The organism is Sphingomonas sp. (assembly GCF_965200135.1).
Taxonomy (GTDB): domain Bacteria; phylum Pseudomonadota; class Alphaproteobacteria; order Sphingomonadales; family Sphingomonadaceae; genus Sphingomonas.
The window spans coordinates 441,089-496,746 of record NZ_CBDATK010000007.1 but is presented as its reverse complement, the minus strand read 5'-3'; the positions used below and the strand labels follow the sequence as shown (position 1 = coordinate 496,746).

58 protein-coding genes and 1 pseudogene (2 of these 59 running past the window's edge) are annotated in these 55,658 nt (G+C 65.5%); 29 read left to right on the top strand and 30 right to left on the bottom strand.

From position 1 onward, the window contains the following. Positions 1-531, top strand: partial view of an N-acetylmuramidase family protein gene (locus tag ACOFKS_RS10610; RefSeq protein ID WP_419809202.1) — the 3' portion only. 432 nt of this gene lie to the left of the window's left edge; only the last 531 of its 963 coding nucleotides appear in the window; the start codon falls outside the window, past its left edge; it ends in the stop codon at positions 529-531. Beyond that, on the top strand, positions 528-1,265 hold the full coding sequence (locus ACOFKS_RS10605) for a hypothetical protein (RefSeq protein ID WP_419809201.1): 738 nt from the start codon (positions 528-530) through the stop codon (positions 1,263-1,265). Before ACOFKS_RS10610 ends, ACOFKS_RS10605 begins: the two co-directional genes overlap by 4 nt. Positions 1,266-2,493: 1,228 nt before the next feature. On the opposite strand, the gene ACOFKS_RS10600 is transcribed toward ACOFKS_RS10605, so the two are convergent. Then, the gene (locus ACOFKS_RS10600; protein WP_419809200.1) at positions 2,494-2,844 is read right to left on the bottom strand and encodes a hypothetical protein; all 351 of its coding nucleotides are present in this window, start codon (positions 2,842-2,844) and stop codon (positions 2,494-2,496) included. Between the two features lie 523 nt (positions 2,845-3,367). On the opposite strand from ACOFKS_RS10600, the gene ACOFKS_RS10595 reads away from it, so the two are divergent. Together ACOFKS_RS10595 and ACOFKS_RS10590 are read left to right on the top strand one after the other, a co-directional pair. After that, on the top strand, positions 3,368-3,772 hold the full coding sequence (locus ACOFKS_RS10595) for a DUF4174 domain-containing protein (protein WP_419809199.1): 405 nt from the start codon (positions 3,368-3,370) through the stop codon (positions 3,770-3,772). A 319-nt stretch (positions 3,773-4,091) separates the two neighbouring features. Further along, positions 4,092-4,499, top strand: a complete 408-nt coding sequence (locus tag ACOFKS_RS10590; RefSeq protein WP_419809198.1) for a hypothetical protein — start codon at positions 4,092-4,094, stop codon at positions 4,497-4,499. 36 nt (positions 4,500-4,535) lie between these two features. Here ACOFKS_RS10590 and ACOFKS_RS10585 read toward each other — a convergent pair whose 3' ends face one another. The 6 genes from ACOFKS_RS10585 to ACOFKS_RS10560 all read right to left on the bottom strand — a co-directional run bounded on the left by ACOFKS_RS10585 (position 4,536) and on the right by ACOFKS_RS10560 (position 8,454). After that, positions 4,536-4,829: a hypothetical protein gene (locus ACOFKS_RS10585; RefSeq protein WP_419809197.1), complete on the bottom strand. Its 294-nt coding sequence runs from the start codon at positions 4,827-4,829 to the stop codon at positions 4,536-4,538. Between the two features lie 216 nt (positions 4,830-5,045). Further along, positions 5,046-5,432, bottom strand: a complete 387-nt coding sequence (locus tag ACOFKS_RS10580; protein ID WP_419809196.1) for a hypothetical protein — start codon at positions 5,430-5,432, stop codon at positions 5,046-5,048. 193 nt (positions 5,433-5,625) lie between these two features. Continuing rightward, entirely contained in the window at positions 5,626-6,297 is a 672-nt protein-coding gene (locus ACOFKS_RS10575) for a PEPxxWA-CTERM sorting domain-containing protein (protein ID WP_419809195.1), read from the bottom strand. Between the two features lie 324 nt (positions 6,298-6,621). Further along, complete coding sequence (locus tag ACOFKS_RS10570; RefSeq protein WP_419809295.1) at positions 6,622-6,912, bottom strand: GFA family protein; 291 nt, start codon at positions 6,910-6,912, stop codon at positions 6,622-6,624. 873 nt (positions 6,913-7,785) lie between these two features. Then, the gene (locus ACOFKS_RS10565) at positions 7,786-8,055 is read right to left on the bottom strand and encodes a hypothetical protein (protein WP_419809194.1); all 270 of its coding nucleotides are present in this window, start codon (positions 8,053-8,055) and stop codon (positions 7,786-7,788) included. A 129-nt stretch (positions 8,056-8,184) separates the two neighbouring features. After that, positions 8,185-8,454 (bottom strand): hypothetical protein, encoded by a 270-nt coding sequence (locus ACOFKS_RS10560; RefSeq protein ID WP_419809193.1) that lies wholly within the window; start codon positions 8,452-8,454, stop codon positions 8,185-8,187. 103 nt (positions 8,455-8,557) lie between these two features. Here ACOFKS_RS10560 and ACOFKS_RS10555 point away from each other — a divergent pair, with 103 nt between their 5' ends. The 5 genes from ACOFKS_RS10555 to ACOFKS_RS10535 all read left to right on the top strand — a co-directional run bounded on the left by ACOFKS_RS10555 (position 8,558) and on the right by ACOFKS_RS10535 (position 13,696). Next, positions 8,558-8,746, top strand: coding sequence for a hypothetical protein (locus tag ACOFKS_RS10555; RefSeq protein ID WP_419809192.1), 189 nt, complete (start codon positions 8,558-8,560; stop codon positions 8,744-8,746). A gap of 366 nt (positions 8,747-9,112) precedes the next feature. Next, a complete protein-coding gene (locus ACOFKS_RS10550) occupies positions 9,113-9,391 on the top strand; it encodes a hypothetical protein (RefSeq protein WP_419809191.1) in 279 nt (92 codons plus the stop codon). Positions 9,392-9,404: 13 nt separating this feature from the next. Next, positions 9,405-9,605 carry a hypothetical protein gene (locus tag ACOFKS_RS10545; protein ID WP_419809190.1) on the top strand — a complete coding sequence of 67 codons (201 nt, stop codon included), beginning with the start codon at positions 9,405-9,407 and terminating at the stop codon, positions 9,603-9,605. A gap of 2,326 nt (positions 9,606-11,931) precedes the next feature. Further along, complete coding sequence (locus ACOFKS_RS10540; protein ID WP_419809189.1) at positions 11,932-12,165, top strand: hypothetical protein; 234 nt, start codon at positions 11,932-11,934, stop codon at positions 12,163-12,165. 595 nt (positions 12,166-12,760) lie between these two features. Further along, a complete protein-coding gene (locus tag ACOFKS_RS10535; protein ID WP_419809188.1) occupies positions 12,761-13,696 on the top strand; it encodes an alpha/beta hydrolase in 936 nt (311 codons plus the stop codon). 555 nt (positions 13,697-14,251) lie between these two features. On the opposite strand, the gene ACOFKS_RS10530 is transcribed toward ACOFKS_RS10535, so the two are convergent. The 3 genes from ACOFKS_RS10530 to ACOFKS_RS10520 form a co-directional block, all read right to left on the bottom strand. Further along, positions 14,252-15,442: a tyrosine-type recombinase/integrase gene (locus tag ACOFKS_RS10530; protein WP_419809187.1), complete on the bottom strand. Its 1,191-nt coding sequence runs from the start codon at positions 15,440-15,442 to the stop codon at positions 14,252-14,254. A 197-nt stretch (positions 15,443-15,639) separates the two neighbouring features. Further along, complete coding sequence (locus tag ACOFKS_RS10525) at positions 15,640-17,355, bottom strand: recombinase family protein (RefSeq protein WP_419809186.1); 1,716 nt, start codon at positions 17,353-17,355, stop codon at positions 15,640-15,642. Between the two features lie 279 nt (positions 17,356-17,634). Beyond that, a complete protein-coding gene (locus tag ACOFKS_RS10520; protein WP_419809185.1) occupies positions 17,635-18,951 on the bottom strand; it encodes a hypothetical protein in 1,317 nt (438 codons plus the stop codon). Between the two features lie 454 nt (positions 18,952-19,405). On the opposite strand from ACOFKS_RS10520, the gene ACOFKS_RS10515 reads away from it, so the two are divergent. Beyond that, positions 19,406-20,296: a hypothetical protein gene (locus ACOFKS_RS10515; protein WP_419809184.1), complete on the top strand. Its 891-nt coding sequence runs from the start codon at positions 19,406-19,408 to the stop codon at positions 20,294-20,296. A gap of 722 nt (positions 20,297-21,018) precedes the next feature. On the opposite strand, the gene ACOFKS_RS10510 is transcribed toward ACOFKS_RS10515, so the two are convergent. Next, on the bottom strand, positions 21,019-22,524 hold the full coding sequence (locus ACOFKS_RS10510; RefSeq protein WP_419809183.1) for a HEPN domain-containing protein: 1,506 nt from the start codon (positions 22,522-22,524) through the stop codon (positions 21,019-21,021). Between the two features lie 459 nt (positions 22,525-22,983). On the opposite strand from ACOFKS_RS10510, the gene ACOFKS_RS10505 reads away from it, so the two are divergent. Then, positions 22,984-24,104 (top strand): IS3 family transposase gene (locus ACOFKS_RS10505; protein ID WP_419807427.1). Its coding sequence is split into 2 segments (ribosomal slippage): positions 22,984-23,233 and positions 23,233-24,104, totalling 1,122 coding nucleotides; the frame shifts between segments, so codons are not numbered across the junction. Between the two features lie 103 nt (positions 24,105-24,207). Beyond that, positions 24,208-24,453 (top strand): hypothetical protein, encoded by a 246-nt coding sequence (locus tag ACOFKS_RS10500; RefSeq protein ID WP_419809182.1) that lies wholly within the window; start codon positions 24,208-24,210, stop codon positions 24,451-24,453. Positions 24,454-24,475: 22 nt separating this feature from the next. On the opposite strand, the gene ACOFKS_RS10495 is transcribed toward ACOFKS_RS10500, so the two are convergent. After that, a protein-coding gene (locus ACOFKS_RS10495; RefSeq protein WP_419809181.1) for an IS3 family transposase occupies positions 24,476-25,647 on the bottom strand; the annotation gives its coding sequence in 2 pieces (ribosomal slippage) (positions 24,476-25,392 and positions 25,392-25,647; 1,173 coding nt in all). A gap of 170 nt (positions 25,648-25,817) precedes the next feature. Here ACOFKS_RS10495 and ACOFKS_RS10490 point away from each other — a divergent pair. Further along, on the top strand, positions 25,818-26,084 hold the full coding sequence (locus ACOFKS_RS10490; RefSeq protein ID WP_419809180.1) for a hypothetical protein: 267 nt from the start codon (positions 25,818-25,820) through the stop codon (positions 26,082-26,084). Positions 26,085-26,314: 230 nt separating this feature from the next. On the opposite strand, the gene ACOFKS_RS10485 is transcribed toward ACOFKS_RS10490, so the two are convergent. The 3 genes from ACOFKS_RS10485 to ACOFKS_RS10475 form a co-directional block, all read right to left on the bottom strand. Further along, entirely contained in the window at positions 26,315-26,947 is a 633-nt protein-coding gene (locus ACOFKS_RS10485; protein WP_419809179.1) for a glutathione S-transferase family protein, read from the bottom strand. A gap of 55 nt (positions 26,948-27,002) precedes the next feature. Continuing rightward, entirely contained in the window at positions 27,003-28,070 is a 1,068-nt protein-coding gene (locus ACOFKS_RS10480; RefSeq protein ID WP_419809178.1) for an MBL fold metallo-hydrolase, read from the bottom strand. A gap of 309 nt (positions 28,071-28,379) precedes the next feature. Then, the gene (locus tag ACOFKS_RS10475) at positions 28,380-29,054 is read right to left on the bottom strand and encodes a cell cycle transcriptional regulator TrcR (protein ID WP_419809177.1); all 675 of its coding nucleotides are present in this window, start codon (positions 29,052-29,054) and stop codon (positions 28,380-28,382) included. 217 nt (positions 29,055-29,271) lie between these two features. Between ACOFKS_RS10475 and ACOFKS_RS10470 the strand changes: the two genes are divergently transcribed. Beyond that, on the top strand, positions 29,272-29,529 hold the full coding sequence (locus ACOFKS_RS10470) for a hypothetical protein (protein ID WP_419809176.1): 258 nt from the start codon (positions 29,272-29,274) through the stop codon (positions 29,527-29,529). A 39-nt stretch (positions 29,530-29,568) separates the two neighbouring features. Here ACOFKS_RS10470 and ACOFKS_RS10465 read toward each other — a convergent pair whose 3' ends face one another. The 3 genes from ACOFKS_RS10465 to ACOFKS_RS10455 form a co-directional block, all read right to left on the bottom strand. After that, complete coding sequence (locus tag ACOFKS_RS10465; RefSeq protein WP_419809175.1) at positions 29,569-30,120, bottom strand: hypothetical protein; 552 nt, start codon at positions 30,118-30,120, stop codon at positions 29,569-29,571. 19 nt (positions 30,121-30,139) lie between these two features. Continuing rightward, complete coding sequence (locus tag ACOFKS_RS10460; protein ID WP_419809174.1) at positions 30,140-30,511, bottom strand: GIY-YIG nuclease family protein; 372 nt, start codon at positions 30,509-30,511, stop codon at positions 30,140-30,142. A 117-nt stretch (positions 30,512-30,628) separates the two neighbouring features. After that, positions 30,629-31,627, bottom strand: coding sequence for an NAD(P)H-quinone oxidoreductase (locus tag ACOFKS_RS10455; RefSeq protein ID WP_419809173.1), 999 nt, complete (start codon positions 31,625-31,627; stop codon positions 30,629-30,631). A 66-nt stretch (positions 31,628-31,693) separates the two neighbouring features. On the opposite strand from ACOFKS_RS10455, the gene ACOFKS_RS10450 reads away from it, so the two are divergent. From ACOFKS_RS10450 to ACOFKS_RS10400, 11 genes are all read left to right on the top strand, one after another. Beyond that, positions 31,694-31,888: a DUF1192 domain-containing protein gene (locus ACOFKS_RS10450; RefSeq protein WP_419809172.1), complete on the top strand. Its 195-nt coding sequence runs from the start codon at positions 31,694-31,696 to the stop codon at positions 31,886-31,888. A 133-nt stretch (positions 31,889-32,021) separates the two neighbouring features. After that, a complete protein-coding gene (gene clpA / locus ACOFKS_RS10445; RefSeq protein ID WP_419809171.1) occupies positions 32,022-34,343 on the top strand; it encodes an ATP-dependent Clp protease ATP-binding subunit ClpA in 2,322 nt (773 codons plus the stop codon). 91 nt (positions 34,344-34,434) lie between these two features. Then, entirely contained in the window at positions 34,435-34,674 is a 240-nt protein-coding gene (locus ACOFKS_RS10440; protein WP_419809170.1) for an exodeoxyribonuclease VII small subunit, read from the top strand. Positions 34,675-34,696: 22 nt separating this feature from the next. Then, positions 34,697-35,563 (top strand): polyprenyl synthetase family protein, encoded by an 867-nt coding sequence (locus tag ACOFKS_RS10435; protein WP_419809169.1) that lies wholly within the window; start codon positions 34,697-34,699, stop codon positions 35,561-35,563. Continuing rightward, positions 35,560-36,060: a pantetheine-phosphate adenylyltransferase gene (gene coaD / locus ACOFKS_RS10430; RefSeq protein WP_419809168.1), complete on the top strand. Its 501-nt coding sequence runs from the start codon at positions 35,560-35,562 to the stop codon at positions 36,058-36,060. The genes ACOFKS_RS10435 and coaD overlap by 4 nt, the downstream gene beginning before the upstream one ends. A gap of 107 nt (positions 36,061-36,167) precedes the next feature. Continuing rightward, on the top strand, positions 36,168-36,899 hold the full coding sequence (locus ACOFKS_RS10425) for a peptidylprolyl isomerase (RefSeq protein ID WP_419809167.1): 732 nt from the start codon (positions 36,168-36,170) through the stop codon (positions 36,897-36,899). Positions 36,900-37,031: 132 nt separating this feature from the next. After that, the gene (gene queA / locus ACOFKS_RS10420; RefSeq protein ID WP_419809166.1) at positions 37,032-38,063 is read left to right on the top strand and encodes a tRNA preQ1(34) S-adenosylmethionine ribosyltransferase-isomerase QueA; all 1,032 of its coding nucleotides are present in this window, start codon (positions 37,032-37,034) and stop codon (positions 38,061-38,063) included. Between the two features lie 2 nt (positions 38,064-38,065). Continuing rightward, positions 38,066-38,566 carry an EF-hand domain-containing protein gene (locus tag ACOFKS_RS10415; RefSeq protein WP_419809165.1) on the top strand — a complete coding sequence of 167 codons (501 nt, stop codon included), beginning with the start codon at positions 38,066-38,068 and terminating at the stop codon, positions 38,564-38,566. Positions 38,567-38,814: 248 nt separating this feature from the next. Continuing rightward, entirely contained in the window at positions 38,815-39,951 is a 1,137-nt protein-coding gene (gene tgt / locus ACOFKS_RS10410) for a tRNA guanosine(34) transglycosylase Tgt (RefSeq protein WP_419809164.1), read from the top strand. Further along, positions 39,948-40,148, top strand: coding sequence for a hypothetical protein (locus tag ACOFKS_RS10405; RefSeq protein WP_419809163.1), 201 nt, complete (start codon positions 39,948-39,950; stop codon positions 40,146-40,148). The genes tgt and ACOFKS_RS10405 overlap by 4 nt, the downstream gene beginning before the upstream one ends. An 82-nt stretch (positions 40,149-40,230) precedes the next feature. Beyond that, positions 40,231-41,235: a cell wall hydrolase gene (locus ACOFKS_RS10400; protein ID WP_419809162.1), complete on the top strand. Its 1,005-nt coding sequence runs from the start codon at positions 40,231-40,233 to the stop codon at positions 41,233-41,235. Here ACOFKS_RS10400 and ACOFKS_RS10395 read toward each other — a convergent pair whose 3' ends face one another. The 8 genes from ACOFKS_RS10395 to ACOFKS_RS10360 all read right to left on the bottom strand — a co-directional run bounded on the left by ACOFKS_RS10395 (position 41,236) and on the right by ACOFKS_RS10360 (position 49,905). Continuing rightward, the gene (locus ACOFKS_RS10395) at positions 41,236-42,003 is read right to left on the bottom strand and encodes a Crp/Fnr family transcriptional regulator (RefSeq protein WP_419809161.1); all 768 of its coding nucleotides are present in this window, start codon (positions 42,001-42,003) and stop codon (positions 41,236-41,238) included. A gap of 43 nt (positions 42,004-42,046) precedes the next feature. Continuing rightward, on the bottom strand, positions 42,047-43,189 hold the full coding sequence (uvsE, locus tag ACOFKS_RS10390) for a UV DNA damage repair endonuclease UvsE (RefSeq protein ID WP_419809160.1): 1,143 nt from the start codon (positions 43,187-43,189) through the stop codon (positions 42,047-42,049). Next, positions 43,186-44,250, bottom strand: coding sequence for a phosphoesterase (locus tag ACOFKS_RS10385; RefSeq protein WP_419809159.1), 1,065 nt, complete (start codon positions 44,248-44,250; stop codon positions 43,186-43,188). Before ACOFKS_RS10385 ends, uvsE begins: the two co-directional genes overlap by 4 nt. Before the next feature lie 35 nt (positions 44,251-44,285). Beyond that, positions 44,286-44,894, bottom strand: a complete 609-nt coding sequence (locus ACOFKS_RS10380) for a TetR/AcrR family transcriptional regulator (protein ID WP_419809158.1) — start codon at positions 44,892-44,894, stop codon at positions 44,286-44,288. Between the two features lie 139 nt (positions 44,895-45,033). After that, the gene (locus ACOFKS_RS10375; protein WP_419809157.1) at positions 45,034-45,420 is read right to left on the bottom strand and encodes a VOC family protein; all 387 of its coding nucleotides are present in this window, start codon (positions 45,418-45,420) and stop codon (positions 45,034-45,036) included. A gap of 15 nt (positions 45,421-45,435) precedes the next feature. Further along, positions 45,436-46,548, bottom strand: coding sequence for an S-(hydroxymethyl)glutathione dehydrogenase/class III alcohol dehydrogenase (locus ACOFKS_RS10370; RefSeq protein ID WP_419809156.1), 1,113 nt, complete (start codon positions 46,546-46,548; stop codon positions 45,436-45,438). Then, the gene (locus ACOFKS_RS10365) at positions 46,545-47,564 is read right to left on the bottom strand and encodes a glycosyltransferase family 4 protein (RefSeq protein WP_419809155.1); all 1,020 of its coding nucleotides are present in this window, start codon (positions 47,562-47,564) and stop codon (positions 46,545-46,547) included. The genes ACOFKS_RS10370 and ACOFKS_RS10365 overlap by 4 nt, the downstream gene beginning before the upstream one ends. Before the next feature lie 580 nt (positions 47,565-48,144). Continuing rightward, the gene (locus ACOFKS_RS10360; RefSeq protein WP_419809154.1) at positions 48,145-49,905 is read right to left on the bottom strand and encodes a sacsin N-terminal ATP-binding-like domain-containing protein; all 1,761 of its coding nucleotides are present in this window, start codon (positions 49,903-49,905) and stop codon (positions 48,145-48,147) included. Positions 49,906-49,975: 70 nt separating this feature from the next. Here ACOFKS_RS10360 and ACOFKS_RS10355 point away from each other — a divergent pair, with 70 nt between their 5' ends. From ACOFKS_RS10355 to ACOFKS_RS10345, 3 genes and pseudogenes are all read left to right on the top strand, one after another. After that, positions 49,976-50,344, top strand: coding sequence for a hypothetical protein (locus tag ACOFKS_RS10355; RefSeq protein WP_419809153.1), 369 nt, complete (start codon positions 49,976-49,978; stop codon positions 50,342-50,344). A 75-nt stretch (positions 50,345-50,419) separates the two neighbouring features. After that, positions 50,420-51,022, top strand: coding sequence for a hypothetical protein (locus ACOFKS_RS10350; protein WP_419809152.1), 603 nt, complete (start codon positions 50,420-50,422; stop codon positions 51,020-51,022). Between the two features lie 26 nt (positions 51,023-51,048). Next, positions 51,049-52,197, top strand: a pseudogene (locus ACOFKS_RS10345) (IS3 family transposase). Between the two features lie 144 nt (positions 52,198-52,341). On the opposite strand, the gene ACOFKS_RS10340 reads toward ACOFKS_RS10345, so the two are convergent. From ACOFKS_RS10340 to ACOFKS_RS10325, 4 genes are all read right to left on the bottom strand, one after another. Beyond that, complete coding sequence (locus tag ACOFKS_RS10340) at positions 52,342-52,893, bottom strand: transposase (protein WP_419809151.1); 552 nt, start codon at positions 52,891-52,893, stop codon at positions 52,342-52,344. Further along, positions 52,802-53,047 (bottom strand): DUF1289 domain-containing protein, encoded by a 246-nt coding sequence (locus ACOFKS_RS10335; protein WP_419809150.1) that lies wholly within the window; start codon positions 53,045-53,047, stop codon positions 52,802-52,804. The genes ACOFKS_RS10340 and ACOFKS_RS10335 overlap by 92 nt, the downstream gene beginning before the upstream one ends. Continuing rightward, positions 52,992-54,548, bottom strand: a complete 1,557-nt coding sequence (locus tag ACOFKS_RS10330) for a DEAD/DEAH box helicase (RefSeq protein ID WP_419809149.1) — start codon at positions 54,546-54,548, stop codon at positions 52,992-52,994. The genes ACOFKS_RS10335 and ACOFKS_RS10330 overlap by 56 nt, the downstream gene beginning before the upstream one ends. A gap of 101 nt (positions 54,549-54,649) precedes the next feature. Further along, positions 54,650-55,117 (bottom strand): hypothetical protein, encoded by a 468-nt coding sequence (locus ACOFKS_RS10325; protein WP_419809148.1) that lies wholly within the window; start codon positions 55,115-55,117, stop codon positions 54,650-54,652. Between the two features lie 84 nt (positions 55,118-55,201). Here ACOFKS_RS10325 and ACOFKS_RS10320 point away from each other — a divergent pair, with 84 nt between their 5' ends. Next, a protein-coding gene (locus ACOFKS_RS10320) for an FAD-binding oxidoreductase (RefSeq protein ID WP_419809147.1) crosses the window boundary here: on the top strand, positions 55,202-55,658 show its beginning. Its footprint extends 968 nt past the window's final position; only the first 457 of its 1,425 coding nucleotides appear in the window; its start codon is at positions 55,202-55,204; the stop codon falls past the right edge of the window.

Below are 55,658 nucleotides of genomic sequence, written 5' to 3'. Positions count from 1 at the left end.
GCGGCGCAACGCAACAATCTAGAGGTCGCTGCGATCAAGGCAGTCGCAACAGTCGAAAGTGGCGGTCGTAAAGGCTTCGATGATCTGGGGCGTCCGAAGATCCTGTTCGAGGCCCACCACTTCGGACCGCTCACCAAGAACCGCTTCAACCAGACTCATCCCCATCTCGCCTGCAGAGATGGTGACACCACGACCGCTGCTCGATTTTATAGCTGGAACCAGTATGAGCGCTTGTACGAGGCCATGGTCCTCGACATTGACGCGGCACTCAGCGCAGCTTCGTGGGGCAAGTTCCAGGTGCTTGGCAGCAATCATAATGGCTGGCCCGACGTCCGGTCTTTCGTGGCCGCTATGTACGTGTCTGAGGTCAACCAGCTGAAGGCATTCGAAGCATTTTGCAGCGACAACGGTCTGACCGGGAAGGCACGGCGCCATGACTGGCTCGGCTTTGCTCTCGGATACAACGGGCCGAAGCAGAAGGGGTATGATGCAAAGATGGGTGCAGCTTTTAAGGCGGCAGGCGGTCGTTGACAGGCGAGGGTGAGAAACGTCGCGAGGGGCTTGATGGGCTAGTTGGTTGGCGCAAAATTGTAGCTGCTACCGTCGTCCTGTCCGGCATTTGCGTACAGCCGACGTATGCTGCTCAAGACGGTGGTAGTGGACAGTCGCAATACTATGTCGAGATCAAAGATCCTTCAATTTTGGTCGGTCGCTATCACTTCCAGGAGGAAGAACTCGCGATCGATGTCGATCTGAACGGCGATCACACCGCTCTCTACACCGTGTCGGCCGATGGAGGCCAAGGCGGTATCCGAGCAGAGGGGCTTTGGCGCGTCGACGGCGAAGACATCCACATCTACAATGATCCGCGGCCAGGCCGGCTAGATCGAGCTGAGCCCTCGACCATCGATCCCGGGGTCACCCTCGCAGTGGTCGCGACGCAGCCCGATGGTTCACCGGCCGAGGGTCTGGCACTCACGTGGAGGGGGGCCACAGGCCCGTCATCAATGAGCGCCGGGCGATATACAGCCGCCACCAACGAGAGACAGATCAGCGGGACGGTGTCCATCCTGCGGCTGTCAGACGGTAAGAAGCTCGCAAGCTTCACTGCTGGTCCGGGACTGCCCAACAGGCATCGTTTTATCTACCGCCAGATCCCGTCCGACCCGTTCGACATCAAGGCGGCGGCGCTGGACGCCCGTGCCGAGATGATCATGGTAGAGGCGGGCTCTGCCGGGGCTCCGCTCCACCGAGTGCGCGACTAGATCGCGCACAACGAAAGCGCAAAATCCGGACCTAGTCGGGCTGAGGGTGTGACTTGAACCAGATGCGGACGCCGCCGCCTGGCCATGCAACGTCGTTAGCATCTTTCCTCAAGCCGCGCTTAGAAGCGAGGCGTTGCGCCTGGCGACCCGCTCGCGGCCTGCACCCGTACCTTCGAAGGCGCGGCCTAGTGGCCGCCCTCGACCCATGGGACGCCCGCAGTTCGGAAAGCATCCGCCAGCGCCTCTTCAAGCTCTAACGACTCCCATCGTGCCAGCGGGTTCAGGTGGTCGAACAATTCGGGCAGCAGATAGAGACCGAACCGGCGGACCGCACCGCTCGCGCGGTAGCCTGCTTTATGCTGGTCCAGGCGCCAGTCCGGGTCGCGTACGGACTGCCCGACATAAAGCCCCCATGGCTGAGCGCGGCGTTTGTCGTGAAGGAGGACAACATAGACGGAGTGACGCGCGGAACGGTCCCCGCGAGTAACGGCACGAAAGGCGCGAGCCGTTCTAACGGCGACTGGCATCCATTCTGGTGCAACGATCATCCTGTTAGGCGGTCAGTGTCGCGTCCAAGTTGGAAATCGCTAGCGTAGAAGCAACGGTGTCTAACCCCAATTTTCGTCCTCTCCTAGAAATTGGCGAGAACTGTGCTGCTGCTCAGTAGCTTTCCCCCACCCGCCGCGTAAGCCACTCACCCTCAGACTCCGGATCACCTTAAGCGCGACGGCTCGAAACCGCAGCCGCGACGGGTCGCGCGGCCAATGCGTTAATTGGACCAGCACCGCTTTACCGCGGGCGACGCAGTAGAAGATCGTGTTGATCTGCTCAGCTCCCGGCGCGACCTCAGAAGCAGTGTCGACTTCCTCCACTACCGGACAGTCACGGGCGGCCCTGCCTAGTCGCAAGCTCCTGCGGGCGATCAGCCGATCGTCACCAAGTCCCCCCCGGATCGTGGACTCCAAATCGCCGCCAGTCTGCCAGCCCTCGACCGGCATCGCCAGGATCATGGCCTGGTGTCGAGCAATGACGACACCCTCCTCGCCCGGACCCGGGCTAAGCAACAGCAGACGATTGTCCGATAAGCCGACACGGCGCCACCCAGCCGGAACGGCGAGGATTAACCCCGCGCCTGTCGCTACTGTTTGTGTGGGCGGGGCGCTTGCTGGCGCGGTGCCACACAGAAGTCCCAAGGCCGGGAGGCAAACCGAAAGAATGCTGAAACGCGTCATTGAGCACCGCCACCTTTGTCCGGAAAGCCAAGCGCGTTCACATCCGCCCCTTGCTCCCGCATAAAGGTGCCGAGGTTGCGCAGCCCTTCCGAGCAATCGCCATGACAGAATTTTGCGTAAAATAGCGTCGTACTGGTCAGGTCGTAGACACTGCGCGGTTTGGTAAGCCCCTTTGCCACGGAGGTCATGCCGGTAAGCCACGAGACGAACGGCGACTTGCCACCATTATAACGCCAGTTCCATGCGTTATTGGCACCGGACGTGACGTTTCTGCCGAACCCAGTCTCCGCGCCGGCGATGGCCACCAAGAGCCTGGGGTCGACATCGAACTGACGTCCGACCGTCATGAAATTACTCCCCTCCGCGTTCATCGGCGAGCCCTGCCCGTCAGATTCGCGTTGATTGATGAGCCGCTCAGCCCTGGAGCTTTTCCGTGTTGTTTTGGCACGTCGACCCCCCTGTTATTCCGCGCAATGGTCTGTGACAGCGGCAGTTCCGTGGCGTCTAAGCGGAGCCCATTCGGCGATAGTTGGCTACCGTTAATCACTGCTCGCAACTGTTTCGTTAACGCGCTTTTCACGATCTGAGCAATTTCTTTGATCGAGGGGACTCGATCGCGCTTTTCTACCGGCAGACCGGGAACATACGGGTCATCCAGATCCTGCTCGCCACTCGAAGCTCGACAGCACCGTGCGCTACCCTGGCGTCGACATAGAGGACTCCCTCGCGCTGGCAGAAGGCATAGACCTGTAGCGCTTCCTCGTTTGTCTCGATCGCCAATCGTCGTTGGGCCATTGGCTTGACAAGCTCTGGCTTAGCAGACCCGATCTTACGCTGGGAAATCAGCCGTGCGCCGTGCGTTGATCGAGCATGATCATTCAGCTTGTCACTCCCGCCGCCGCGACCTCGCTCGTTGCAGTCGCCTCTGCGACCACGATCGCTGCGATGAAGCATCATCGGCGCGTGCTCCTCGTCGCCGCCCCTTCCGCCGCCGATCCCCGTCTGGCCCGGCAGCGACAACAGCTGAACGACTGGCGGGAAGGCGCCGCCGAGCGCGACCTTACGTTGGTGGAGGTGGTCGGCGACCACGTCGAAGGCGCCGCCGAGCCGGCGTCGGCACTGCGCCGCAATTGGCGGCTGCCCGCGCGCGACTTCCAAGTGGTGCTGATCGGCAAGGACGGCAACGCGGCCTTGCGCCGCGCCGAGCCGCTCTCCGCCGACACAATCCGCGAGACGATCGACGCCATGCCGATGCGCCGCGCCGGACTGCGCTAACGGGGCGGCGGATGTTCGCTGATGGTGGAAAGCGGACTTAGGCGGGGCGAATGCCATGCAAGACGATCGTGCCGTGCCGAAATAGGCCGGTCACCTCGACTGACAGTCCTACCAGGTGCTCGAAGCGTTGCTGGTCGCCCTCGATGCTCCAGCGCTGCCCAGCTGTAGTCCGGACGAAGAACCATCCGAAATGCCGCTCCAGCACGCCTCGTTCTGTCCTCTGACCTGACGGCATATCCGATCGTGCCACGCGGTCTGCCTGTCCGCTAATGGTGGAAAGCGGACTTGAGGGCTGCGGCTGCGATCGTATGGTCGGCGTGTGGAGAATGGTCCTGATCGTGCCGCCTTCTGGGCGGACTTCATCCTGACGCGGTGCGAGTATCCCGCGCCAGCCACCCTTCGGGAGCAGCTTGCAAACGCCACCTTTGATGAGTTCTGCCCGTGCGGGTGTAACAGCTTCGGCGTGCAAAATCGCGGGGGAGCGCGACCACTGGTGCCGCCCAAGGGCGAGGTTCTGCCCCGTCGTCATGGTGCCATTTTCGAAGCAGATTTTCGCCTGGCCGATGGCAAGACCATCGAGATCATCATCTTCGCCAACGATGAAGGCAATCTGGACTACATCGAAGTCGATTGTAACGCGAACAGCGAACCCGTCCCGAAGGAGGTAGCTGCGCCGGATCGTCCTTTCCACATCCAGGCGTCCACCAGCCTCAACATGGACACGTGAATGTCCGCTTTTGGTGGTTAGCCGACATTTGGTTAGTCAATCGGAGAGCCGCCGTGGGCGACCACGCCTGATGTCGCGGGCTGCTCCGTGGGGAAGCCGGGTTTCAAACCGCCGAAGTTGCTGCCGAGCATCTTCATCCCCGGCGTTCGCTGCGAGACGTAGCCAATGCCGGTAACCGCGTAAGTTGCGGCGGTTGAAGCTGGACATCGCAAGGTTGTACGCGCCCGTTGGATCGCCTTGCCGCAACGCTCGGTAACCTAAGCCCGCCGCAGAAAATGGATCGGCGGCTGATAAGCCGTCCTCGCCGATGCGGCGACCAAGCTCTGTCATCGCGGATGGATAGCGGCGAAGAGCCAGATGCCACAGCAACCCCATCCCATCGCCCGGCGAAAGGCCATTGTGCCAAGCGTCGGCGAGACGCTGAACGCGGCCGGTTGATCGTCGGTCCATGCCTAAAGCTATGCCACTGCAAAGGATCGATCGATGTCCGCAAGTGGGCGATAGCGCCCACTGTTACACCAAGCCACGAATGTCTGCCGATGGTGGTTAGCTGCCGTTCGGTTCGACTACCAAAACCTCGAACCTGGCTACCGCTGTCGAGCCCATTGCCTTTTCCAAATCCCGCTCTCGGTAGCCTGGCTGCGCAGCCAGCCATTTCACGAAATCGCCTCGCCCGTTCGCTTCGAGGGGAAATAGGCAAGCTGGTTCAGGATCATTCGAATAGAGCAGAAACACCAGGTCTGCGCCCCACGGGCCGCTATCGTCCGTAGCTACTACCACCCGGCGCAACGTCTGAATCGGCAATGCCCGGTCGTCCCCGCCACCATCGCTCGTTACTATGCTGCCGTCTCGAAACTCACGCTTGACCGTGCCAAAGGCGAAGGTTTGAAAAGCCTTTTGCGCAACCAGTCCAGCATTGCCGATCTGATACATGACTGACCGCACGACCGCTATTGGGCGTTAGCGGACGTTCGCAGGGGCTTGCAGGGAGGATGGCACACCAGTTTCGAACGGCGGTGTACGACGGTGATGAGCGGGTGAAGAAGCTGGTCGGCACGAAATGAAAAAGGCCGCTGCTCTCCCCCTAGAAAACAGCGGCCCCTTTCAGCCTAGCCTTGCGGTCAAGTTAGGCGAAGCTGACATTCGTACGCACGGCCGAACGACGGCGCATCGCGCCACCGACCGCGCCGAAGCCGACGATCATGAGCGCCCAAGTGGCGGGCTCAGGCACGGCACCCGAAATCGTCCCGCTGAAAAGCGTCGAATCGTTGAAGTAGGTGTTCCCCGGGCCACCGCGATCAATGCCGAGCCCGACCTGCTGACCAGCCGTGAGGAGCTGGCTGTATTGAAACACGTAGTTCGGCGAACCGGCGTTGACCGTAGCGATCATCGGCTTGGTGCCGTCAAAGCTATTAAACGTGAACAGGTTGACCCCGTCGCCGCTGTCACCCCGGGTGACTGTCACGTCGTACGTATACACGCCCGTCTTCGGTGCCGTGAACAGCAGAAACGAGTTCTCGCCATCGCCCGGGCCGGGATGAACGAGGACGCTGTCCGCGTTGCGCTGAAACTCGACCTGGAACTTGTCGCCCCCGCGATAGCAGAGACCGCTCACGCCAATGTCATTGCAGTTCGACTGACCGAACGCATTGAAGCTGTTTACGCCATTAGCGGTCGTCACCGTTCCATACTGAAACACTGGATTGCCGAAGTCGCCTGACAGCGAGTAGGTCTGCGCGGCCGCCGGCATGCTGGCCCCGGCAAGCAGCGCAGCGGCTGCAATGGCTAGCTTTTTCATACGATCCCCTGGTTCACGTTCGTCTTAGCCCGGCGCTACCCGTTAATCCCCCCTTGAGCAACACTGACTGTATGACTGTGTCGAAACGAAACGATCCGGTGAACAGCCAATCCGTCCCATTCGCAAATGCGCTCAGGCCGCGCATAAATCGGTAAATGGTGTGCGTGTTAGCTATCTGCCTGTCGCTCGCTGAACTTCCGCTACTGGAAGCTAGCCGACGTTGGGCGCACCGCACCCACCAATGTTCGATGCCGGATAGCAGACGTTCGGTGAGCCGACGCGGGGAATGTCCAATGATGGTGGAAAGCGTACACCCGCTACGTGCTAGAAGCTCGCACCGTCGACCGCGCGGCGGGGAAGGTCAGACCACAGTGTCGTGTCGAACATCCTGAGATTGACCCCGACCCGCGGGTAGGCTCGATCGGTCGGGCTCCAATGCGTAGTGCAGCCACAGGTGGGGCAGTGCCACAGATCAAGTGCGCGATCACCCTGTTGATAAGAGGCGGCTTCGCCCGCAACATCTAGGGCGTCAGGAGCGCAGTAATGCCAGAGTCCGGCGGTGCGCCTGCAAATTGAGCAATTACATTCAGCTGCCTCGACCGGGGTGTCGCGCATGACCAGCTGCACCTGCCCGCAATGACAGCTCCCCCTATACTCGATCATCTCTTGCTCCTGCACCTGCCTTCGTATTGCATGCGCCTTTCTGCCCGACAACGGGAGTGACCCGCTATCCTGCCGACCATTCGCGCGAATGTCCGCTATTGGTGGAAAGCGGACATTGCGCGAGCTAAAGGCAGATTTGGAAGATTATTTTTTTTCAGATATTGCGTGTCATGCTCCGAACCAAGCTAATTGCGCTGAGTTTCCCCTTTTCATTGGTGGCTTGCTCACCTGTAATAAAAAGTCGCGCACCTGGTTCGTCAGACTCTATCGCTGCTCAGAGCCCGAGTTCGGAAGCAGTGAGTTCAGCAAGGCTCGCCTGCGAGCAGTTCGCCAAACCAATTTATCGATCTGAACCGCCAGCCATTGGTCTTTCGCACTATGACGAGTGCCTTGGCAAACGAGCCAACCTAACCTACCCAGCTGACCGCGACCTGTGTACGCTCGCTAAGAGCACAATCTCCGATAACGGCACCTGCATTTTGGGAGAGTAATGTCCTGTTCTGGTGGTTAGCTTTCATTCTGTGGTGGTATGGCTCGCCGTTTCCAAAGGCTCCAGCAAACCTTGGCGAGGTTGAACACTAACGAGGTTAAGGCCAGAGGCCAGAACCATTGAGCTGACTGCCCCGCAGCCCAATCAAAGTGCAGCGCAGCCCAAAACAGTCCGAAGAATGTCAGGCCTCCTGCCCACAGATAGACGGAGTTGCGTGCGTCTTCGCTCAATGCCGTCCTCCTTATAATACCCACCATGCGTTCTTGGTTGAACGTCCGCAAGTGGGCGTTAGCAGACGTTCCCTCGGGCGGGCGCCGGATGTCCGGCGATGGTGGTTAGCTGCTGTTCGACTTTATGCGAAAATCGTGCCCGCACTTGGAGCAAATCACATCGGGGATCGGCTTGCCTGCCACACCCAGCGGTCCCCAATTTGGGCCGATCGTGTAGGGGGACTTACCGCATCTGGGGCAGGCAATCGTGAGCCCAAGAAGCACTTGCGAGGCAAATCCAGCAGCGAAGGTTGACGAGCCGATCATCATACCGTCGTCATCGGCAACGAAGAACCAGACCATTCCCACGAGCGCCAGCATAAGCGGCAGGCACATGACGAAGGAGTATGCTCGTATGCGAACCATGCACTCGCTTACCTGAGGTGGCGATAATCCGCTATTGGGCGATTGCGGGCCTTGGCCGACCGGACGCATGGACGTCCAGTTATGGTGGAAAGCGGACGTTCAGCCGTTGCGGGTCATCGCCTTTGCAGACAGCGCCTCGGCCCCTTTCGCGCGTTCCAACCGCACTCGCCGATGAGCGAACCCGATAGAGACGATCAGTACGGCAACCAGAAGGCGAATGATATTGCCGGTGATCGGGTTGACCGACACGGCGTAGGCGTAAATCAACGCCATGAAGCCTACGAACCCGATGGCGAGTAGCTCAAACCAGATGGAGGGGTTGCGTCGCGCGTACAGTTTGTAGGCGAGCCGCCAGAATACGTTCGTCATCGACTTATCGTATCACGGTCCACCATGTCCGCTAATGGGCGATAGCGGACATTCGCGAAACCCGACTCGAGAGGAGTGACTCGGCGTGTCTGCGAGGGTATCCGTGATGATTGTGCTGTTTGGTATATACTTCAGTGCGAGCAACCGCGTAGGGTTGTGCGCTGAGCGCGAGATCCGCGAATGTCCGGTTATGGTGGAAAGCGGAACGGCGGCTTCTCCGTTTTCACAGAAAGTGGTAGCCATGAGCGATACGCCACCACAAGAATTTGCTATTCAAGGAGATGCAAGATGATCTTCGACTCACCACCTGCTATCGAGCAGTGTGCCGCACCATCGCAAGACGTCATCCTCCGCGTCAGTGGCAAGCCCGACGAAGTCACCCTTTTTATAAGGGATGTCGCCCCGGCTGGTAGCGCGTGGCGCGTTGTCGAAGACACGCCGTCCGCAGCGTCACGATCGCTAATGCTTCGGGCGGGCGCAACCGTTCCATACAAAACCGTTATGGATGCAACGCTCAATGCGAATCTACGCGCTATGACATCGCGCGTCACGTTTGCAGCGCCGGGATGTAGCAGCTCGTAAATTTTGCCACACGTCCGCTCTTGGGCGTTAGCGGACATTCGCGGAACCCGACTCGGGAGGAGTGACTCTCCTTCGCATGGCAACCCGCGTTCACTTCCACACGCCCGACGAGCTGGTCGATCTGCTCGCCACTTTGATCGCCGGCGCTGCGGGCGGGTCGAAGGTGCGCTGGCGCAAGGCGATCGGGCCGGTGACGCAGCTGCCGACCTGGTGCAACATCCGGTCGAACTGGCGGGTGACGCCGCGTGGGAGCGATGGCGAGCGAGCGGTGGTCGAACAGGCTGCCGCGATCGTGCGAGCCGAGCACCCCTACATCGAGAGCCAACAGGAGCGGCGAGGTAGATTGAATAGCTGAAGAAACCGAGTGGATGGCGCGCTGGCTGGACGCCGTTCAGTCCGGCGCCGCCACGATGAGCCAGCGGAAGCTTTCGTCGATCGTGGCGAATGGGGGCATCGAACAGGCTATCGCCGCTGCAAGGCGTCGCGAAGTTCATCTTGTCGAGCTGATCGATGATAAGGGTGCTGCGCTAGTTGCCGCGAGCAAGCACCCGTTTCAGACGCTTTGCTAAGGCGGAACCGCCTACACGATCAGCACGGCCATGGACGGCGGCACGGCGGCCCGTGAGTTGATCGTCAGAGGACCGTGCTGAAAAAAGGCCCCGCCGCCCTCGCGAATGAGCGGTGTCCCGGTTTGGGACGCAGCAAGAGTGCCCGTTTGCTGAGCGCCTGGCCGTCGCCATACGCGCCGCCATGAACGCCGAAGAAGAAGCCCTGCGCTGCCGCTCAATCGCGAGAGGCGAGCGAACCAAGGCAACGGAGGAGACGCTGCCAAGGGTGCGGGAGCAGCTCCTTCGCTCAGCTGAACGCTGGGAGCAGATGGCAGCCGCGGCGGAAAAGGTCGCGAGCCAACGTATCGCTGTCGCATTAGAGCGCGGGAGGTAGGCGGAGCGCATGGCGCGCGGACGTTAGACCTACACCATCAGCACGGCCGCAGACCTACACGATCAGCACGGCCGCGACCGGCGGCGGGCAGCGGGTGAAGGAGCTGATCGTGCGCGGGCCGAGCTGAATGTCCGCTGTTGGTGGAAAGCGGACGTTCGAGATTGACCCGCTGACGCCGTTGCGGAAGGTAGTGGCATGGCATCAGGTTCAACATGGCTGAGACGAGGTCTTGCCCTGTTTTCTGCGGCTATCATCGCGCGAGCGTTAGCAGACCGTCGACCTGACAATCTCGCCATAATCGCTGTCATGGCAGTTCTGTTTATCGCGGTCATAGGTGTTGGATGGCTATTTGCGGTCCGGCGCGAACGCTAGGTTCAATGTCCGCAACTGGGCGTTAGCGGACATTCCGCCGATTGCCGTGCCAAATGTCCGCTGTTGGTGGAAAGCAGACCTGCGTCTACTAGGTGAATGATGCTGATAAACAGATCAAAGTAGCCACAGCGAAGATCAGGATGCGAGATGCCTCGGCCGCCGATCCCTGGAAGAACATCGGTCGGATGGTCCCATGCGTTCGCGCGCTTATACGCCAAAACAGCAGGTGAGGGCTGCCGGTCTGGCGTCGTTGGACAGACGCGAAGGTCAGTCCTATGGTCACAGTAGCGCAAAAGATCGCCATTGCGACAGAGGCGGCGCGTTCGGACATCCTGCCACCATAGCCGCTAGGTCAATGTCCGCAATTGGGCGATAGCGGACGTTCGCAGCGGATCCGGTCGAATGTCCGGTTCTGGTGGAAAGCGGACCTCCGCTAGTCGTCGACACGCCTAACTTGGGGCGCAAACCTCGATAGTATTAGCCCCAGCATCAGAAGCCCGATTGGAGCGTTCCGATCGTACCTCCCGAACCAGTGCCACCCCGCCAACAGGTTCAGAGAGGAAAGCAGAAACGCGGAAAGCCAAACGCCTGCGATCAGCTGCTCTATGCGATTTGGAGGCCTATTTGGCGGTTCATAGGAGCCTAGCATCAGGTTCTACTTACCAACTATGGGAAATGTCCGCTACTGGGCGAAAGCGGATATTCGGACTGGGCACACGGCGAATGTCCGGTTGTGGTGGAAAGCGGACTTAGTCTACGCAAGTCCCTCCGGTAGATCTCCCAGCCACAATGCGGGTTGCGCAACCGAAAGGAAAGTTAGTGGCAGGACATATGCCCGCTGCCCTTCTTCCAGGACCAGGTTCTCTACGCCTGCGTTTCTCGTCCCAATGGCACTGCCGAGCCTCGCACTGCGCCCCGTCGGTACATGATTTACCTGCATCTCGCATGGGGAGGACGCAGCCTTGCTGACCGAGCAAGCCAAGGACCATAACCCTTCCGCCGCGTGCCTCGCAGGCTGCTTTGTCAGCGACGCTCATACGATTGGCGGGATCACTCTGCCCCGCACTCCGGGTACTCGCTCCCAAGCCTAGTAGAAGCGTCGCCAAGAGAATGAGGACACTGCGTTCCATGTGTCTCTCTTACCAACGGATCTAAGCGTCCGCTACTGGGCGAACGCGGTCATCAGCGCCGGCAGGCTAGGCTGCGCGGGTCAGCTCGACTAACTGGATGATCGCCCCAACGCAGACGAGACCGACGGTGAAGATGTTGAAGCTCATAACCGCCTGATACCGCTTCGGCCGAGCGTCCTTGCTGAAGCGAAAGCCTCGCCCAGATGCCGTACCACGGCGAAGGTCCCGCCTTACAAACCACACTCCGTATATCGCGAGCGCGCATGTAATGAGGGTGAAAGGAACGCTGCCACTCACCAGCCAATTATAGCGGGTGATTGCAATATGCCAATGTCCGCTACTGGGCGGTAGCCGACATGGGCGCACCGGCGCGCGGGAGGTCCGTTGCTGGTGGGACGTTGACCGAAGGCGGCCGTGCTTGCAAACAGCCTAGATAGCTGGAGACAGATCGATGACGGGCAATCTCGACCAGATCGATGTCGTCGAAGGCTATGACGCCCTGCATCTTTTCTTGAACAGTTTTCTCGATAATCAACTGGACCAAGGTATGCTGCGCACTCTCGCCGATGGTACGGATCGCCCGGACTATCTGAACGAGCAGCCAACGGATCTGGCGCTTTGGCGAATCTGGACGGAGTGCGTCGATCAAGTGATTGCGAAACGAAGTAACCTGGGTCCGCGCTGATTGAGGCGGGAGGTCCGCAATTGGTGGAAACCGGACGTGCGATACGCGGTAGCTATCGGGAAGCCAGTCCCGCAGACCTGCACAACCTTCTCAATTGCTGAACTTTGATGTTACCTGACCCATACTGGGCCGTAAACTTAGGCAGGTTGCGGCAGGCGTTGACCTGCTGGCGGGTGGGATTAGCACGCATAGGTCGTTGCTTCGCGCGGTTGGCCCGATCGGCATAACCTTGGTTCATACTGCGCAGCACTTGACCCTGCGCAACAATAGCCGGGTCCATCTGCGCGGATACTGGCGGCACGAGGCATGCGGCACATAACAACCAAGATGCTACTATCCAGGCCTTCCTCATCACGATGACTCCGCATAATCCGCAACGCACTTAGAGCGACTTGGCGGCTTGTCACAAGCGCGGCAATGTCCGCTATTGGGCGTTAGCGGTCATTCGCTCGGCGGGCGTTGGATGTCTGGTTCTGGTGGAAAGCGGACTCTCCACCGAGTCCCGACCGTGGCCGAGATCGCCAAGGAGGCTGGCTACCTGCATCCGTGAGCGCTATCCGTTTGCTACGACAACTTTCGACCAAGGGGACGTGAGATGATGGTGGCTGTCATGCTCGCGGCTGCAACGGCGGTCCCCGCACAGGTTCCCCCTGCGGTATCAAGCGCTCCCGCGTGTCGCTCCAGCGTCGTCGGGACGGTCCGCACCATCACGCTGCAGAGCAAGGTGTTTCCCGGCGAGCGCACGTTGCGGATTTGGCTGCCGCCCGGTTACGATACGTCGGGGCAGCGACGCTATCCTGTGCTGTACGTTCTCGACGGTCAGAATGCCTTCGACACCTGCACCGGCTATCAGGGCCACGAGTGGACGCTGGATGAAGTCGCCACTCGGCTGATCACAAACGGAGCTATCTCGCCGATCGTCATCGTTGGCATCGATAACGCCGGCGCGCGTCGTGCCAACGAGTATCTCCCGTATGCCGACCCGTTCATGCCGACAGCCGGCCAGGTGGAAGGCGATCGGATGGCAGCATTCCTTGCGGGCGACGTCATGCCTGCGGTCGCGGCATCGTTCCGCGTATCGACTGATCCAGCCGAGATTGGGGTGGGCGGCTTCTCCTATGGCGGCGTAGCCACGCTGCACATGGCGCTGAGCAATCCCCAGCTGTTCGGCAAGGCGCTGATCGAGAGCCCATCCTTGCAGGTCGGCAATGGGCAGTTGCTGCGCGACGCGGCCGACGCCGCCACGCTACCTGATCGAGTCTATGTCGGGATGGGCGGTGAGGAGGCGGCGATACCACCTGGCGCACCACCGGCAATGCGCGAGCAGATCGCGCGCATCAATGCCGGGCTCGTCGTCGGCGCGAAGCGGCTACGCGATCGGCTCGCCGCCGCACTGACTGCGCCAACGGTTAAGCTGGTCATCGATCCGGCCGCACATCATGGCGAAGATGCATGGGCGAAGCGTTTGCCAGCCGCACTCACCTTCTTGTTCGGGCTCGGCGACGCCGAAAAGCAAACGCCAAGAAGATAAGGCGAAGTTCGCTTATTTCGTGATATCGATCGTGGCGCTCAAGCACGCGCTTCATTGAGTTAGCGAAGGCCGCAGCTCTGTAACGGGTATCCAATTCCGGACGGCCCAGCCGGGGCTACGGATGTCCGGCTGTAAGCGAAAGCGGACAGCCGCTGAATCAAGGCTCACCCACAGATTGCCTGCCCGGCGGCGGCGTGAGGAGGCGAGGGTAGTGGCAGACGATTGGCTCGTACGCTGGCTGGACACCGTCGCTGACGGCTCTGCGACGATGAGCCAGCGAAAGGGGACGTCCATCGAACGGCACGGCGGCGTCGACGCTGCTGTCGAGGCGGCACAAGCGATAGGCGTCCATTTGGCCAGGATCGTGGAAGACCGCGGCGACGTACTGCTCGCCGCAAGCCGGCGACCTTTCAATCCACTCTGTTGAGCGACCACAGGGCGCATTGCTGGAGATCATGACGAGGGTATCGGTCGGCTGCAGGCCAGCGGTCCCAAGAAGACACTGGGACCGCTGGCTTATGGCAGAGCACTTGCGACAGCCAAGACCCTTGGGGATTAGCGAGCGGACATCTCAGCTGCTGACTTCGGCATGTGCCCGGCGATCAGCGAGGACACGCGGTCGGCCGCCACCTGCATCGTCCCAGCCCCCAGATGCGCATAGCGAGCCGTGGTCTGGGTGCTGGCATGCCCGAGCAACTTGCCCACTGAGTAGAGTGGCATCCCGTCGGCAACGGCTATCGAGGCGAAGGTATGTCGTAGGTCGTGAATGCGCGCATCGTTCAGCCCGGCCCGCGAACGTACCCGCTGCCAGAATGGCTGCAGGTCGGTCAGCCGCCCGCCGTCGAGCTTGCCGGTCAGCACCCACGGGTTGTCTTCGATCCGCGTAATCGACCTGAGAACCGCGACAGCGGCGGCGCCCAGCTGCACGTTCTTCGCGCCCGTCTTGGAGTCCGGCAGCCGCAGCAACGCGGCTTTGAGGTCCACGTGCCGCCAGTCCAGCATCATGATCTCGTTGAGCCTGCAGCCGGTGAACATGAGGAGCCGGACCGCGGCGATCGCAGAAGGCATCTCGATCCGATCGTCCTCCATTTCAGCGAGCACCTCACCGACTCGCTCGAGCTCGGCCGCGCTGAGGAATCGCTCCCGCTTCGTCTCCGGGTACTTCTTGATGCCCTTGCGCGGGTTCGTGTTGGGCGCCCGGTACTCCCACTCCTCGGCCAGGTTGAACATCTTCGACAGGATTTCCAGCGTTCGGTTCGCCTGGGTGGGTTTGTTCTTCATCTTCTGGTGGAAGGCATGGATCTGCGAACGCGTGACGTCCGCAACGTGCATCGTCCCGAAGGCGGGCAGAATGTAGAGCTGGATCGCCCGCCGGTACTCCTTGGCGGTGCTCGCTTTTACATGAAAGGTGATGTGGGTGACGTCGAACCGCTCGACCAGCTCGGCGATCGTAACCCGGTTGCGGAGGTCATCCCGCTCCTTACCGGGGTCGATACCGGCGGCCACTTTGCCAGCGGCCTGCCGGGCCAGATCGCGCATCAGCGACAGCGAAAGTTCGCCAGAACCTAGCGTCAACTTCTTTGAGACGCGTCCGATCCGGTATTGGAAGACAAACGACTTGCGTGCGCTGGGCAGAACCCTCAGTCCGAAACCGCGTACTTCGGTGTCCCAGATGACATAATCGGTATCGCTCGGTGCGGCATTGGATATAAGCGCCTTAGTAAGTTTGATGTTTTCCCGTGACATGGCTCATCAGCTCCTTGCTACCACGGACCCACTCGGCGCCAATCCGTGGAAGCACACTGGAAGCAGGGTGCTAAGAAGAGGCGCGGAAGCCCGCGTAGACTAGGAGGGGGTAGGGCGGGCGGAAGTCAAGCGAAGCCCCTGATATAGCGCAGTATAGCGGGATTTTGCGTAAGTAAGCGTAAATGGTGCTACAGCACTCATAACCTGAAGGTCACAGGTTCAAATCCTGTCCCCGCAACCAACGGTGTCACAACAGCCCCGTCCCTAACCGGACGGGGCTTTGTTGCGTCTGGGCCTTCTGAGGTCGCTACCTCCAGCATCCGAAACAGGTCGCCGTAAAGCTGCATCGGTCGGCGCTTGCCGCCGCGCGCGTCGCCCGGTTGCACCACGATCTTCTCGATAAGTGAGCGAATGGCCTGACGCGCGGCCGCGCCGTCACCCGATGCCAGATGCTGATCCAGGTCCGCGATCGCGCGGAGATACAGCGCTTCGTAATTGGCCGGTAGCCGGACGACCTGACGCTTGGGCAGGGTGGCCAGTGTCGCTTCCAGCGCCTGTTCGCTTGCCTCGAGTTCCTTCAGGCGCACGCTGAGCGAGCGCGGGGCATCGTCATCCTCCTCGATGCGTGTCACCAGCTTTGTAATACGCGCGCGCGTCTCGGTGAGTTCGATCTCGTTGCGAGCGCGCTCGGCATTGTCTGTGCGGTGCGCTTCTTCGAGTTCCCGCTGGAACGCGGCTGCGAACTGGCTGACGACTTCAGGCGTCAGCAGCTTGTCGCGGATGCCCGCAAACGCCCTGTTCTCAAGCTCGCTGGTCGTCACCGAGCCGTTGGTGCAGGCGCCGGTGCGATGACCTTTGCAGCGCCAGCGCCCAGCACCAGTCGCCAGGACTGGCGAACCGCAGGCACCGCATTCAACCAGGCCGGACAGGAGGTGGGCAGGGCGCTTCGCTCCACTTAGCGGATTAGCGGTCAGCCCGAACTGCTCGTCACGCGCAAGGCGCGCTTGCGCCTGGCGGACCTTCACGGCATCCCACAGCGGCTGGTCGATGATACACAGGGCGGGCTCGTCGCGGACGACCCATTCGGCTTCCGGGTTCAGCCGCGGCTTGCGCGAGAAGCCACGGCGCTCGTTGGGCACCTCGACCCAGCGTCGCCGATTGAAGATGCGTCGACCGACATAGATCTCGTTGTTAAGGATGCCTTCGCCGAGCGTCACGTCGCCCGACAACGTGGACGGGTTCCAGATGCCGGCATTGTACTTGCCGCGCTCGCGGGCGCGGGGGGAGGGGATGCCTTCGGCGTTCAGCGTGTTGCAGATCTGTTTGAGGCTGCGTCCGTCGGCGTAGAGCTGGAAGATCCGTCGGACCAGCGTCGCCTGCTCTTCCTCGATGGCCAGGCAGTCGAGGTCACGGCCTTGCGCATCCTGGCCAGTGACGACCCGCGTGTAGCCCAGGACGCGGCCGCCGGTTGCGCCGCCGCGGCTCGCCTTGCCCTTCAGACCACGCCTGGTCGTGTAGGCGATGCGCATGCGCTGCTGCTCGCCGATGATCCCCTTGAACGCGAACACGAGGTCGTCGATGCGGCCTGCCGCCACGGTATGGATGACTACATCGTACACTCGGAACAGCTTGATCATATGCTGGAGATGTTCCTGGTCGCGGCCCAGCCGATCAACATCCTCGATGATGACGATTTTGGCCTCGCCGCGCGTCACCGACTGGAGCATCGCCTGCAGGCCCGGACGTTCCATTGTCGCGCCGGTGATGCCGTTGTCGCCGTGGAAGGCAACAAGTTCGAAGCCGTGGCGCTCGGCATAGGCCGCCGCAAACATCCGCTGGTCGTCGACCGACGACGTGCGCTGATCCGGGTCGTCGAAGCTCTTGCGGCCATAGCCGATCGCGAGCTCGCTCATAGATCCTCTCCGCTGCCCAGGGACGCATCAACATAAGACGCCGCGATTCGCCGTGCTAGGAGCTTTACCAGTTCGTCGACGACGGGATTGAGCGAGGCGGGTATGGCGTGCTCGTCAGCAGCGCGGTTCGCCTGTGGATGCACCAAGCCTGGGAACTCATCGCCTCGTTCTGATTCTGATCCCGGCCTTCCCATGAACCGAGGTGTCGACCAGGCCATCGGCAATGAACCGGTCGGCTAGGTGCATGCCCGACGTTACGGCGGGGCGGGGCAGGTGCCTTCAACCGTAACCGTCGAGGAGCGCACACGGCGTCGACATCCATCTGCGCTCCGCCTCTTCAACAGGGATGAGCCTGGGCTCGTGGACCACCGCCAGTCGGCCGTCCAGCTCCTCGGCGCGCGCGACGGTAGCGCCGGACGCGACGAATGCCGGGTGGTCCGCGAAGGCAGCGAGCGGTCTGCCCGCCGCTCCAGCCGCAAGCGTGTGAGGAAAGTTGCCGTATATCGTCAGGGTTCCGTCGTTGTAGTCGCCACCGTCGAAGCGGAAGTACGGGGAGAGAATCCCATGATTACAAAAGAGCCCGCCGAAATGGTCGACCACGCCCCAATGGCTTGACCGGCCTCCATGTAACGACGCGTCCCGCTCCTGGCGGAACACCTCGGCGGGGTTGAGGCCGCGCGCCTCTATCAGGGCCAGCGCGACGTCGGTGATCCAGCCGATCGAGCCGCTGGTATGCATCTCTGCCAGTCGGGCGACGGCGCGCCGGTGCGCCGTCGGGCGCCACGCATGCATCTTCTGCAGCTTCGCGATGGTCTTCACGCGCTCCACGCCCGAGGGAGCCCAGACCTGGTGGAGATCGAGGCTGATATCGAGCGCGACGTAGGGCAGGTGCGTCAGGAGGTCGTCGGCATCGTCGAACCGAAGCGGCTCCAACCGAAGCCAGAGCGGCGCGGCGCCGTCGCCGATCTCGCCGATGATGTCCTCGAACGCAGTGCGCATGCGCAGTTCCCGCCGGAGCAGCCGTTTGCGATGCCTGGCCGCATGAATGAGCTTGCGCATCATCAGCCGGGCGACGGCAGGCATCGGCGTCGCTGTGTCGGGACGAAGCTGCCAGTATTCGATGCACAGGGGGAGAACCATGTCTCCGAGGTCGAAGTCGATGGTGAGCGTGCCGGGCGTGGGCTCCGATATGCTGCCTTCGGGGCCTGCGAGACATGCCCGCACATTGCGGTGATCCGGAAGCGCTATGCCGAGAAGCGGCAGCTCACCGATCTGACGCCTTAGTTCACCCACGAGCAATGCCGCGTCGGCAGCGGGCACCACATAGTCGGCCTCCGGGAATACGCCATTCCACAGGGGTTCGGCTTCGCTGCTGTCTCTCTCGCCGTCCCAGGGCTGCTCGCCGATGGCGATGTCGGAGACGCCGTCCCACGGTCGGCCGATCCATTCGATGCGATTGTACTTGTTCGTACGGACCGCTTTCGGCAGATCCCGGATCCACGGTGCGATGTCGCTCGCCCACAGCTTCCACCACGGGCGGCCCGCAGCCATGGTGTTGATTAGCTCTTCGCCTCTGGGGGCGGGCTCGTATTCCATCGTTGCGTCCTTGCTTTCCGGGGACCGCTGATTGGAGCTACGTCGGGATATCGCCCGCTCGCTCCGATCCTGATCCAGACATCACCATGGGGTCCCATGTCGCGGCTGTTCGCTGCCGATGATCGGTCGGCTAGGTGCGCAGACCCGGCGGCAGGCGGGGGGACTCGACCCACATTCGGCCGTTGAAGCATCCTGCCCCGCTTCCCGACACGGTCATTCATTCACCTTTGCCGAAGCGCGAATCTCAGGCTTGTCACTCTGACGCCGGCAGTAGTGACGGCGCCGTGCATCGCGGACGATGGCCTTTGCCGCCCTCGTCGCCGGCTGTACAATCCAGGACTGACGGACAACTGGTTTTGGCGGAGACCTTCTGCAGCGTGGCGGCGCTCCCCGATGCAGCCACGGGAATGCCGAGCCGCTTGCAAGAGCGGTGTGCGGCAGTCATCAAGCACATGTGACCGCAGACCAGATCAGCGCCGGAAGGCAAATTCTCGTCAATATCGGCAACCGTTTCGTCGTATTCGGTCCGCCTACCGGATTGCCCGTTGCAGCTGCCTTTGACCCTGAAGAACTCGCGGTTCTTCCGCGCGTCCATGATGAGGTGGAGGCGTCTGAGCGAAGAGTAGTAGAAACCATCAAAGTCGCCGGGCTTCTCAAAGTTGAGATCGACCCAGCTGAGCACGGTTGGGATATTCAGTTCCAAGATGAACGAGGTCGCTCCTTGTTTGTCGAAGTCAAGACCCGCGACGGCCCCGTTAGAAACGCCGACTATCAGCGAGCTTTCGACCGTGCATCTAAGGCTGCGGTGGAGGGAAGAGAGCTCGAGACTTGGTTCTTCAACATTGACCGGCTATCGCTCACTGTAATCGGCACTCCCGATCCGCTTCACGAGACGGCCTGGGAACCAGTCGAGGTTTGGGAGAAAACGGAAGACAGCCTGTTCGGCCGAGCCGACGTAATCAACTCAGTCAACAGGTGGCAAAACGCGATAGACGGCCTGTTCACGTTCTGCCGTACGACCCTTCAGTCAGACACCTCGCTCCAGTTTGATACCAGCCGTCGATACACAATGTCTGAAGAGTTGATGCAGAAGTTTGCGGTGCCTGATCGCGAACTACCGATCCTAGATGTTGTGCGCGCCGACGACGTGCTCGCAAGCTTCATCCCGCGGGCGCTATGGGTGCTCGGGTCTTTCGGGCGTGTCGACCTAGTGACCCGCTCGGGAACGACGCTGCTGGTGCGTGCTTCTAGGGAGGATGAGTTTAGTTGGCAGGTGGTGGACAAGTCGGATCGGCGCAAGGTTAGCCCGCTCGACGCTGAAGTGCTCCGCGACCTTCTAGCATGAGCAGGCTTGAGCAAACCCGTCGAGCATATGACAAGATTGCGGAGCTATTGGACCAAGAGATTCGAGCTCGTCGCGGATCTACAAAGGATCTAGAGGAGTTCCGGCGACTCTTGGATACAGCTTTCTACTTGTTAGGTTGGGGCCAATTCGAGTTTTTAGTCCGTCGCGCTTCGAAAGATGCCGTCGAAGAGCACGCAAGGACAAACACGGTGCACGGTCACGCATGGCGCCAGATCCAGGGAAATATCAAGGCACTCACAGTGCGCCAGCAACTTGACATAATCTTCCATGCTGATCCGCGGACTCGCGCAGAGCTCGGTAAGGACTATACGCTCCGGAACGAGGTAGCGCACGACAATCAGCTTCCGCGTGAAGCCAAAGATCTGTCGGCGTGGCTCGATAATTTGGAGGACGCGGTCGACAAATTTCAGCGATGAACGGCATGAGGGCGGCGCCTTCGGCCGCGATCCTATGGTCGCGGAGACCCAATATCGGTCGTTCGACGACCCCTGTGCGCTTCCACAAGCCGGACTTTCGTTCATCTTGATCTCATGTGGAACTCGATGCCAATGCCACGGTCATCGGCTCGATCACCGAGCGGAAGGTGCATCATCCACGCTCCACTTTTCCTTCCACCGCGATAGGTGAGGTCGAATCCGCGGCCCCGGAGGGAGTACTGTCCGGCAGGCATTCAAGCCGATTTGTCCCCACCATCGTCAGGCTCAGGGGCGGGGGTTCCTGAGCGCCCGGAGCCGCTCGGCCTCGACATCCCAGCTGTGCAGGATGCGGCTGAAGGGGTGCGCCAGCACGCTCCCCCGCGACCGCCAGGCTGCTATGTTCCATCCCGCGTCTATGAGGTCGGAGGCTGCGAATAGGAATTCGAGCGCTCCAGTGAGGAACGTGAACGTGCCGCCGTGCTCGGAGTAGTCGAAGCTGCCTGGTGACCCGTGGACGTAGTGATTTCTACAGCGCACCGCCTCATCAGTGACGTCGTCGAGATGCGCCAAGGGTCCGCGAAGGGCGCGTGACACAAGCTCGGCTCGGTGGCGGACCTTGCTCCTGAGGGTCGGACGGCCGATCCGCCCAAGCGCGTTCAGCACGCTCTCGCGCTCGGGCGAGAGCGGAAGGGACTTGAATGCGCGCTTGGCCGTTGCCTTGGCGTCTGCGACATCCTGCGAGATCGGGGCAGCCGCCGGGAAGGCGTCGTCAGGCAGGATGTCGAACATGTTGGCTGCGCCCACCATCCGGTCGATCGGAAAGCTGCGCTGCTGCTCGAATCCGTTCGAGAAGCGAACCCGTGCGTCCTGCCGCGCCGCGTCCGCAGCGAGCCAGTGCCTGAGCACCGTCGCGAACTGCTCCGGATCGTCGACGATCGAGATAAGTATCTCCACCGGGTGCGAACGACGCTCCTCCCATTCCGATGGTCGAATTGGACGATGCGTCCAGTAGAGGTCCAGCGGTGACCTCGGACCTTCGTGCACCGTGTCGAGCCATATGCCGTCAATGTTCTGCGGCCGGCCGGCCAGCATGTTCACGAAGCGCAGCACCGACATAACCGCGTCGAGCGCGCCGGTCAGCAATCGGGGTTCTTCGAAGCCGATCTCGATCAGCGTGCGGTTCCGGATCCCGACCTCGCGGGTCGCGAGTGGATGCGACGGCGAGGGCCGATGGAAGATCCTGACCAGACCGACCGCGGTCAGTACCGAGGCGAGTTCCGTCCGCCCGGCGAAGAAGGCGATGTCCGCATCCGGTCCTGTAGGGATCTTGCGGTTGATCCGCTTCTCGTTGGCGCCGACTACAGCCTTAATAAGCGGTCTCGGATCGATGACCCGGCCCATCGCATCGAAATCGTGGAAGACCGTTTCGGCGTCGTCGATATGGAACGTTATCTTCGAGATCTCGGCTTCCGACGAGGATAGGTGTCGGCTTCCGGAAACGACGTAGGCCGGTGCCAGCTCCGCGAAGTTGAAGCTCTGCTCGTAGCGTGTCGCCGATCCCAGTTCCGAATGGATCGAACTTCCAAGCACCGTCACCTTGGTCCGGTCATGCAGGATCCCGCGAAGGCCCTGCTCGACCTCGTCGCGAATGAGGAAGAACTCCGGGTCGTGGAGGTATAGCGATGTCGCCGCGCCGGCGATCGTCAGCTCGCCAAGGATGGTGCGTCCCTCGCCAATCTCGAAACTGCCGCCGAGCCGCGCGCCCTCGACAACTCTCTCATCCCTGTCCATTGGGATCTCCTACGCGATCTTCGCCACACATGGGCGGGAAAGGCGACGCCTTTCGCAGCCGCGATCAATGTGATGCGATACGAGTGCTCGACGGAGATCCAGGCGGATCAGCGCCATGCTTCGACGAGCAGACGGTGCGCGCTTAGCTTCGCGAAGGCTGAACGGAGGTCCGCTTACACGACCCAAGTGCCTGGAAGCGGCAGGATCGCTTTTCACCAGCGCCACCTCCACTAACGAGAAGCGAGGGCCCAGGTAGTGGACATTCGAGGCACTTGCGTGGCTACCCGAAAACGGTCGCCAATTCATGAGGGCGACCAGTGGCGACAACCTCGAACCCGCCTCTGCGAATGCTGTGCTCCCGCAGGATCCTTCATCCGCCCAGTCCGAGTTCGAAGCCTGGTGACCTGCTCCCCGGAAATCATGCCATTGGTAAGTTAGCTCGTCAGATGGAGACGAGCGATGCGGCGAAGCCGATTTACCGAGGATCAGATCATTGGCGTGCTGCGCGAGCACGAGGCTGGCGTGAAGACGGCGGACCTGTGCCGCAAGCACGGGATCAGCGATGCGACGTTCTACAATTGGAAGTCGAAGTACGGCGGGCTGACGGTGTCCGACGCGGCGCGGTTGCGGGCGCTCGAGGATGAGAACCGACGCCTGAAGAAGCTGCTGGCGGAGTCGATGCTGGACGTGTCGGCGCTTAAGGATCTGCTGGGAAAAAACTGACCCGGTCTGCAGAGCGCTATGCTGCGGTGGAGAAGCTGATGGCCGATCACGGCTTCTCCGAGCGTCGCGCCTGCAGGCTGATCGGGGTCAATCGGTCGGCATGGCAATATGAGCCGCTTCGCGGGAAGGACGATGCTGTCCGCGAGCGGATGCGTGAGATCGCGAACGAGCGTCGTCGGTTCGGCTACCGGCGGCTGGCGATCCTGCTGCAGCGTGAGGGCAAGGGCATGAACCTGAAGAAGGTGTATCGGCTGTATCGCGAGGAGCGGCTGACGATACGCAAGCGTGGCGGGCGCAAGCGCGCGCTGGGCACGCGGGCGCCGATGGCAATCCCGCAGGAGCCCAACCAGCGCTGGTCGCTCGACTTCGTATCGGATGCATTGGCCTGCGGCCGGCGGTTCCGCTTGCTCAACGTCATCGACGATTACAGCCGGGAATGCCTGGCCTGCATCGTCGATACGTCGCTGTCCGGTCGGCGGGTCGTTCGTGAGCTGAGCGCTATCGCCGAACGTCGCGGGCTGCCGTGCATGGTGGTCAGCGACAATGGCACCGAGCTGACCAGTCACGCCGTTCTTGCCTGGTGCCAGGATACCGGGGTCGACTGGCATTACATCGCGCCGGGCAAGCCGCAGCAGAACGGCTTCGTCGAAAGCTTTAATGGTCGCTTGCGCGACGAGTGCCTGAACGAGCACCTGTTCCCATCGCTGGCCGCGGCAAGACGGATCATCGAGGCATGGCGGACGGACTACAACACCGTGCGTCCGCACAGCAGCCTTGGCGGGTTGGCACCCGCCGAGTTCACCAACTGCCCCCGCCAGGGGCATATGGACACTGAAGCTAAGTTATCAGCGGCCTGAAAACGGGGAGCAGGTCAGGACTGAGCTGCAACCGGATCCAGCCGTCCGGAAGTCGGTCGTCGTACGTCTCATTCCCGTCTGTGACGACACCGGTGATCACCCGTTGATCCAGATCGGCCAAGCCGGTCAAGACGACGTCGCCGAGGCGGTGGCCCGCAAGGCTGTTCATGAGCACGTGCGGCAGTTGTATTTTCACATCCAAGGCGAAGCCGTGGTAGATCGCATCCCCGCCGATTGGCAGATCAGCCGAGAGCTCCGGCAGGCGACGACCGACTTGCGTAAGCTGGAAGCGCTGCTTGCCGACGAACGTCTGAGGTGGTTCCGCCTTTTTGGACAGTTTGGCGGCTGAGCTAAGCTATACCCCTGTTGATTTACGCTGCCATTCTGGTGAGCGCCATGTCCGGGGCATGCCCCGGACATGGCGTTGCGTCTGTTTGCCCATGGACCTCGTCCGGCGTTCGGCCGCCGAAGCGGGAGTGGGGCCGGTGCCCGTTGTAATGGTTGATCCACCGGCCGAGCCCAGCGCGCAGGTCGGAGCCGGTCGCGAAGGCGTTCAGGTAGACGCACTCGTACTTCAGCGACCGCCAGAGCCGTTCGATGAACACGTTGTCCATCCAGCGGCCACGGCCGTCCATTGAGACCTTCACCTTGGCACCGCGCAGGACGTCGGTGAAGTCGTTGCTGCTGAACTGGCTCCCTTGGTCAGTATTGAAGATGTCGGGCTTGCCGAACCGCACCAGCGCCTCTTGCAGGGCAACGACGCAGAACTCCGCATCCATCGTGTTCGACAGCCGCCAGGCGAGCACCTTCCGGCTTGCCCAGTCCATGATCGCGACCAGGTAGAGAAAGCCGCGCCGCATCGGGATGTAGGTGATGTCGGCGCACCAGACCTGGTCCGGCCGCGTGATCTCCAGATCGCGCAACAGGTACGGGTAGATCCGATGCTCGGGGTGCGGGTCGCCGGTCCGCGGGCGCTGGTAGATGGGCGACAGCCCCATCTTCGCCATCAGCCGCCGCACACGCCGTCGTCCGACCGCATGCCCGAGCCGCGACACGTGCCGGGCCATCTGCCGGCTGCCATACCATGGGTGATCGAGGAACGAGGCGTCGATCACCGCCATCAGCGCCAGCGTCTCGACCGTCTCCGCCGCCGGCGCATAGTAGAAGGACGACCGGCTGATCGACACCAGCCGGCACTGCGCCACGATCGACAGGCTGGCATGTCCGCGTTCGATCAGCCGCCGCCGCCGCTCGACGCTCATCGCGCGAACCCCTTCGACAAAAAATCCCGTTCCACCACCAACTGCCCGATCTTCGCGTGCAGCTTCTCGATCTCGGTGTCGCCAGCGGTCTTGCTCGCCTCGCTCGCGCCCGAGAACGTCGCCGCCATGCCGTCTGTCGCCTGGCGCTTCCATGTCGCGATCATCGTCGGATGAATGCCGTGCCTGGCCGCCAACTCCGCCAGCGTAAGATCACCCCCGATCGCCTCCAGCGCAACCTTGGCCTTGAACTCGCCCGTATACCGCTTCCGCGTCGTCTTCATTGTCGTCCATCCCTCACCTCCGGGATAGCTTAGCCGCCTGTCCAGATTTCCAGCACCACCTCAAAGTTCAAGGAAGCCGCCCGCCAGCTAGAGTGCGACGACGACGAAGCGCGCTTTGACGAGCGGGTCAGGAAGCTGGTTAAGCAGCAACCGGCGCCGGAGAAGCCGGAATGAAGCGCTTTGCGCTGTCGGCATTCCTGCTGTCTGTACCTGTCGTCGCGCAACAACCAGCGGCGTACAAGCTCGTTATCGTAGTGGGGGCGGGTGGAACGACTGTGGTCGACTACCCCAGTGCCGCGCGCTGCCAGCGTGCCGCCGATGCCTTGGAGGCGGAGTGGCGTCGGCAATACGAGATCGCGAAGGCTGAACCGCGCCAGCCCAACGTTTATCTAACGGGACCGGCGTTTACGGCGTTCGCATTCTGCATCCCTGGCTAATCGGACAAATGAGATGATCTGGGTGTTGATCCTCATAGCCATCTTACTCGGAGCGTTGATCTGGCAGGTTGCCGAAGATGCCCGACTAGCCCGTCGCGCCCTCGATCTTCAGACGAACCGGGTGCTTGATCGCTTAGCGGAGCTAGAAACCGAACTGCGGTCAATCAGGCAACACCTGACGGGTTTGTCAAATACGTAATCGCCTCTGAAGAGGAAGGCAGTTTGCGTCCTCACCCGCCCGCCGGCGGCTGCATCGCCGCAATCAGGTCGTCGTCCATCTTCTTCGCGCGACGATACGCCTCGCGCGCGGTCAGCCGCTCCGAATACGCCACGAAGCTGTCGCGCTTCGGCAGCGAGCCGAACCCCACGCCCCAGATGATCTGCGCCCCGAAATAGACGTCCGCCGCGGTGAACCGGTCGCCGCAGACGAACTGCTTGCCCGCGATCTCGCCGTCCAGCGTATCGACCACCGTCTCGTAGCTACCATAGCCCGCCATCCGCTGCTGCTTGTCGTCCGGGTTCCAGCCGATGCTGTGGTTCGTCACCGCCGCCTCCACCGGCCCGGCGGCGAAGAACAGCCAGCGGTAATAGGCGGCCCTCTCCTCCGCGCGCGGTGCCAGCGCGGCGTCGGGGAACGCCTCGGCCAGATAGGCGCAGATCGCGGCGCCTTCCGTCACGACCTGCCCCCGATGGACGATCGCGGGCACCTTGCCCATCGGGTTGATCGCCAGATACTCGGCCGACTTCATCGTGTCCGCATAGCCGAGGATGACCTGCTCGTACTCGGCGCCGACCTCCTCCAGCATCCAGCGGGCGATCTGCCCGCGCGACATCGGATTGGTGTAGAAGGTCAGCTCGGCCATTGCGATTACCCCTGCTCGAATCGGAACAAGGGTGGAACACGCCCACGACGAACGGTCAAGCGGCGCGATACCACCAGACGCCGTCGCGCACCTCGCGTACCGCGCGCCCCGTCACTTCCAGATGCCGGAGGTGCGCCAGCGCCTCGCCCGTCGCCATGCCGAGCACGTCGGGACCGATCGGGCGCCGGAACAGCTGGCCGAAACAGTCGACCGCGCGCGCCGGCGTGGCGAGGTGCGCGGCGACCGCATCCAGCCGCCCGGCATGTTCCGCGTCGAGCTGGTCGAGCCGCGTGTGCAGCCCGGTGAACGGATCGCCATGGCCCGGCAGCACCAGCAGGTCGGCCGGCAGCCCGCGCAGCTTCGCGATCGACGCCAGCCAGTCGCCCAGCGGATCGCCCTCCGGCTCGCTGACGCCCAGCGATACGTTGGAGCTGATCCGGGGCAGCACCTGATCGCCCGCCACCAGAATGCCGCGCGCGCGGTCCAGCAGGCAGGCATGCTCAGGGCTGTGGCCGCTGCCGACCACCACGTCCCAGTCGGTGCCGCCGATCGTCAGCACGTCGCCCTCGGCGATCCGGCGGAAGCCGAGCGGCAGGCGCGAGACGACCCGCCCGAAATTGCCCCAGCCGCGTTCCGACGCCTGCGCGATCTGCGCCTCGTCCCAGCCCGCGCCGCGCCAGAACGCCTTCATCTCGTCGGGCACGTCGTCGCGGCTGTCGCTGGTCAGCATCCGCAGCTGCAGCCACTCGGTCCGCGTCATCACCAGCGGTGCGTCGTGCTGGCGGCACAGCCAGCCGGCGAGCCCGACATGATCGGGATGAAAGTGCGTACACAGCACCTGCGCGACGGTCGCCCCCGCCAGCGGCCCGGCGAACAGCGCCTGCCACGCGGCCACCGCCGCGTCGCTGTTGAACCCGGTATCGACCAGCGTCAGCGCGTCGTCGGTGCCCAGCACATAACCGTTGATGTGCTTGAGCGGCCCGGACAGCGGCAACCGCCACCAGCGGACGCCGGGCGCGATCTCGTGGAGGTCGCCGGGCTGCGGGGCGGTGCCGCCGAGGGGGTAGACGACGTCGTCGCGCTCGATCGCGTCGTCGGTCCGATGGGCGGGTGCGGTGGCCATCGGTTGCGCGTAGCAACTGAGGGAGCAGGCGTCACTCAGATCCTCCCCGGCACGGGGAGGGGGACCGCCGGCGCGAAGCGGCGGTGGTGGAGGGGGCTCGCCGCGAGCAGGTCGCTAGTGGCCAGCCCCCTCCGTCGCGCTTCGCACGCCACCTCCCCGCGAGCGGGGAGGATTTACGGATCGGAGGCTGTCAGCGTCGCGCCAAGCCGCAGCCTGCCCCCGCGAAAGCGGGGGTCGGACCGGTTCGCAAGCGCGACCCGCCGGCCGGGCTTGCGCGACCCGCTTGCCGCTGCGCTGCGCGCGTGTGCGCTAGCGCCGGAACGGATCGAACAGCGCGTCGGCCTGCGACTTCGGCGCGATGCCCGCCGCCAGGTCGCGCGCGGCCTGCTCGCGCTCGGCACGCAGCTGACCGATCAGCGCCTCGCGATCGCCCTCCAGCCGCGGATCGGAGGTCGGCGCCTCGATCCCCGCCGCCTTCGCCGCCTTGGCGACGGCCGCGTCCAGCTCGCGCTGCGTCGTCAGACCCAGCGTCACCGGGTCCTTCGGCGTGATGTTCGCCATGTTCCAGTGGCTCTTGTCGCGGATCGCCGCGATCGTCGTGCGGGTCGTGCCGATCAGCAGCGAGATCGCGCCGTCGGTGATCTCCGGGTGGTTGCGGATGATCCAGGCGATGCCGTCCGGCTTGTCCTGGCGCTTGGAGACCGGGGTGTAGCGCGGCCCCTTGGTGCGGCGGACCTGCTCGGGGCCCTTGACCATCTGCATCCGGTAATTCGGATCGGCCTGCGCCTTGTCGACTTCCTCCTGCGTCACCTCGTGCGCGCGGATCGGGTCGCGCCCGGTCAGCTTGGTCGCGGCGGTATCGTCGGCGATCGCCTGCACCTCCAAGATGTGGAGGCCGCAGAACTCCGCGATCTGCTCGAAGGAGAGCGAGGTGCTGTCGACCATCCAGGAAGCGGTCGCGTGAGGCATGAGCGGCTGGGCCATGCGGAAACTCCGATATAAAAACGGCCGCCCCTGTCCGGAGCGGCCCTGCATGGCACCGATCTAGTCGTGGCCGGGCGCAAGGGCAAGCGGGCTGTCACTTTCGCGCAACAGGCGGCGGCTATTCGCATCGCCACCGACGACCCGCCGATTCGCAACGGGTTGAGGGCGGGCGCATCGGGCGCGTAAGCCCAACGGGCACCAAAGGGAGTTCATCACCATGCGTTTCAAGACGCTGTTCGCCACTGCCGCCGTCGCGGCGATGCTGACCACGACCACCGCGGCGACCGCCGCCGTTGCCAACCCGGCCGCCAGCCTGTCGATCGCGCACGGCCGCGCGGCCTCGCCGTCGACGAACCGGAGCGCCCTCGGCGCGGAGGTCGGCACCTCGACGCTGATCTCGATCGGCGTGCTCGCCGCGCTGGTGGTGATCGTGCTGGTCGCGACGAAGGACGGCGACGACTCGGACAGCAACTAGAGCGCGGTTCGGCGGGGCCGGCCGCGTGCCGGTCCCGCCCTACATGATCCCCAGCACCGCGCGACGCCGCGCCTGCCACCGCAGCTCCGCCCAGGCGAACACGGCGACCGCCGCCACCGCGATCCAGCCCCAGCAATGGCGCCAGAACGGGAACCAGCCCGGCCCGCCGCGTCGCTCGATCGCGGCCCGCTGGTCCTCGGTCAGTCCCGCCAGTCGATAGCCATAGCTATCCTCCTTGAAGACCGCGAGATCGCCTTGCCGCGTCGCGAACAGCGGCAGGCCCAGGAAGCTCCACTCGCGTACCACCCACCCCATCCGCAGCGGGTTGCCCTCGCCGGTCCGCCCGAGCAGCGTCGCGGCGCGCGCGTTCCAGTCCGACCGATGGATAATGACGCTCCAGTCGTCGCCGTAATCCGGCACGATCCCCGCCGGCACCGGGCCGGCCGGCGCGACGTTGTTGAAGCTCGTCAGCAACGGCGCCCGCCCCGAGAGCGCCAGACAAGCGATCACCATAAAGCCGACCAGCGCCAGCAACGCGAAGTGCCACACCTGCCGCACCGGTTCGCGGGGTTCGTGTTCTGCCGTCGTCACGTATCGTCACCCCTTGTCGTCATCCCGCATCCCTTCCGTCATCCCCCCGCGCCAAAGGCTGGCCCGCTCGACCGCCTCCTCCGTCATCCCCGCGAAAGCGGGGATCCCGCTCCTCCTCGGCGCCCCCATGCAGCGTGACGTACAGGTCGCGCCATTCCGGATTGTCCTTCTCGATCAGCTCGATCTTCCACGCCCGTCGCCACTTCTTGATCGCCTTTTCCCGCGCGATCGCATCGACGATCAGTTCCGTCGCCTCGATGTAGACCAACCGGCCGAGCCCGTAGCGCCGGCAGAAATCCGAGCCGGCGCCGTGGCGATGCTGGCAGATCCGCTGGAACGGGGTCGCCGTGACGCCAGTGTAGATCGCACCCCGGTAACGGTCGGCCATCATGTAGATATAACCCTGCCGGCTCACATCGCCCTCTCAAGAATAAGCGGGATCCCCGCGTTCGCGGGGATGACGGAGGGAGGGGCGGGTTGGCACAGCGGTATGGTTAGACAGCCCCCCTCACCCCATCGTCAGCACGATCTTCCCCACATGGTCCCCTGCCTCCATCCGCCGGTGCGCGTCCGCCGCCTGCGCCAGCGGAAAGCTCCGGTCGATCACCGGCTTCAGCCGCCCGGCCTCGACATGCGGCCACACCGTACGGTGAAGCTCGTCCGCGACCAGCCCCTTCCACGCCGCATCGCGCGGACGCAGCGTCGAGCCGGTCAGCGTCAGGCGGCGGCGCATGATCTCGAAGATCGGCACCGTCGCCACCGCACCGCCCTGCACCGCGATCGAGACGTGGCGGCCGTCATCGGCCAGGCACTGAAGGTTGCGCGGCACGTAGTCGCCGCCGACCATGTCCAGCACCGCCTGGCACCCGCGCCCGCCGGTCACCTCCTTCACCCGCGCGACGAAGTCCTCCGTGCGATAGTTGATCGCGTGGGCCGCGCCCAGCGCCACCGCCGCCGCGCATTTTTCGTCCGATCCCGCGGTGACGATCACCGTCAGCCCGAACAGCCGCCCCAATGCGATCGCCATCGTGCCGATGCCGCTGGTGCCGCCATGGACCAGCACCGTGTCGCCCTCGGTCGCATAGGCGCGCTCGAACAGGTTGGTCCACACGGTGAACAGCGTTTCGGGCAGCGCCGCGCCCTCGACCGTGCTCAGCGCTTCGGGCAGCGGCAGGCACTGGCCGTACGGCGCGACGGCATATTCGGCATAACCGCCGCCCGCGAGCAGCGCGCAGACCGGCTGGCCGACGACCACCGTATCGACGCCCGTCCCCGTCGCGACGATCTCCCCCGCCACTTCCAGGCCGGGGATGGACGGCGCACCCGGCGGCGGCGGATACCCGCCCTTGCGCTGAAGCACGTCGGGGCGGTTCACCCCGGCGGCGGCGACGCGGATCAGCACCTCGCCCTCGCCGGGCACCGGCACCGGCCGCTCGACCGGCCGGAGCACCTCCGGCCCGCCCGGCTCGGCCGGATCGATCGCCTGCATCGTCAATGGCACCGCCATGCCGTTCGCTCCCCAAGTTGCGGCGGTTATTGACAGCGTCGCGCGCCCGGTCAACGCTGCGTGCACATGGACCTGGAAGACGCCCAGCCCCGGCCCGCCGACCTGCTGACGCAGCTGGTCCGCCAGGACCTCGACCCGCTCTCGGTCGCGGAGCTGGAGGCGCGGATCGCCGCGCTGGAGGGCGAGATCGCCCGCGCCCGGCAAAAGATTGAACGCGCCATTAACCATCGCGCAAGCGCCGACGCGCTATTCAGGCCATAGAGTGCCTCGGCGCCGGGCCTCTCGCATCGGCGCGACGCCTGGGCGCTTGATGCGGGCCTGCACGATCCCGACATTGGGGTGGACGGACCCGCATCCCCCAGTTCTTTGGCGGTCGGTCCGACAGGAGTAGAACATGCCCTCTTTCGCCCCCGCGCTCGAGACCACGCTCCACAAGGCGCTCGAAGCCGCGTCCAGCCGCCGCCACGAATATGCGACGCTGGAGCATCTGCTGCTCGCGCTGATCGACGACGAGCACGCCTCCAAGGTGATGACCGCCTGCAACGTCGATCTCGGCGAGCTGAAGACCACCGTCGCGCATTATCTCGACGCGGAACTGGACGCGCTCAAGGTCTCGGCCTCGACCGACCCGTCGCCGACCAGCGGCTTCCAGCGCGTCGTCCAGCGCGCGATCCTCCACGTCCAGTCGTCGGGCCGCGACGAGGTGACCGGCGCCAACGTGCTGGTCGCCCTGTTCTCCGAGCGCGAGAGCTATGCGGTCTATTTCCTCCAGCAGCAGGACATGAGCCGCCTCGACGCGGTCAGCTATATCAGCCACGGCGTCGGCAAGGGCGGCGCCGCCGAGGCCGCGACGCCCAAGGGCGCGGCCGAGGAAGAGAAGCCCGCCAAGGGCGCCGGCGGCAAGGAAAAGGGCGAGAGCGCGCTCAAGCAGTTCTGCGTCGACCTCAACGAAAAGGCGAAGAACGGCAAGGTCGATCCGCTGATCGGCCGCGGGCCGGAGGTGGACCGCACCGTCCAGATCCTGTGCCGCCGGTCGAAGAACAACCCGCTCTATGTCGGCGACCCCGGCGTCGGCAAGACCGCGATCGCCGAGGGTCTCGCGCGCAAGATCGTCGAGGGCGACGTGCCCGAGGTGCTGTTGCCGGCGGTCATCTATTCGCTCGACATGGGCGCGCTGCTCGCGGGCACGCGCTATCGCGGCGACTTCGAGGAGCGGCTGAAGGCGGTCGTCAACGAGCTGGAGAAGCTGCCCGACGCGGTGCTCTTCATCGACGAGATCCACACCGTGATCGGTGCCGGCGCGACCAGCGGCGGCGCGATGGATGCGTCGAACCTGTTGAAGCCCGCGCTGTCGGGGGGCACCATCCGCTGCATCGGCTCGACCACCTACAAGGAATTCCGCAACCACTTCGAAAAGGACCGCGCGCTGCTGCGCCGGTTCCAGAAGATCGACGTCAACGAGCCGACGATCGAGGACACGATCAAGATCCTCGCCGGGCTTCGCACCGCGTTCGAGGATCATCACAAGGTCAAATACACGCCCGACGCGATCAAGTCGGCGGTCGAGCTGTCGGCGCGCTACATCAACGACCGCAAGCTGCCCGACAAGGCGATCGACGTGATCGACGAGGTCGGCGCGATGCAGATGCTGGTGCCTGCCCCCAAGCGCAAGAAGACGATCACCACGCGCGAGATCGAACAGGTCATCGCGACGATGGCGCGCATCCCGCCGAAGTCGGTGTCGAGCGACGACAAGATCGCGCTGGCGACGCTGGAGACGGACCTGAAGCGTGTCGTGTTCGGCCAGAACGCGGCGATCGAGAAGCTGGCGTCGGCGATCAAGCTGGCGCGGGCGGGCCTGCGCGAACCGGAAAAGCCGATCGGCAACTACCTGTTCACCGGCCCGACCGGCGTCGGCAAGACCGAGGTGGCGAAGCAGCTCGCGGCGATCCTGGGCATCCCGCTCCAGCGCTTCGACATGAGCGAGTATATGGAGCGGCACTCGGTCAGCCGCCTGATCGGTGCGCCGCCGGGCTATGTCGGGTTCGATCAGGGCGGCCTGCTGACCGATGCGGTCGATCAGCAGCCGCATTGCGTCCTGCTGCTCGACGAGATCGAAAAGGCGCATCCGGACCTGTTCAACATCCTGTTGCAGGTGATGGACAACGGCCGCCTCACCGATCAGCACGGCAAGACCGTCGACTTCCGCAACGTCATCCTCATCATGACGACCAACGCGGGCGCGTCCGACATGGCGCGCGAGACGGTCGGCTTCGGCAATCTGACGCGCGAGGGCGAGGACGAGCAGGCGGTGCAGAAGATGTTCACGCCCGAGTTCCGCAATCGGCTCGATGCGGTGGTGCCGTTCGGCTACCTCCCGCCGGAGGTCGTCGCGCGCGTGGTGGACAAGTTCGTCCTCCAGCTCGAACTGCAGCTGGCGGACCGCCACGTCCATATCCAGCTCGACGACGAATCGCGCAAGTGGCTGACCGACAAGGGCTACGACAAGCTCTACGGCGCCAGGCCGATGAGCCGGCTGATCCAGGAAAAGATCAAGCAGCCGCTCGCCGAGGAGCTGTTGTTCGGCAAGCTGGTCCATGGCGGCGAGGTCACGGTGAAGATGAAGGACGGCGCGTTGTCCTTCGAGATCGAGCCCGCCCCGCCCAAAAAGCCCCGCAAGAAGGGCAAGGCCGAGGTCGCGCCCGTCACGGAATGAAGACGCGACGCCCTCTCCCGCCGTCGCGGGAGAGGGCGTCTTTGCCGCACGAGGTTGCCACCGGGCGGGGCGTGTCGCATAGCGCCACGCGATGGATACGCCGGTCGAGACCCTCTCTTTCGAAGACGCGCTGAAGGAGCTGGAGGCGATCGTCCATCGGCTGGAAACCGGTGACGAGACGCTGGACAAGTCGATCGGGCTCTACGAGCGCGGCGACAAGCTGCGCGCGCGCTGCGCCGAGCGGCTCGATCAGGCGCAGGCGCGGATCGAGGCGATCCGGCTCGATGCGGACGGTCGCCCGGCCGGCACCCGGCCCTTCGTCGCGGGCTGACGTGGCGGACCTCGCGCATGCCATGGCCGCCATCGCGGCGGCGGTGGACCGGCACTTCGACGCGCTGCTGCCGGTGCCGGACGACGCCCGCGCCGACCTGTATCGCTGCATGCGCCACGCCGCGATCGGCGGCGGCAAGCGGCTGCGCCCGCTGCTCGTCGCCGCCGCCGCCGACCTCCACGGTGTCGATCGCGAGGCCAGCGAGCGCGTCGGCACCGCGATCGAGGCGATCCACGTCTATTCGCTGATCCACGACGACCTGCCGGCGATGGACGACGACGACCTGCGTCGCGGCAAGCCGACCGCGCACAAGGCGTATGGCGAGGCGACCGCGATCCTGGCCGGTGACTGCCTCCACGCGCTCGCCTTCGAATGGCTCGCCGACGCCGACGTCCATCCCGATCCCTTCGTCCGTGCCGAGCTGGTGGCGGCGCTCGCCCGTGCGTCGGGGCCGGCGGGGATGGCCGGCGGGCAGGCGATGGACCTCGCCGCCGCCGCCACGCCGTTCGACCTCACCGGCATCACCCGGCTCCAGCAGATGAAGACCGGCGCGCTGATCGCCGTGTCGGTGGAGGCGGGCGCCATCCTGGGCCATGTCCCGCCGGAGGGTCGCACCGGCCTGCGCGGCTATGCCCACGATCTCGGCCTCGCCTTCCAGATCGCCGACGACCTGCTCGATGCCGAGGGCGACGAGGACGCGGCCGGCAAGCGGCTCCGCAAGGACGCCGATGCGCGCAAGGCGACCTTCCTCTCGCTGCTCGGCCCCGAACGCGCGCGCGCGCAGTGCCGGATGCTGACCGAGCAGGCAGTCGAGCACCTCCACGCCTATGGCGAGGAGGCGGACCTGCTCCGCGCGATCGCGGCCTATGTAGTGGAGCGGGATCGATGAGGATCGGCGTCTATCCGGGCACGTTCGATCCCATCACGCTGGGCCACCTGTCGATCATCCGGCGCGGCGCGAAGCTGGTCGACCGGCTGGTGATCGGGGTCACCACCAACCCCTCCAAATCGCCGATGTTCACCGTCGACGAGCGGATGGCGAGCGTGCGCCGCGAAGTCGAACCGCTGTCCGGCGATATCGAGGTGGTGTCGTTCAACTCGCTGCTGATGGACTTCGCCGACCGCGAGGGTGCCTCGATCATCGTCCGCGGCCTGCGCGCGGTCGCCGACTTCGAGTATGAATATCAGATGGCGGGCATGAACCAGCAGCTCAACGACCGCGTCGAGACCGTCTTCCTGATGGCGGACGCCGCGTTGCAGCCGATCGCGTCGAAGCTGGTCAAGGAGATCGCGCTGTTCGGCGGCGACATCGCCAAGTTCGTGACGCCGGGCGTCCGCGCCGAGGTGCTCGACCGCATCGGGCAGACCGGCCGCCGGGGCGAGTGAACCCTGCCTTCACCGAGCCACAATGGCCGTCCACCTCGCGGCCGTTCATCTTGGCGCAATCGGCGTTCCGTTCTAGGAGGCCGGCGTCTTCCGATAGGTTCCTGCCCATGCGCTTCCTCGCCGCCCTGTTCGCGTTCGCCGCCGTCCTGTTGCCCGGTGCCGTGGCCGCGCAGATCGTCGACCCGACCACCGCCGGTCGCGCCGAACCCGCCTCGCCGACCGATCCGCAGAACATCCTGCTGCTCGACCTGTCGACCGGCGGGCGCGTCACCATCTGGCTGCGGCCCGACGTCGCGCCCAAGACGGTGGAGCGGATCAAGACGCTGGCGCGACAGCATTTCTACGACGGCCTCACCTTTCACCGCGTCATTGACGGCTTCATGGCGCAGGGCGGCGACCCCAAGGGCGACGGCACCGGCGGCTCGACGCTGCCCAATCTGCCGAGCGAGTACAATTATCTGCCGCACGTTCGCGGTGCCGTGTCGGCGGCGCGCGCCGACGACCCGAACAGCGCCAATTCGCAGTTCTTCATCGTCTTTCAGCCGCGCTTCCAGCTCGACAAGAAGTACACCGTGTTCGGTCGCGTGATCGACGGCATGCAGTATGTCGACGCGATCGAGCGCGGCGAGCCGCCCGCGAACCCGAGCCGCATCGTCCACGCCTATGTGCTCGCCGACAACCCGCCGGCCTATCAGCCCGCGCCGCCGCCGGCCGCAGCGCTGCCCGCGACGCCCGCGCTGCTGCCCACCGGCCCCGCCGTCGCCGCGCCGAAGCCCGCCCCAACGACCCGCGCTCCGGCCCGCCGCACGGCACCGGCCCGCCGCCGCTCCGCCCGCTGATCGTCGCGCTCTCCGTCATCCCCGCGAAAACGGGGACCCATCTCCCGCCCATGACCCCACTCGAAACCGCCGCATCAAGCCCGCCGCCTCCGCGGGGATGACGAATGAGCGGCGGGTAACGATCGCGACCCCATGAACGTCGACCTTTTCGACTTCGACCTCCCCGCCGATCGCATCGCGCTCCGGCCCGCATCGCCACGCGACGCCGCGCGCCTGCTCGTGCTCGACGGCGCAACGACGGCGGATCGCCACGTCGGCGACCTCGCCGACGCGCTCCGGCCCGGCGACCTGCTCGTCTTCAACGACACCCGCGTCATTCCCGCCCGGCTCGAGGGCCGACGCGGCGACGCGAAGATCGGCGCGACGCTCCACAAACGCGAGGGCACGCGCAGCTGGCGCGCCTTCATCCGCAACGGCCGCCGCCTGCGCGACGGCGACGCGATCGACTTCGGCAGCGACGTGACCGCCACCGCCACCCGGCGCGACGACGACGGCAGCTGGCTGCTGACCTTCGCGGGCGAAGAGCCGGTCGAGCTGCTGCTGGAGCGAGCCGGCCACATGCCGCTGCCGCCCTACATCGCCGCACGCCGCCCGACCGACGCTCGGGACGCCGCCGACTATCAGACGATGTTCGCGGACCAGCCGGGCGCGGTCGCCGCCCCCACCGCCGCGCTCCACTTCACGCCCGCGCTGATGGCGTCGCTCGCGGCGGCCGGCGTCGAGCACGTCACCCTCACCCTCCATGTCGGCGCCGGCACCTTCCTGCCCGTCAAGGCCGACGACACCGCCGATCACCGCATGCACGCCGAATGGGGCCGCCTCGACGCCGCCGTCGCCGCGCGACTCAACGCCGTCCGCGCCGCCGGGGGCCGGGTGATCGCGGTCGGCACCACGTCGCTCCGCCTGATCGAGAGCGCCGCGCGCGAGGACGGCACGATCGCCGCGTTCGAGGGCGACACCCGCATCTTCATCGCGCCCGGCTATCGCTTCCGCGGCATCGACGGCCTCCTCACCAACTTCCACCTGCCGCGTTCGACGCTGTTCATGCTGGTATCGGCGTTGATGGGGCGAGAGCGGATGCAGGCGGCCTATGCCCATGCCGTTCAGGCGGGATATCGTTTCTACAGCTATGGCGACGCCTCGTTGCTGTTGCCGGAGCCATGACCATGCCGCTCGCCGCCCTGCTGCTGCTCCTCGCGCAAGAAGCGCCCGCCGCCGACGTCCGCGTCGTCGCGCCGGGGCGGCCGAACGCACAGGTGCCCGCGACGCTGGTGGTGGAGCCCGCCGCGATGCTGATCGTCGCCTGCGACACCGATGCCGACGGCCGCACCACGCGCACCGAGCTCGACGCCTGCATCCAGCACGGCTTTCCCGCCGGTGCGGCGACGATCGGCTATCTCGACTATGCCGCCTGGCAGACGAAATGGCTGGGCGATCAGGGAGCCTTGCCTAGTCCGTTCGAGGTCGATCGCGACGGCGACAACCGCATCTCGCTCGATGAGTTGCAGGCGCAGTTCGGCAAGCTCTTCTCGCGGCTCGACAAGAACGGCGACGGCGCGGTCACCCGCCCCGAGGCGCTGACGATCCGCGCCTATGCGACCGGCGAGCCCGGCAAGGGCAAGCGTCGCGGCGAACGCATCCCCGGCGGGCAGCCGCCACCGCGGTAGCAAGGGCCTGTCCTACAAGCGCGCGGATGGCGCATGGCCGTGGTCACTCTTTGACACCGCCGGTACGCTTGTCTCGACGCCGGGAACCGCCGCCGCACGGCGATGCGTTTTGGGTACAACCTTTCGTCACCTTTGACCCCGCCACGACGGCGAACGGACGCAGGTCGCGACACACCCGGCACCGTCGGCCGGCTCCGCCCCGCCGCCGAGGGTGGACAGGCGGGACCCGCCCCGGCAAGCGGCGGCGGGTGACGCGCCCCCGCTTCGACTTCGCCATCCATCACACCGACGGCCGCGCCCGCACCGGCGCGATCGCGATGCGGCGCGGCACGATCCGCACGCCGGCGTTCATGCCGGTCGGCACCGCCGCCACCGTCAAGGCGATGAAGCCCGCCGACGTCGCCGCATCGGGCGCCGACATCATCCTCGGCAACACCTATCACCTCATGCTGCGGCCGGGCGCCGAGCGCGTCGCACGGCTGGGCGGGCTGCACGCGCTGATGGGCTGGGACCGCCCGATCCTGACCGACAGCGGCGGCTATCAGGTGATGAGCCTCGCCGACCTCACGAAGCGCTCCGAGGAGGGCGTGTCGTTCAAGTCGCACCTCGACGGCAGCCGGCATCTGCTCAGCCCGGAGCGCTCGATCGAGGTGCAGCGGCTGCTCGGCTCGGACATCGTCATGGCGTTCGACGAGCTGGTCCCGACCACCTCGACCCCGGAGGTTCAGGCCGCCGCGATGGAGCGCTCGATGCGCTGGGCCGTCCGGTCGCGCGCCGCCTTCGACGCGGGCGGCACGCATGCGGAGGGCGCGGCGCTGTTCGGCATCCAGCAGGGCGCGCTCGACGAGGGGCTGCGACGGTCCAGCGCCGACGCGCTGATGGACATCGGCTTCGACGGCTATGCGATCGGCGGGCTGGCGGTCGGCGAGGGTCAGGCGGCGATGTTCGCCTGCCTCGACTTCGCCCCCGGCCAGCTCCCCGTCGACCGGCCCCGCTACCTGATGGGCGTCGGCAAGCCGACCGACATCGTCGGCGCGGTCGAGCGCGGCGTCGACATGTTCGACTGCGTGCTGCCGACCCGCTCGGGGCGGACGGGCCAGGCGTTCACCCGCAACGGCCCGCTCAACATCCGCAACGCCCGCCACGCGGAGGACACCGGCCCGCTCGACCCCGCCTGCGCCTGCCCCATCTGCGCGACGTGGAGCCGCGCCTATCTCCACCATCTCGTCCGCGCGGGCGAGATACTGGGCGCGATGTTGATGACGGAACACAACATCTGGTTCTACGAAGCGTTGATGGCCGACCTGCGCGCCGCGATCGAGCGCGGCGGCCTGACGACGTTCGCGGACCGGTTCCGCACCGAGTACGAAGGAGAGAAAGCGTGACCGACCAGACCGACGACGCCCCCAACGAGATCCTGGCGGAGGTCAAGGCGCACGCCCGCGCCGCCGAGCGCGCGGTGGCGGCGAAGACGAAGAACTGGCCGCTCGCCAAGATCGGGCTGGCCGCGGGCATCGGCTCGGCGGCGATCGCCGCGGCGGTGCTGTTCGCGCAGAGCCGCGGCGGGCAGGACGAAGATTGACGACCCGCCGCCCCGTCCCGGCGCGGGACGGGGCGCAAACGACAGCGGAATCGTAAGGGCCATCGGGCTATGCGCCGCCGCGATGCGGCGCGCCCTCTCCTCGACCCGTGCCGTCCTGCGCGGCTGGCTGGTGGCGGCGCTGGGGCTGCTCGGGCTGAGCGGCGCGATGGCGACTGGTGCGGCGTGGCGGGCGCTGGCCTCCCACCCGGCCACCGCCGCCGCTGCGATCATCCCGGTCGGTTACGAGGCGCAGGATCACTTTCCCGGTGCGGCCGCACTCTATCTCGCGGACGCTCCGGCCCCCGCTCCCGCCGGCGCGACCGGCACGATCGAGCTGCCGCCGCTCCCCGTCTCGGCCGCCCAGGCGCAGGCGCTGGTCGCGGCGGAGACCGGCATCGTCCCCGCCCGACCCTTCTCCACCGCCGCCGCGACGGGGCTGGACCGGGGCCGGGCGCTGCAATGCCTGGCGGATGCGATCTATTACGAGGCCGCGAGCGAGCCCGACGCCGGCCAGCGCGCGGTGGCGCAGGTCATCCTCAACCGCGCCCGCCACCCCGCCTTTCCCGCGACGGTCTGCGGCGTCGTCTACCAGGGGTCGGAGCGCGGCGGCTGCCAGTTCTCCTTCGCCTGCGACGGCGCAATGGCGCGAGTGCCGTCGCGGACCGCCTGGACGCGCGCGGCACGGGTCGCGGCGGCGGCGCTGGCGGGCTATGTCTACGCGCCGGTCGGGCTGGCGACGCATTACCACACCTACGCCGTCACCCCGGCGTGGAACCGCACGCTGGTGATGACCGACGTCGTCGGCGCGCACTTCTTCCATCGCTGGAAAGGCTATTGGGGCACCGCCGCCGCCTTTTCGCAAGCCTATCGCGGCGGCGAGCCCGTGCCGGGTCCGCATGTGCCGGTGGTCGCACCGATGGCGCCGGCCATCGCCATCGCACCCAGCGCCTCGGGCCCGACCTATTCGACGATCCAGCCGCCGTTTCAGGCGTCGAGCGTGGCGGCGGCGGCACCGACCCCCGACGATCGCCTGCCCCCCGCCGCGCCGATCCTCGACCGCTGGCGGGACTCGGGCAAGCCGCTGTAATCAGAACTCCGGGGCGGGAACCCAGTTGGTCTCGATCACGCCATAGCGATCGATGAACCCGGTCAGCGCGATCATCTCGCGTTCGGCCTTCAGGCGGATGCGACGGCCGTTGCGTTCGATCAGGCCGCGCCGTTCCATGTCGCCCAGCGTCCGGCTGACATGGACCTTGGTCAGCCCGACGGCGTCGCCGATGTCCTGCTGCGTCAACGGCAGGTCGAACGAGTCGACCACGCCGCCCGCCGTCACCCGCAGCCGGGCGATGATGTCGAGCAGCAGCAGCGCCAGCCGCTCCTCCGCGCCCATCCGACCGATCGAGGTCAGACGATCGCCGATTGCGACATATTCGGCCGCGGCGATCGCATAGAGCGCCCCCGCCAGCCGCGGCTGCGCCTTGAAGATGCGGCCGAGCTGCGGCTTCGACAGTTCGGAGACGATCACGTCGCTGACCGCGGTAACCGTGTTGGTCGCCAGGCTCCAGGCGATGCTCGACGTGCCGACCAGATCGCCGGCATAGTGAAACGACAGGATCTGCCGGCTGCCCGTCACCAGCCGTCGCGCCGAGTGCGTCCAGCCTTGCTGGACGATATAGAGCATCTCGTTGGGGCGATCCTGCTCCATCAGCAGCTGCCCCGCCGAAAAGCGCAGCTCGCGCCGCTCCGCCCAGTCCAGCGCGTCGCGTTCGTCGGTCGTCAGCGGCAGATACTGCTCCAGCCGACTTACCAGCGCGCTCTGCCGCATCCGTGTCATTACCTCCGACCCGCCCCTCATCCGGCCCGGTGTAGGAGCAGCGGTGCCGGGCGCGCAAGCGCGCTCACTCTGCTGCAAGTTGCATCCCCTCGTCGACGTCTGCCTCTTGCTCGGCCGCGACGCCCCGTTCCAGCGTCGCCTCGTCCGCTGCCAGCGCCGCCGCGTCGGCCTGCGTGATCCCGAACCGCGCCGCCACGTCGGGCGCATAGCGGAGCAGGTCGGGGCGCAGCCGCAGCAGCGACAGGTCCTTGGACTTCCCCTCCATCATCACGTCGAACTCCAGCCCCGCCGCCGTCCGCATGAAGGTAGCGAACTCGAACGGGTTGGTGAAGTCGGCATGCCCGGTCCAGATCGGCGGCAACAGCACCGTCTTGATCCGCGCGGTCGCCTTGACCGGCGCCTTGAGCAGCTCGCCCTTCTTCGCACCCTTGCCCGCTGCGCGCTCCTTCGCGGTGATCTTGCGCTTCACCTCGCGCAGCTCGGTGCGCGGGCTGGAGAAGTGAATCTTCGGCCGCACGCCCACCGGCCAGCTCGCCAGGAAACGCTCCAGCGTATCGCGCATCTCCAGCCGCTCCGGGTTGAGGCACCAGAAATGCTGGTAATCGAAGATCAACCGCACGCCCGTCCGCTCCTGAATCCACAGCGCGTCGGCGGCGGAAAAGCGGATGTCGTCGTTCTCCAGCACGATGCGGCGCTGCACATGCTTGGGGCATTGCTCATAGCCAGCGATCCAGCGCGCGCGGCTCGCCTCGCGGTCGTCGTAGACACCGCCGACATGGGTGACCATCACCGCCTCGTCGTTCAGCTCCATCCGGTCGAGCATCTCCGCCTGGCTCGACAGGTCCCAGATGCTCTTGCGCGTCAGTGCCGGATCGGGGGAGTTGAGCAGAACATACTGCGACGGGTGGAACGACAGGCGGATGTCGAGCGCCTTCGCCTTCGCCCCGAACGCGCGCAGCTCGGCATCGCTGTCGGCGACCATCGAATGGAACTGCGGCATGCCGGGATGGGTCGCATAGGGCGCGATGTCCGACGACAGCCGGTACATGTCGAGCTTCTCCTTCGCGAGATAGTCGAGCACGCGATCGAGCAGCTCCAGCGAGCATTTGAGGTGCGGCCCCTTTTGCCACCGTCGCGTATCCTGCGACTTCAGGTCGGGTCGCCCCATCACCTTGACGGGGAAGCCGAGGCGTAGCGGTCTGCTCATGCGGGCACCTGTTCTTCGGGAAAGCCGAGCCCGGTCACGAAGGCGTTCCAGTCGCCGTGGCGGAGCGCACCGCCGGTGGCCTGGGCGTGGCCGTTGCCATAGCGGGAGTCGGCACCGGGCGGGCGATGGCCGGCCAGGAAGTCGACCAGGTTCTCGCCCCGTGCCGAGCGCGTCGCGAAATGGACCCAGTCGTCGCGATACCCGGTGTTGGCGGCGATCACGATCTTGTCCTTCAGCCGCCCGCGCCATTGCTGCGCGATCAGCGGGTGGATCTGACATGGCGAGGCGAACCGGATCAGCGCCACGTCGCCGCGCACCTTCGGCGCGACGCGCCGTGCCGCCTCGACCGCCTCGCGCACCTCCGCCTTGGCGGCGACCAGCGCCCGCGCGTCGGCACCGTCGCCCTTGGTGATCGCCTTCGGCCCGTCGCCGGCCAGCAACAATCGCAGGGCAGGAGAGGCGTCGGCCGTCGCGGTGCGGCGGGGCGCGTTGACGAGGCTGACCGCGTCCTTCAGCGCCGTCTTGCCCCAGCGCGCCTGCGCCTCGGCCAGCTCGGGAAAGCCGCGCTCGTCCGCCATGTCGCCGATCAGCCCGAGTGCGGCGAGCCAGAGCAGGTCGGCCTGATCGCCCAGCGCCCCTGCCGCCCACCACGCGAGCAGCGCCGTGGTCGGTTCCGGCGTCAGGCCGTTGCCGCTGATCGTGATGGCCTCCGCCGGCGTGCCCGTCGGCAGGTGATGGTCGATCACCACCGTCGGCACGCCCGGACGGACCGCGTCCGGCCTGGTGCCGAGGTCGGCGACGATCAGCCCGCCGGGCGTACCCAGCGAGGCGGCGAAGGCGTCGTCCCACGGCGTCTCGCCCTTGCCGGTGACACGCGGCTCGGCCTGCCAGCCGGCGTGTCGCAACGCGCGGACGAGGATCGCGATCGCGACCAGCCCGTCCGCATCGAAATGGCCGAGCACGACGATCGCGCGGTCGCGGTCGAACCCTGCCAGCGCCTTGGCGAACGCCGCACGAGCGGAGATGCCGGGGTCCGTGTGTTGGGAAAGCGCGCCGATCACCCCCGTCTAACGACCGGCGTCGGCTCCGGGTCCGCTCAGGCGCGCTCCATCGCGCTCAGCTTGAGCTCGCGGAGCACTTCGAGCACCTCTTCGGTGTCGATGTCGGGCAGCACCTGCTTCTGGATGGCGATGCCGAAGATCGCGAGCGTCACCGCGCGCGACACCGCACGGTCGCGCGCGGTCGATTTGACGCCGGCTTCCTCCGCCGATTCGGTCATCCGCGACGCGGTGCGGGAGTTGAGCTGCTGCTGAAACTCGCCGAAGCGCGACCGGAGCGCCTCGTCGCTGCGCGCGCCGACCATGATCTCCATGAACGCGACGCCGGCGGGCTGCAGCCCGGCGGCGAGCCGCAGATCCGGCAGGGCTGCATATCGCTCCCATCGATCGCCGATCTTGTGCGACTCCTTGACGAAGTTCGCCGCGTCCAGTTGCAGCGAATGGGCGAGCGTCGCCAGCATCAGGTCCGCCTTGGACGGAAAATGATGCAGCATCGCGCCGCGACTGACCTTCGCGCTGGCGGCGACGGACACGGTCGTCGTCGCGCCATAGCCCTGTTTGAACAGGCAATCGACCGCCGCCTTCAGGATGCGCGCGCGGGTCGACGCGCTACGCTCCGCCTGGGTACGGCGAACGGGTTTCGGCACTGGTTTGGAAGTCGGCGTCTCAGTTGCCACGCGGGCCTCCCGTCGACGCCGCGACCATCGCGGCGTCGAACGGAAAGGCGTTAACCATTACAGCATTGTAATGAAACCGTCTTTGCGACGTAAAGACCACCGGAGCGCGTCAGGTCGTGGCCGGCATCCGATGGAGCGCGCAGATCTTGTTGCCGTCGGGGTCGCGCAGATAGGCCAGATAGAGACTGCCGAACGAGGCCTTGCGCACGCCGGGCGGGTCCTCGATCGCGGTGCCGCCGTTGTCGACGCCGGCCTGGTGCCAGGCGTCGGCCTGTTCCGGCGTCATCGCGAACCCGATCGTGCCGCCGTTCGCATGCGTCGCCGGTTCACCGTCGATCGGCGGCGTCACCAGGAACGTCGAGCCGTTGTGCATATAGATCAGCCGGCCCTTGTCGTCCTGCATCCCGGCCCGGCCGCCCATCGCCGCGAAGGTCGCGTCATAGAAGCGCTTCGATCGGTCGATATCGTTGGACCCGACCACCATGTGACTGAACATCGTCTCTCCTCCTCCTTAGTACATCACCACGCTGCGGATGCTGTCCCCCGCATGCATCAGGTCGAACCCCCGGTTGATCTCGTCCAGCGTCAGGACGTGGGTAATCATCGGATCGATCTCGATCTTGCCGTCCATATACCAGTCGACGATCCGGGGCACGTCGGTGCGTCCCTTGGCGCCGCCGAACGCGGTGCCGCGCCAGTTGCGCCCCGTCACGAGCTGGAACGGGCGGGTGCTGATCTCGCGGCCGGCCTCCGCCACGCCGATGACGATGCTGGTGCCCCAGCCGCGGTGACAGCATTCCAGCGCGGTCCGCATTACCTCGGTATTGCCGGTCGCGTCGAAGCTGTAGTCGGCGCCGCCGTCGGTCAGCGCCAGCACCGCCGCGATCGTCTCCTCGCGGCTCAGCCCGCGCGCGTCGATGAAGTCGGTCATGCCGAAGCGGCGGCCCCACGCCTCGCGCTCCGGGTTGAGGTCGACGCCGACGATCCGTCCCGCGCCGACCAGCTTCGCGCCCTGGATGACGTTCAGGCCGATGCCGCCCAGCCCAAACACGACGACGCTCTCGCCCGCCTGCACCTTGGCGGTCTTGACCACCGCGCCGACCCCGGTGGTGACGCCGCAGCCGACATAGCAGCTCGTCTTGAACGGCGCGTCCGTCCTGATCTTCGCCAACGCGATCTCGGGCACGACGGTGAAGTTCGAGAAGGTCGAGCAGCCCATGTAATGAAAGATCGGCTGCCCCTTGTAGGAGAAGCGCGTGGTGCCGTCGGGCATCAGCCCCTTGCCCTGCGTCGCGCGGATCGCGGTGCACAGGTTGGTCTTGCCGCTGAGGCATGACTTACACTGGCGGCATTCCGGCGTGTAGAGCGGGATGACGTGGTCGCCGGGCACGACGCTGGTGACGCCGGGGCCCACCTCGCGGACGACGCCCGCGCCCTCATGGCCGAGGATGCTCGGGAACAGCCCCTCGCTGTCTAGACCGTCGAGCGTGTAGGCGTCGGTGTGGCAGATGCCGGTCGCCATGATCTCGACCAGCACCTCGCCGGCGCGCGGGCCGTCGAGGTCGACCTCGACCACCTCCAGCGGCTGTTTCGCCTCGAACGCGACGGCGGCTCTGGTCTTCACGGGGCGATCTCTCCGGACAGGATGCGCTCGTATAGCGCGATATAGTCAGCCGTCATCCGCTGGACCGAAAAGCGCCGCACCACCGAGGCGCGGCAGGCGGCGCGGTCGATCTCGCCGATCCGGCCGATCGCGGCAACCGCCTCGTCGAAGCTGTCGACGAGGAAGCCGTTGACGCCGTCCTCGATCAGCTCGGGCATCGAGCCGCGGCGATAGGCGATGACCGGCGTGCCGCACGCCATCGCCTCCGCCACCGACAGCCCGAACGGCTCGTCGAAGCCGATCAGGTGGAGCAGCGCCCTCGCCGAACCGAGGACGCGGGCGCGCTCGGTGCCCTGGACGACGCCGAGGTGGCTGACCCGATCGCCGAGGTAGGGCGCGACCTCGCGCTCGTGATAGCCTGCGTCCTGAACCAGCCCGGCCATGACGAGGCGATGCCCCGTCGCCGCCGCCGCCGCGATCGCATCCGCCGCGCCCTTGTCGGGGTGGATACGGCCGAAGAAGAGCAGGTCGTCGCCGCCGACCGGGTCGAACGGAAAGTCGTCGAGGCGGATGCCATGATGGATCGTCGCGGCGTAATGGAGGTCGGCGTGGCGGTCGGCGTCGCTGATCGCGACGTAATGCACGCGGTCGTCATAGGCGCGATAGGCGGGCAGGATGCGCTCGGACGAGAAGCCGTGGATGGTCGTCACCACCGGCGTGTCGACGAGCCGGCTGAAGGCGAGCGAGACGAAATCGGCCTGGTTGTGGATCAGGTCGAACTCGCCCGCACGCTGGAAGACATGCGCGACGTGCAACGCCTCCCAGACCTTCGCGTCGATCGTCGGGTCTTCGGAATAGGCGTGCGGCACGACCCCGGCGAGCGTGCCGGCAGTGTGCGAATCCTGCGTCGCGAACAGCGTCACGTCGATCCCGGCGGCGACCAGTCCCTCGGTCAGCAGGCTGGTGACCAGCTCCCACGGGCCATAGCCGGCGGGCGGGGTGCGCCACGAGATCGGGGCGAGCATGGCGACCTTCATGACGGAGCCTTAAGGCTGGCGGGATCGGTGCGCCAGCGCAGCGAAGGCGCTGCATGGGTCGGCGCGTCGTCCGTCACCGTCGACCGGTTCCATCACGCCGACTCCTGCCATGGATGCTGATCCGCCTCCCGTTGTTCGACGGGCACGACAAACCTCGAGGTTAGGGTGGCGACAAGCGGAGCAAAGCGGGGTGCAACCATATAGCGACACCGACGGCCACCAGCCCTCCTGCTCGATGTGCGGTCGCAAGGGGCTTTACCCGCTGCCGCGACCGGCACGAAAGCAGGCGGGCCGGCGAACCGGCGCCGAGAGCCCACCAACGGCAAGGTCATTCGTCGTCACATGTGCAGCCGACGTCGAGACACAGCTTGGCTCCTGATCGGCGACAGATCCCCAACAGAACGGCGGCCACCACGAGCATTCGATCGAAAGTCAGGTCCAGACAGGTGGAATGGGCGATTGGGATGGTCGGCCGCCGAAGGTCTGCCGACGGCCGTCTACGTGCATGGCGCTGCCGGCACTTTCGGGCTCTTACCCAGAACCTCGCCCGATCTTCGGGCTCATCGTGCTCCACCGGGCGCTACGCCGTGAAAGCGGTCGAGCGGGAGAGTGTGTCCCAGGCATCGATCTCGGCCTTTATGGCGTCGAGCTTGCCATCGACCAGCCCCAGGGCGTCCTCACCCAAAAACCAGGTGCGCGAGACGGTGCCCTCGGCATGTAGCGAACGCGCGAGCGCCTCGCCCCAGGCAGCTAGCTGGTGATCGGCTGCGCCGGGCGTGCGGCTCTGCGTCCTGATAAGGCGCTCGAGCATCTTCAGGCGGCGAGGCCCCATAGACGGGTCCGCCAGGTTGGCGACGCCAGCCTTCACCAATCGTCTCGCACGGAACAGCCGGTAGCCCGCCTCATCCCAGATCACGGCCTTCCGGACGCTCGTCCACGCTTCCTCACCTCCGGCTGCCGGGACCAACGCGAAGTCCTGCCAGGCGCTGCCGGGGGATCGTTTGCCTAACATGACCCGCCGCAGGTCGTCCGGGTCCCACGCCATGAGGTCGAAGACCAGGCAATGACCCAGCGAACCCGTCTCCACCTTCAGTTCAACGGCCGCCGCCGCCGCGGTCTCGGCCAGTTGGTCCATTAGGGTCGCGTTGAGCGGCAGGTCGAAGGCGGCTCGGCGGCGGTCGATCGAGGCGTAGAACGGCGCGTCAATGTGAGCGCGCAGCGGAGACTTCAGTTCCTTAGCCATCGGCAGGAAGTTGTAGATGCGCCCGACGTCCCGCTCGCCCTCGCCGAGTGGAACGGCGACTGCCACCGACGGCTGCCCGCGCCAGTCCCGCCAGCGCGCTAGCTGCGGCTCCTTGGACACGCTCCTCTCCACGGCGCCCGCAAGGATCGCGCCGTCCACGTCTTTGCGGACCACAAGGAAGCGGTGTCCTCCGGGCTGAAGGACCGCGACCTCGTACCTGTTGGTCGATGCCGCGTCGGGCAGCGGCCGGTCCGTCACGGTGCGGGTCAGCGTCTCGCGCACGGGCTCGCTGCCGGACGCCTCGATCTCGATGACCACCTTCTTAAGCCGCTCCAGGAACAGGAGAAGGGGCGCAGCCGGATCCAGCAGCGCGAGAACCTGTTCGCGAGCGTCCTTCCCCACCTCCGCCGCGCGTAGAGAAAGGTGCACAACGGTCGCGAACCCCTCCCGCGCGAACTTCCGGATCGCCTCGTCCTGCTCGACAAGCGGTACCGCGGCGAGGTAGCGCGGCAGCGTATCGGCGACCATCTCCACTATGGCGGGGGCGGCGCGGCCAAACATCCGATCCCGCACCTCGTCCTTCGAAGCGAAACGGAAGCAGAAGCCCCCGAAGCGTTCGGCGGGACGCGCGTCAGTCTGTGAACAGATGCGGGGATCGTCGGTCAGCGTCTCGACGCTGCGGAAGCCCAGCCCCTTGTTGCCGATGCCCTCGCCGACGCTCTTGCTGCTGACCGCGACGTTCCGGATCGCGCCGACGTTCCGCCAGTTGAAGCCGCGACCGGCGTTCGCCACGTATAGGTCGCCGAGTCCGTCCGCATCAAGGACGAGCCGGAGCTTGATCTCGCCATCCTCCCCGGCCTCGTGCGCGTCGTGCGCGTTCTGGAACAGCTCGAACACGACCCGGCTGCCATACTCACCGCCGACCACTTCATTGACGTTGCGCAGACTCTCGTAGGTTTGCAGCCCGGAGCGCACGGCATGGATGGCGTTGTCGAACTGCCGGTCGAGCAGCGCTTCCAACATGGATGCCGGATCATCGATCGCGTCCGCCTCGATCGCGCCGATCTCCAACGGGTCCTGGTGGTCGCGCGGCTTCATTGATCCTCTCTACGTCGCTCTCGGGCCACGGCTGCCTTTACCCCGCGCACCACGGCGTCCATGATTCAGCATGGCAGCACCGTCCGACCACAGCTATGATCTTTTTGAGCGACCAGTGAACCGAAAGGCCGACACGGTCCTCGTCGTCACTCCCTACGTCGAGCGGGAGTTCTTCGAGGGGCTCATCCGCGACCTCAGGCCGAAGCGCCTCAACGTCGTCATAGACGATGGCTGCAGGCCCGATGACGTCCAGATGATAAGGGACGCTGTGGCGGCGTCGAAGCGCAGAATCGTGCTCACCTGCGTGTTCGGCTCGGCGCCCGGGCTCGTCCACCTGAAGCTGTTCTACATCGTGTGGCGGACCGAGGCGAAGAGGACCGCGCGCACCCTGATCTTCGGGTCGGCCAACGCGACCAAGCAAGGCTTCAGTGGCGCGTAGAATGCCGAACTGATTGCCAACTGTCGCCTGACCAAGTCTCGACACTCGCACATCATAGCCTGGTGCGACGAGGTCGTGGCCGGGACCGAAGCGGGCGAGCCTCGCGAGATCGATGCAGCGACGGACCTGAACCTGGGGGTGGGCCTCCAGCTCCGCCTTCCAGGGATCAAGGTCGGTCGCGAGAGGCACTCGCTCAGCAATTTCGACCTGTGGATCCAGCGGGGATACCTACTGTCGGACTTCCGGCCGGAGCAGAGCTTCCTCAAGCTGCCCGTCCGGCTCAAGCAGGCGCTCGGGCAGAATGAACAATCGCGGATGGTATCACTCAGCGGCTTCGAGGTGCCAGCTACGAAGAACCTGACATATCATTACCCCGGCGAGGCGGGCGCTGACGACATGCACAACGACGCAGCGAGTGCGGACGATAGCGATGCAGGCAACTGGCGTCGCCGGCTATTCGTCTGGACCCACCTTGGGGACTGGTGTTCCGAGGCGTGCTACAAGGCGGATAGCGGGACTTTCAGAAAACGAGGCTACGAAGATCGCGTGGCCCTCGTGAAGACGCTGGCGGGATTGAACGATCCGGCCTCGCTAGGGCGTGCACGCGGCGCCTTCATCGACGCGATAGCCGGCTTGTGGGACCCTGAGCTGCTGCCGGTTCCGTGGACACCGAGATAAGGTGTTTTTGGATCCGTAGGGTGTGAATGCAACGACGGAAATTCAGCCGCGAGTTCAAGCTCGAGGCGGTGAAGCTGGTGCGGGAACGCGGGGTGTCGGTATCGCAGGTGGTGCGCGATCTGGACCTGCACGAGAACGTGCTGCGCAAGTGGGTGCGCGAACAGACGGCGAATCCGGGATCGGCGTTTCCCGGGCACGGCGTGATGAAGCCGGAGCAGCAGGAGATTGAGCGGCTTCGCCGCGAGCTTGCCAGGATGAAGGCAGAGAGGGACATCCTAAAAAAAGCGGCGGCCTACTTCGCAAGGGACTCGATGTGAAAGTTCGAGTTCATCGCGAAGCACCGGGGGACCTGGCCGGTGTCGTGGATTCGCGAAGCGCTCGGTGTTTCGCGCAGCGGCTTTCACGCCTGGCTTGTTCGTGCGCCCAGCGCCCGCACTCGCACCGATGAAGAGTTCGCTGGCAAGATCCGCGCGAGCTTCGTCGCGAGCTACCGGACATACGGCGCGCGCCGCGTCTGGCATGATCTTCTGGCCGAAGGCCTTTCATGTGGTCTGCACCGCATCGAACGGCTGATGCGCCTTCACGGCTTGAAAGCGCGCCCCCGGCGGCGTGGGTTGCCGAAGGATGTTGGCGAGCGGTCGGCCATCGCCGACAACGTGCTCGATCGCCAGTTCACGGCCGATGCTCCGAACCAGAAGTGGGTGGCCGACTTCACCTACATCTGGACCGCCGAGGGCTGGCTCTATGTCGCGGCCGTCATCGACCTGTTCTCCAGACGGGTGGTCGGCTGGTCGATGAGCGACACCATGACCGCCCAACTCGTGACCGACGCGCCGATGATGGCGGTCTGGCGTCGCGGAAAACCCGATACCCTGTTACATCACTCGGATCAGGGCAGCCAATATACAATCGATCAGTTCCAAAGACTTATGGCGGACAATGGCGTCACCTGCTCGATGAGCCGGTCGGGCAACGTCTGGGACAATGCCGCCATGGAGAGCTTCTTCTCCTCGCTGAAGACCGAAAGGATCGCCCGCAAGACATATCGAACGCGCAATCACGCGAAGGCCGACGTGTTCGATTATATCGAGCGCTTCTACAATCCCACGCGAAGGCACTCGACCCTGGGCTATCTCAGCCCGATGGACTTCGAGCGGCAAGCGCTTGTAGCTTAACCTCGTGTCCGTGAAACCGGCAGCAGCTCAAAGAGGGTCTCCGCCATGGGAGTGGCATATCGCTCCACCTCCTCGGTGGCGAGTCAGCGTCGGTGAGGCTTTGTCATCCACCGGGAGTTTTGCCGCTTACCTACACGCTTTGTCTCAGGCCCGAACGTCAGGTAACCTATACGTCAGCCGCTTGCCGACGATACCGTCCAGCGCGCGATCAGCCCGACCGCGATCATCCACACCGTTGGCGATTCGGTGATTATACCGAAACTCGAACTCGCACAGGTAGCGGTGAAGGTGCTGCTCGCCGCAATGCTTATACACGCCGCGCATTCCGCGCTTGAAGATCGAGAACGATCCTTCGACGGTGTTCGTGTGGATGACCGGGTTCTGCGGGTCGACGTAGACGCCCTTCATGTGCGGCGTCGTCGCACGCGAGGCGAAGTGGCGGTGCATGTCGCGATACTGTCCGGCGTCGTCGGTCGGCAGGTTGGCTTCGCGGGCTATGTTCGCCTGTAGGATCGGCGTGAGGTGGCGACCATCACCTTCTCGACACGCGTGCGGCTGGTGTCGCGATTGTCCAACGCCAGCACCCCTGAAGAGGAGGGGAGTTTTATCTCCGGCTTGGCAGCGCCGCCAAGGTCGCGCGGCGGTCGGCGAAGCTCGCGGCGCTCCAGCCGGCGATCTCGTCGAGCGTGCGGGCACAACCCTCGCACAGGTCGTCGTCGCCGATCACGCAGACGCCGGTGCAGGGGCTCGCCACGTCCGCCGGTTCGGGCGGGACCAGCTCGAACATGCGAGGCTCAGCCGGCGATGGTGGCCGACAGGAAGTCGGGGATCGGGCCGTTCCAGCCGACATCGGGACCGTCGTTGCGCTCGTCGCGGCGCGGGCGGCGGTCGTCGCGGCGGGGAGGGGCGGCGTCGCGTGGGGGCAGGGCGTCGCGACGGGGAGGACGGGCCTCCTCGCGGGCGCGCGGCTCGCGCGTCGCACGATCCTCACTCGCCGGACGGTCCTCGCGTGCTGGCCGATCCTCGCGCACCGGGCGCTCCTCACGTACCGGACGTTCCTCGCGCGGGGCGGGTGCCTCGTCGCGGGTCGGCGCGTCGGTTTCGTCGCGCGGCCGGGGTGCGCGGGCGGGGCGATCCTCGCGGGGCGCGTCGCCCTCGCCACGACGTCCGCGGGTCCGGCGCGGGGCGCGCTCGGCGGGCGCTTCGTCCTCCTCGCCGCGCGAAGCGGACGGCGTCGCTGCCGCGAGCCGCTGGATCGTCTGGCCGGTCAGCTTCTCGATATTGGCGATGTTCTCCGCATCGTCGGGCGCGATCAGCGTATAGGCGACCCCCGTCGCGCCCGCGCGGCCGGTGCGGCCGATGCGGTGGACGTAATCGTCGGGATGCCACGGGGCGTCGTAGTTGAAGACGTGGCTGACGCCCTTGATGTCCAGCCCGCGCGCGGCGACATCGGACGCGACCAGGATGTTGATCTCGCCCGCCTTGAAGCGGTCGAGTTCGGCGATCCGCGCCGACTGTTCCATGTCGCCGTGGATTTCGCCGGACCGCTGGCCGTTCTGGCGCAGCGCCTTGTTGAGGTCGCGCACCGTCGTCTTGCGGTTGCAGAAGATGATCGCGCTCTCGACCTCCGGCTGCGCGAGCAGCGCCCGCAGCCGCGGCTGCTTGCCGCGCTGACCGTCGACCGGCACCAGATATTGCGTGATGTTGAGGTTCGACGACGCCGGGCGCGACACCTCGATTGTCTTGGGATTGTCGAGGAACTTGTCCGCCAGCTTCTTGATCGGCGGCGGCATGGTGGCGGAAAACAGCAGCGTCTGGCGCTGCTTGGGCAGCTTCGTGCAGATTTCCTCGATGTCGGGGATGAACCCCATGTCGAGCATCCGGTCCGCCTCGTCGATCACCAGCAGGTTGCAGCCGGTGAGAAGGATCTTGCCGCGCCCGAACAGGTCCATCAGCCGGCCGGGCGTCGCGATCAGCACGTCGACGCCGTCCGCCAGCGCCTTGACCTGATCGCCCATCTGCACGCCGCCGATCAGCAGCGCCATCTTGAGGTCGTGCTGCTTGCCGTATTTCTCGAAATTCTCGGCGACCTGCGCCGCCAATTCGCGGGTCGGTTCGAGGATGAGCGAGCGCGGCATCAGCGCGCGGCGGCGGCCGTGGGCGAGGATGTCGATCATCGGCAGCACGAAGCTCGCGGTCTTGCCGGTGCCGGTCTGGGCGATGCCGATGATGTCGCGCATCATCAGCACCGACGGGATCGCGCTCGCCTGGATCGGCGTCGGGTCCGAATAGCCGGCGTCGGTCACCGCTTGCAGCAATTCAGGGGAAAGGCCGAGATCGGCGAAGCTCATGCATATGTCCGGCTGACGGGGCGGGCGACGGCGCGAGCCCCAGGCGCCCGCGCGCTTGCCGAAACCGCCGCCGAAGTCAAGAAATTACGCCCGCGCCGACGTCAGTTGGCGGCTTGCAGCGCCCGGAACCGGTCGATCTCGCACGCCGCGCCCGACCGCACCCGGATCGCGTCGCGACCGGCGCAGATCATGCCGTCGCCGCCCGGCCGCACGTAGAAGCCCGAATAGAAGTCGAGCGGGCGACAGTCGCCGTCCAGCTTCGCGCGCACCCGCCGCCCGCCGACCAGCACCAGATCGACCTGGTTGGGCGCGGACACCAGCGCTCCTGCCATGCCCTGCGCGGGAATGCATTTGGGCCCGCGGCGTTCGCGCCAGACGATCGGACGCGGCAGCAGCGATCGCGCGGCGCTGGGCGGGGGCAGCGGCATCCGGGGCACGCGGATGATGATCCGCTCGCGGATGGTGAGCTGCGCCACCTGTACTTCGCTGCCGCGCGGCTCGGCATCGGCCGCGATCGCGATCGGAGCGATGAGGGACAACAGGGTGACGGGCAGGGCGAGCTGGTGCATGGGGTCCTCGCGCCCTAGTCCGCCACGTTGAACGGGTGATGAACTTTGCCACAGCTTCCCGACGCTTCTGCTGCCCAGACACGGATGCTCGACGCGCTCGCCGGTCAGGTCGGGCCGCGCACGATCGTCCGCGACGCCGAGCTGATCGCGCCGTGGCTGATCGACTGGCGCGGGCGTTTCCACGGCGCCGCGCCGGCGCTGCTCCAGCCCGACACGACGGCGGAGGTGGCCGCGATCGTCACGGCCGCCGCCGCGCATGGCGTGGCGCTGGTGCCGCAGGGGGGCAACACGTCGATGGTCGGCGGCGCGACACCGCCGGCGGATGGCTCGGCGCTGCTGCTGTCGCTGCGGCGGCTGAACCGCATCCGGTCGGTGGATGCGGCGGCGGGGCTGGCGGTGGCGGAGGCGGGGGTGATCCTGGCCGAGCTGCATGACGCGGCGCTGGCGCAGGGGCGACGCTTTCCGCTGACGCTCGGCGCGCGCGGGAGTGCGACGGTGGGCGGGCTGGTCTCGACCAACGCCGGGGGCACGCAGGTGCTGC

Excerpts from the sequence above, each read along its gene's own strand:
- ACOFKS_RS10600 (WP_419809200.1), bottom strand. The coding sequence starts at position 2,844 with ATGACGGTCGGACGTCAGTTCGATGTCGACCCCAGGCTCTTGGTGGCC.
- ACOFKS_RS10595 (WP_419809199.1), top strand. The coding sequence starts at position 3,368 with ATGATCATTCAGCTTGTCACTCCCGCCGCCGCGACCTCGCTCGTTGCA.
- ACOFKS_RS10585 (WP_419809197.1), bottom strand. The coding sequence starts at position 4,829 with ATGACAGAGCTTGGTCGCCGCATCGGCGAGGACGGCTTATCAGCCGCC.
- ACOFKS_RS10580 (WP_419809196.1), bottom strand. The coding sequence starts at position 5,432 with ATGTATCAGATCGGCAATGCTGGACTGGTTGCGCAAAAGGCTTTTCAA.
- ACOFKS_RS10575 (WP_419809195.1), bottom strand. The coding sequence starts at position 6,297 with ATGAAAAAGCTAGCCATTGCAGCCGCTGCGCTGCTTGCCGGGGCCAGC.
- ACOFKS_RS10570 (WP_419809295.1), bottom strand. The coding sequence starts at position 6,912 with ATGCGCGACACCCCGGTCGAGGCAGCTGAATGTAATTGCTCAATTTGC.
- ACOFKS_RS10565 (WP_419809194.1), bottom strand. The coding sequence starts at position 8,055 with ATGTGCCTGCCGCTTATGCTGGCGCTCGTGGGAATGGTCTGGTTCTTC.
- ACOFKS_RS10560 (WP_419809193.1), bottom strand. The coding sequence starts at position 8,454 with ATGACGAACGTATTCTGGCGGCTCGCCTACAAACTGTACGCGCGACGC.
- ACOFKS_RS10550 (WP_419809191.1), top strand. The coding sequence starts at position 9,113 with ATGGCAACCCGCGTTCACTTCCACACGCCCGACGAGCTGGTCGATCTG.
- ACOFKS_RS10545 (WP_419809190.1), top strand. The coding sequence starts at position 9,405 with ATGGCGCGCTGGCTGGACGCCGTTCAGTCCGGCGCCGCCACGATGAGC.
- ACOFKS_RS10540 (WP_419809189.1), top strand. The coding sequence starts at position 11,932 with ATGACGGGCAATCTCGACCAGATCGATGTCGTCGAAGGCTATGACGCC.
- ACOFKS_RS10535 (WP_419809188.1), top strand. The coding sequence starts at position 12,761 with ATGATGGTGGCTGTCATGCTCGCGGCTGCAACGGCGGTCCCCGCACAG.
- ACOFKS_RS10530 (WP_419809187.1), bottom strand. The coding sequence starts at position 15,442 with ATGTCACGGGAAAACATCAAACTTACTAAGGCGCTTATATCCAATGCC.
- ACOFKS_RS10525 (WP_419809186.1), bottom strand. The coding sequence starts at position 17,355 with ATGAGCGAGCTCGCGATCGGCTATGGCCGCAAGAGCTTCGACGACCCG.
- ACOFKS_RS10520 (WP_419809185.1), bottom strand. The coding sequence starts at position 18,951 with ATGGAATACGAGCCCGCCCCCAGAGGCGAAGAGCTAATCAACACCATG.
- ACOFKS_RS10510 (WP_419809183.1), bottom strand. The coding sequence starts at position 22,524 with ATGGACAGGGATGAGAGAGTTGTCGAGGGCGCGCGGCTCGGCGGCAGT.
- ACOFKS_RS10490 (WP_419809180.1), top strand. The coding sequence starts at position 25,818 with ATGAAGCGCTTTGCGCTGTCGGCATTCCTGCTGTCTGTACCTGTCGTC.
- ACOFKS_RS10485 (WP_419809179.1), bottom strand. The coding sequence starts at position 26,947 with ATGGCCGAGCTGACCTTCTACACCAATCCGATGTCGCGCGGGCAGATC.
- ACOFKS_RS10480 (WP_419809178.1), bottom strand. The coding sequence starts at position 28,070 with ATGGCCACCGCACCCGCCCATCGGACCGACGACGCGATCGAGCGCGAC.
- ACOFKS_RS10475 (WP_419809177.1), bottom strand. The coding sequence starts at position 29,054 with ATGGCCCAGCCGCTCATGCCTCACGCGACCGCTTCCTGGATGGTCGAC.
- ACOFKS_RS10470 (WP_419809176.1), top strand. The coding sequence starts at position 29,272 with ATGCGTTTCAAGACGCTGTTCGCCACTGCCGCCGTCGCGGCGATGCTG.
- ACOFKS_RS10460 (WP_419809174.1), bottom strand. The coding sequence starts at position 30,511 with ATGATGGCCGACCGTTACCGGGGTGCGATCTACACTGGCGTCACGGCG.
- ACOFKS_RS10455 (WP_419809173.1), bottom strand. The coding sequence starts at position 31,627 with ATGGCGGTGCCATTGACGATGCAGGCGATCGATCCGGCCGAGCCGGGC.
- ACOFKS_RS10450 (WP_419809172.1), top strand. The coding sequence starts at position 31,694 with ATGGACCTGGAAGACGCCCAGCCCCGGCCCGCCGACCTGCTGACGCAG.
- clpA (WP_419809171.1), top strand. The coding sequence starts at position 32,022 with ATGCCCTCTTTCGCCCCCGCGCTCGAGACCACGCTCCACAAGGCGCTC.
- ACOFKS_RS10440 (WP_419809170.1), top strand. The coding sequence starts at position 34,435 with ATGGATACGCCGGTCGAGACCCTCTCTTTCGAAGACGCGCTGAAGGAG.
- ACOFKS_RS10435 (WP_419809169.1), top strand. The coding sequence starts at position 34,697 with ATGGCCGCCATCGCGGCGGCGGTGGACCGGCACTTCGACGCGCTGCTG.
- coaD (WP_419809168.1), top strand. The coding sequence starts at position 35,560 with ATGAGGATCGGCGTCTATCCGGGCACGTTCGATCCCATCACGCTGGGC.
- ACOFKS_RS10425 (WP_419809167.1), top strand. The coding sequence starts at position 36,168 with ATGCGCTTCCTCGCCGCCCTGTTCGCGTTCGCCGCCGTCCTGTTGCCC.
- queA (WP_419809166.1), top strand. The coding sequence starts at position 37,032 with ATGAACGTCGACCTTTTCGACTTCGACCTCCCCGCCGATCGCATCGCG.
- ACOFKS_RS10415 (WP_419809165.1), top strand. The coding sequence starts at position 38,066 with ATGCCGCTCGCCGCCCTGCTGCTGCTCCTCGCGCAAGAAGCGCCCGCC.
- ACOFKS_RS10400 (WP_419809162.1), top strand. The coding sequence starts at position 40,231 with ATGCGGCGCGCCCTCTCCTCGACCCGTGCCGTCCTGCGCGGCTGGCTG.
- ACOFKS_RS10395 (WP_419809161.1), bottom strand. The coding sequence starts at position 42,003 with ATGAGGGGCGGGTCGGAGGTAATGACACGGATGCGGCAGAGCGCGCTG.
- uvsE (WP_419809160.1), bottom strand. The coding sequence starts at position 43,189 with ATGAGCAGACCGCTACGCCTCGGCTTCCCCGTCAAGGTGATGGGGCGA.
- ACOFKS_RS10375 (WP_419809157.1), bottom strand. The coding sequence starts at position 45,420 with ATGTTCAGTCACATGGTGGTCGGGTCCAACGATATCGACCGATCGAAG.
- ACOFKS_RS10365 (WP_419809155.1), bottom strand. The coding sequence starts at position 47,564 with ATGAAGGTCGCCATGCTCGCCCCGATCTCGTGGCGCACCCCGCCCGCC.
- ACOFKS_RS10360 (WP_419809154.1), bottom strand. The coding sequence starts at position 49,905 with ATGAAGCCGCGCGACCACCAGGACCCGTTGGAGATCGGCGCGATCGAG.
- ACOFKS_RS10355 (WP_419809153.1), top strand. The coding sequence starts at position 49,976 with ATGGCAGCACCGTCCGACCACAGCTATGATCTTTTTGAGCGACCAGTG.
- ACOFKS_RS10335 (WP_419809150.1), bottom strand. The coding sequence starts at position 53,047 with ATGTCGGCTGGAACGGCCCGATCCCCGACTTCCTGTCGGCCACCATCG.
- ACOFKS_RS10330 (WP_419809149.1), bottom strand. The coding sequence starts at position 54,548 with ATGAGCTTCGCCGATCTCGGCCTTTCCCCTGAATTGCTGCAAGCGGTG.
- ACOFKS_RS10325 (WP_419809148.1), bottom strand. The coding sequence starts at position 55,117 with ATGCACCAGCTCGCCCTGCCCGTCACCCTGTTGTCCCTCATCGCTCCG.